Origin of the sequence: Micromonospora sp. NPDC049282 (assembly GCF_043197045.1) — a bacterium.
Classification (GTDB): Bacteria; Actinomycetota; Actinomycetes; order Mycobacteriales; family Micromonosporaceae; genus Micromonospora.
Genome location: NZ_JBICSL010000001.1, coordinates 170,111 through 226,789, shown reverse-complemented (window position 1 = coordinate 226,789; position 56,679 = coordinate 170,111). Strand labels below are relative to the sequence as shown.

Genomic DNA, 56,679 nt, shown 5'->3' with positions numbered 1-56,679 from the left:
CGGTGCGCGCCAGTAGGCTTCCCGACGTGCTGGACACCCTCGACGCGGCCGCGGTGCGCCGCTGGTGCACGAGTGGGCTGGCCGCCCTCCGGCGGCACCAGGGCGAGATCGACGACCTCAACGTCTATCCGGTGCCGGACGGCGACACCGGCACCAACCTGGTGCTCACGCTCACCTCGGCGCAGCAGGCCCTGGCGATGGACCTGGGCACCCTGCCCGACGACGGGCACACCCCGCACGGGCACGCGCTGCGGTTGATGGCGCAGGGCGCGCTGCTCGGCGCGCGGGGCAACTCCGGGGTGATCCTCTCGCAGATCCTGCGCGGCCTGGCCGACACGCTCGGCGCCGCGCCGGCGGTCCGGGGCCGCCAGCTCGCCGGCGCGTTGGCCGACGCCACCACCGCCGCCTACGCCGCGGTCGCCCGCCCGGTCGAGGGCACCCTGCTCAGTGTGGTCGCCGCCGCGGCCGCCGCGGCCCAGCGGGCGGACAGCGACGACCTGCGGGCGGTGGCCCGGGCCGCGGCCGAGGCGGCCGCCCGGGCGCTGGCCCGCACCCCGGAGCAACTGCCCGAGCTGGCCCGCGCCGGTGTGGTCGACGCCGGCGGGCGCGGGCTGTGCCTGCTGCTCGACGCGCTGGTCGAGGTCATCACGGGGGAGAGCCCCGAGCAGCCGGCGCCGGCGCCGCCCGCGCTCCGCCGGCCCGGCACCGCCGCCCGGGAGACCGGCTCCCAGGCGTACGCCTACGAGGTGCAGTACCTGCTCGACGCCACCGACGAGGCGGTGGCCCGACTGCGCGACGAGTTGGCGGCGCTCGGCGACTCGCTGGCGGTGGTCGGTGACGGCGCCGGCACCTGGAACGTGCACGTGCACGTCAACGACGTGGGCGCCGCCGTCGAGGCGGGCGTGGTCGCCGGCCGGCCGCACCGGATCACGGTGACCCGCTTCGCCGACCGGACCGCCCCGGCGCCCGAGCCGGCGGTGACGCGGCCCGACGGCCGGGCCGCCGTGGTGGTGGCGACCGGCGCCGGCATCGCCGAGCTGTTCGCCGCCGAGGGCGCCGTGGTGGTCCCCGCCAACCCGTCCACCGGCGAGCTGCTCGACGCGATCCGGGCCACCGGCGCGGCCCGGGTGGTGGTGCTGCCCAACGACCCGAACACGCAGTCGGTGGCGAGCGCGGCGGCGAGGGAGGCGCACGGCCTGGGCGTGAAGGTGAGCGTGGTGCCGACCCGCTCCCCGGTGCAGGCGCTCGCGGCGTTGGCCGTGCGCGACCCGAAGCGACGCTTCGAGGACGACGTGATCGCGATGGCCGAGGCGGCCGGCGCCTGCCGCTACGCCGAGGTCTGCCACGCCGGCCGCGAGGCGCTCACCGTCGCCGGCCCGTGCCGGCCGGGCGACGTGCTGGCCCTGGTGGAGGGTGAGGTGCACCTGATCGGGCAGGATCTGACCGACACCTGCACGGCCGTGGTCGACCGGATGCTCGGCGGCGGTGGCGAGCTGGTCACGTTGCTCTGCGGGGCGGACGCCCCGGCCGGGTTGGCCGACCGGGTCCGCGCCCACGTCGAGCGGTCCTGGCCGTTCGTCGAGGTGCAGGCGTACGAGGGCGGCCAGCCGTACTATCCGCTCCTGCTGGGGGTCGAATGACGAGCGATCCGTCGACGGTGGACACGCCGCTGAAGAAGCTGGTGGGGGAGAAGACCGCCAAGGCCCTGGCCGCCCACCTCGACCTGCACACCGCGGGTGACCTGATCTACCACTTCCCGCGCCGCTACGACGAGCGCGGCGAGCACACCGACATCCGCTCGCTGGACGTGGGGGAGCAGGTCACCGTGCTGGCCCAGGTGCAGCGCACCGCGGTCCGCCCGATGCGGCAGCGACGCGGCAACCTGCTGGAGGTCACCGTCGGCGACGGCTCCGGCGGCGTGCTCACCTGCACCTTCTTCGGCAACCAGGCGTGGCGGGAACGGGAGCTACGCCCGGGCCGGTGGGGGCTGTTCGCCGGCAAGGTGACCGAGTTCCGGGGCAGGCGGCAGCTCAACGGCCCGGAATACGTCCTGCTCGGCGAGGGCGGGGACGGCGAGGCGGCGGCCAACGATGAGGTCGAGGAGTTCGCCGGCGCGCTGATCCCGGTCTACCCGGCCGCCGCCGCGGTGCCGACCTGGGTGATCGCCCGCTGCGTACGGGTGGTGCTGGACACGTTCACCCCGCCGGACGATCCGCTGCCGGCCACCGTGCGGGCCACCCGCAACCTGGCCGGTATCGGCGGCGCGTTGCGCGAGATCCATCGGCCGACCAGCAAGGAGGCGCTCTACCGGGCCCGTCGCCGGCTCAAGTGGGACGAGGCGTTCGCGGTGCAGCTCACGCTGGTGCAGCGCAAGCACCGGGCGGCGGCGTGGCCGGCACGGTCCCGGCCGGCGAAGGCGGGTGGTCTGCTGGACGCGTTCGACGCCCGCCTGCCCTACGAGTTGACGTCCGGCCAGCAGGTGGTGGGGCGGGAGATCGCCGCCGACCTGGCCACCGCCCACCCGATGCACCGGCTGCTGCAGGGCGAGGTGGGTTCCGGCAAGACCGTGGTGGCGCTGCGCGCCATGCTCCAGGTGGTGGACGCCGGCGGTCAGGCCGCGCTGCTCGCCCCGACCGAGGTGCTCGCCGCCCAGCATCACCGAGGCATCCTCGACCTGCTCGGCCCGCTCGGCCAGGCCGGTGAGCTGGGCGCCGCCGACGACGCGACCCGGGTCGAGCTGGTCACCGGCTCGCTGGGCGCGGCGGCCCGGCGGCGTGCGCTGGCCGAGGTGGCGGAGGGGCGAGCCGGCATCGTGCTCGGCACGCACGCCCTGCTCTACGAGGGCGTCGACTTCGCCGACCTGGGCCTGGTGGTGGTCGACGAGCAGCACCGGTTCGGCGTGGAGCAGCGGGACGCGTTGCGCGCCAAGGCCGACCAGCCGCCGCACGTGCTGGTGATGACCGCCACCCCGATCCCGCGCACGGTCGCCATGACCGTCTACGGCGACCTGGAGACCTCCACGCTGTCCCAGTTGCCGCAGGGCCGCTCGCCGATCGCCTCGCACGTGGTCCCGGCCGCCGAGAAGCCGGCCTTCCTCGACCGGGCCTGGCGCCGGTTGCGCGAGGAGGTCGGCAAGGGCCACCAGGCGTACGTGGTCTGCCCGCGGATCGGTGAGGGACCGGTTTCCGACGAGGAGGCGCCGCGGGAGGACGACAACGGTCGTCGACCGCCGCTCGCGGTGACCGAGGTGGCCCCGCTGCTCGCCGAGGGGCCGCTGCACGGGCTGCGGATCGGGGTGCTGCACGGGCGGCTGCCGGCCGACGAGAAGGACGCGGTGATGCGCGCCTACGCCGCCGGCGACCTGGACGTGCTGGTCGCGACCACGGTGGTCGAGGTGGGCGTCAATGTGCCCAACGCCACCGTGATGATCGTGCTGGACGCCGACCGGTTCGGCGTCTCCCAGCTGCACCAGCTGCGCGGGCGGGTGGGCCGTGGTGCGGCCGCCGGGCTCTGCCTGCTGGTCACCGAGGCGGCCGAGGGCTCGTCCGCCCGCGAGCGGCTGGACGCGGTGGCCTCCACCACCGACGGGTTCAAGCTGGCGGAGCTCGACCTGGAGCAGCGCCGGGAGGGCGACGTGCTCGGCGCCACCCAGTCCGGCCGGCGCTCGCACCTGCGGCTGCTGTCGCTGAGACGCGACACCGACCTGATCCGGGACGCCCGGGCCGAGGCGATCGCCCTGGTCGAGGAGGATCCGGAGCTGGCCCGCCATCCGGCCCTGGCGGCGTCGGTCGCCGCGCTTGTCGACGAGGAGCGTGCCGAATACCTGGAGAAGGGCTGACCCGCGCCGGTGGCGGGGCTCGCCTAGGCTCCGGCGGATGTCGATCTTCTCGCACGATCGCGGCGTGCTGCTGCTGGCCCGGGGCGACGAGGTCCTGGTGGATCGGGTCGCCGGCGCGGCCGACGGGTCCACCGGAGCGCCCTGCACCCCGGCCACCCGGTTCCAGATCGCCTCGATCAGCAAACAGATGGCGGCCGTCGCGGTGCTGCTGCTCGCCGAGCGGGGCGTGCTGCGCCTGACCGACCCGGTCGTGCGGTGGCTGCCCGACCGGCCGCCGACGTGGTCCGGCATCACGCTGCACCACCTGCTCACCCACACCTCCGGGCTGGGCCACTGGGAGGAGCACCCGGTCGTCGACCTCGTCGCACCGGCCGAGCCGGACGACCTGCTCGCCGCGTTCGCCGCCGTGCCGCCGCTGTTCCGGCCCGGCGCGGCGTGGCACTACAGCAGCCCAGGCTACGTGTTGCTGGCCCGGGCCGTGGAGCGGGCGACCGGCCGGCCGTACGCCGAGTTCCTCGCCGAGGAGGTTTTCGCGCCGCTGGGGATGACGGGCAGTTTCGCCGGGCCGGGCGACGGGCGACCGGAGGTGGCGGTCGGGCACGAGGGCGGCCGACCGGTGCCGTCGTGGGACCTGGCGACCGTGAGCATGGGCGCCGGTGACGTCTGGTGCACCGCGGCGGACCTGCTCACCTGGCTGGACGTGCCGCGCCGGGGCCGGCTGCTCACCCCGGCCTCGGTGGCCGCGATGACCGCGCCGCACGCGCCGACCGGCCGGCCCGGCGAGGCGTACGGCTACGGGTTCTTCGTCGGCCCGCTGGCGGGTCGGCGGGCGGTGCACCATTCCGGGGACAACGGGGGCTACAAGGCGTTCGCCGCCTGGCTGCCCGCCTCGGACCAGCGGCTCGTGCTGCTGACCAACCAGGCCGAGGTCGACCCGGTCGCGGTCACCTCGTTGCTCTCACCGGACCGAGGTTGATCCACACCGCCTCGGCGAGGTGGCGGCATCCCGGGCGCTGCGACCCCACCACTTCGGCGTAACGGAGTGGATCACAAGCGCCGAGGGCGCGCCGACCGGGTGGTCGACGCGCCCTCGGCGGTGGAGCTGGTGGATCAGGCGGTGAAGCTGATCCGGCGGCGACGGGCCACCACGTACAGCACCGCGCCGGCGGCCAGCAGCAGCACGGCGCCACCGGCGATGGCACCCGCGGCCGGGCCGGTCACCGGCAGGCCGCCACCCTGGCCGGAGCAGTCCTCCGGCTGGGTGTACGGGATGGTCTCGGCGTCCTCGACCACGTCGTACTTCACGGTGACCTTGAGGCCCTGGTAGGCGTCGAACTCGACCGAGCTGGTCTTGCCCGGCTCGGAGACGAGCTTCTTGGTGACGCCCTTCTCGGTGGTCAGCGTGGCGGTGAAGGGGACGCCCTTCGCCGGGTTCTCCACGGTGAAGGTCATCGAGTCGCAGTCCTGGTCCAGCTTGAAGATCGGCTCCGCCGGGGCGGACGGCGTCGCGGACGGGCTCGGCGGGGTGGAGGCGGACGGCGTCGGGGTGGGCTCCGGCGACTCGGTCGGCTCCGGGGTGACGCTCGGCGACGGGGACAGCGACGTGGGCGACGGCGAGGGGCTCTCCTCGACCTCACAGTCGCGGGTGGGCTGGGCCACCACGGTGCGCTCGCCGTCGTGCGACTGCCGGCCCCGCTCCCAGTGCGCCCCGACGGTCAGCTTCAGCTCGGGGATGGCGCCGGTGAACGTGTAGGTCTGGGTGCCGGTCAGCGGCCCTTCGCTCTGCTTCTTCAGTTCCGCGCCCACCGCCAGGCCGCCGGTGATGTCACCGGGCACGGTGGACTCGAGCTTGGTGATCCGGCCGGAGATGTCCCGCTCGCTGCTGATCACCGACCAGTTGACGGTGACCTTGCCGTCCTTGGTGGCGCAGTAGCTGCCGGAGGGCTCGGGGTGGTGGGCCGCGGCCGGGCCGGCGACGGTGGCCACGCCGGCGAGGCCGATCAGCGCGCCGGCGGTGAGGACGGCGGCACGCCGGAGGTGGAGACGGTTCACGTCTTCTCCTGAGGAGGGGAGGATGGGAGAGGGCGCGGCGGGCGGACCGGAGTCACGCGTCCGCACGGCAACCGGGCAGACCCTAGCGAGATCGACACCGCGGGCGTTACCGCGATCTACGGGTCGTAAAGGGTCCGTTATGAATTCGAGATCATTGATATACGTCGGGTCACGAGCCGTCGCTCCGGGTGCGCTGCCGGCCGTTCCCGGAGTCCAGTAGCGTCGGGGCATGCGCAGGGGACGACGGTGACCCGGATCGTGGCCGGCACGCTCGGTGGGCGGCGGATCGCCGCGCCGCCCGGCGCCGGCACCCGACCGACCTCGGACCGGGTTCGGGAGGCGCTGTTCAGCGCCGTGCAGGCCGACCTCGACCTGGCCGGGGCGCGGTTCGCCGACCTCTACGCCGGGTCCGGCGCGGTCGGTCTGGAGGCGCTGTCCCGCGGCGCGGCCCACGTGCTGCTGGTCGAGTCGGACGCCCGGGCCGCCCGGGTGATCCGGGAGAATATCGCCGCGCTCCGGGCCGCGCCGGCCGCACGCCTGGTCACCGGGAAGGTGGGCGGCGTGCTGGCGGCCGGGCCGGACGGCGGGCCGTACGACGTGGTCTTCGCCGATCCGCCCTACGCGGCGCCGGACGCGGAGATCACCGCGGTGCTGGCCGCGCTGGTCGACGGCGGCTGGCTCGCCCCGGACGCCCTGGTGGTCCTGGAGCGGTCCAGCCGCACCGGCCCGGTCGGCTGGGTGGAGGGCGTCACTGGGGAACGCAGTCGCCGCTACGGCGAGACCACCCTTTGGTACGGTCGCCGATCATGAGACGTGCGGTCTGCCCGGGCTCGTTCGACCCGGTCACCAACGGTCACCTCGACATCATCGGCCGGGCGAGCCGACTCTTCGACGAGGTGATCGTCGGCGTGTTGATCAACCAGTCGAAGCAGGGGTTGTTCACGGTCGAGGAGCGGATCAAGATGCTCCGCGAGGTGACCTCCTCGTACGACAACGTCCGGGTGGCGTCCTTCCGCGGCCTGCTCGTCGACTTCTGTCGGGACCAGCAGGCGACCGTGCTGATCAAGGGCCTGCGCGCGGTCAGCGACTTCGACTACGAGCTGCAGATGGCCCAGATGAACGTCGGTCTGGCCGGCGTGGAGACGCTCTTCATGCCGACCAACCCGCTCTACTCGTTCCTCTCCTCCAGCCTGGTCAAGGACGTGGCCAAGTGGGGCGGCGACATTTCCGCCCACGTCCCCGACCTGGTTCGCGAGCAGCTCGTGTCCCGCCTCCGCCCCTAGCACAGATCTTGCACTTGTGGCCCCGGATCCGTCCGTTCCGGGCGGAATGTCGGGGCAGAAAGTGCAAGATCAACGGTGCCGGGGGCGACGCGCCGGACGGGGGCGGGTCGGGCGGGAGTGGGTGGGGCGCGACATGATGGAGACAGCGCCGAAAATGGGCGCAGGCCGCATCATGGAGGGCGGCCGACGAAGACAGGAGTGAGGTACCGGTGGACCCGCTCGATCGCATCGACGAACTGATCGCCATGGTGGAGCAGGCCCGCTCCGTCCCGATGTCGCGCAACAACTGCATGGTCGACCGCGGCGAGATGATCGCGGTGCTCGACGAAATGCGCGCCGAGCTCCCCGCCGACCTGCGCCGCGCCGCCGCGCTGCTGGAGGAGCGGGACAAGATCATGGAGGCCGGCAAGCGTGAGGCCGACCGGATCATCAGCGAGGGTGAGGCGGAACACGCCCGGCTGGTCTCGGTGAACGAGATCACCGTCTCGGCCGAGCACGAAGGGGCCCGGATCATCGCCGAGGCGCGGGCCGAGGCGCAGCGCCTCCGCGAGGAGGTGGACGACTACGTCGACACCGCGCTGGCCAACTTCGAGCAGTTCCTGACCCGGGCGCTGGCCTCGATAGAGCGTGGTCGGGACAAGATGCACGCGCTGCGCGAGATCGGCACCTTCGCTGGGGACGAGGCCGAGCGCCCGCTACCCTTCTGAGCGGCGCACGGGCCGGTCGCCGACAGCCGGCTGCCGTCGGGCCGAGGCAGGTGAGCCCCCGGTTCGACGTTCCGCCCCCCTGCCAGGTAACCTTTTTTGTCGGCCTCTCACGGCCGGAGTCTGACTATGCCCAAACATTCGCCACGCCAACTCAACCCCAGGGCGCCGCTGGTCCTCGACACGAGGGACCTGCCGCGTCGCCCTGGCGCGTTGCGTACGCACCGGCGGGTCGTGGCGGCGCCGGCGGACCTCGGCGTGGAGTTGATCAGTGTGCCGGAGGGCGCGGACCTCGACCTCGACCTGAGGTTGCAGTCGGTGTCCGAGGGCGTGCTCGTCTCCGGGACCGTCACCGGTTCCGTCAAGGGCGAGTGCGGCCGCTGCCTGCGCGAGATCGACGACTCGGTGGTCGTGAACATCCAGGAGCTGTACGCGTACGAGGACAGCACCACGGACGAGACGACCGACGAGGACGAGGTGGGCCGGATGCAGGGCGATCTGATCGACCTGGAACCGGCGTTGCGGGACGCGGTGGTGCTCGCGCTGCCGACCAACCCGCTCTGCCGGGAGGACTGCCCAGGCCTGTGCCCCGAATGTGGGGTGCACTGGGACGATCTGCCGGCCGACCACAGTCACCAGCAGATCGACCCGCGTTGGGCGGGCCTGTCGCAACTGAACCGTACAGAGGAGTAGGAACCGTGGCCGTCCCCAAGCGCAAGATGTCGCGCAGCAACACCCGCGCCCGCCGGGCGAACTGGAAGGCCTCGGTGGTGGCGACCGTTGCCTGCCCGCAGTGCAAGTCGCCGAAGCTGCCGCACGCCGCCTGCTCCGTCTGCGGCACGTACAACGGCCGCCAGGTTCTCGAGGTCTGACCTGGACGCCGAGTGACGCCCCCGACCACTTCTCGGGCGGCGCGCGCACCACGGCTGAAGCCCGGTGCCCCGGCTCCCTCCGCCGCCGGCCGTTTCCTGGCCGGCCGGCCGTCGGAGCCGGGCACCGCGCGGATCGCCGTCGACCTCCTCGGCGGGGACGATGCTCCCGCCGTCGTGGTTGACGGCGCTCTGCGGGCGGTGCGCACCGACCCTGAGCTGCGCCTGCTGCTCGTCGGTCCGACCGAGGTCGCCGACGGGCTGATCGGCGCGCTCGATCCGGCGCAGCGCGCCCGGATCGCGGTCCGCCCGGTGCGGGCCGCCGTCGGCATGGCCGACCATCCGACCGCCGGCCGCGGCGAGAGCACGGTCCGCACGGCCGTGCAGGCCGTCCAGGACGGGCTCGCCGACGCGGTGGTCTCCGCCGGCGCCACCGGCGCCACCGTCACCGCCGCCGCGCTCGGCCTGGGCCGCTGGCCCGGGGTACGCCGACCCGCGCTGGTCGCCACGCTGCCCGCGGTCGACGGGCCGGTGGTGCTGCTGGACGTCGGTGGCACGCTCGAACCCGGTCCGGCCACGCTGGCCCGGCACGCCGTCCTCGGCGCCGCCTACGCGGCCGTGGCCCACGCGGTCGCCGCGCCCCGGGTGGGGCTGCTCTCGGTCGGGCACGAGGCGGGCAAGGGCGACCGCCTGCGTCGGGTCGCCGACCCGGCGCTCGCCGCCGTGCCGCTGCCCTGCGGCGCCCGCTACGTCGGCCTGGTCGAGGGGTACGACATCTCCCTCGGCGCCCGCGCCGACGTGGTGGTGACCGACGGATTCACCGGCAACGTCCTGCTGAAGGCCATCGAGGGCGCGTACGCCATGGCCGGCGGGCCGCCGGCGAGCGGCGGCGCGCCACGCGCGGCGGCCCTGCTCGGGGTGGCGGGCACCGTGGTGGTGTGCCACGGCGCCGCCGGCCCGGACGACGTCGCCTCGGGCATCGCCCTGGCCGCCCACCTCTGGCGTCGCGACGCCGCCGGCACGGTCCGCGCCCTGCTCGCCGAGACCCTGCACGATCCCGCACCCGACCGCAACGACACCGAGGTAGCACCATGACCAACGAGAAGCGGCGGCGTACTCCCGTCAGCCACCTGGAGGCGGCCTTCGGCGTGTCGCTCGACCCGGAGCTGCTGGAGCGCGCGCTGACCCACCGCTCGTACGCGTACGAGAACGGCGGCCTGCCCACCAACGAGCGGCTGGAGTTCCTGGGCGACTCGGTGCTCGGCGTGGTGATCACCACCGCGCTCTTCCACAACCACCCGGACCTGCCCGAGGGGCAGTTGGCGAAGCTGCGGGCCAGCGTGGTCAACATGCGCGCGCTGGCCGACGTGGCACGCGGTCTGGGTCCGGACGGGCTGGGCGCCTACCTGCTGCTGGGCAAGGGCGAGGAGGCCACCGGCGGCCGGGACAAGGCGAGCATCCTGGCCGACACGCTGGAGGCGCTGCTCGGCGCCATCTACCTGCAGTACGGCCTGGACACCGCGGCCATTGTGATCCACCGGCTGTTCGACCCGCTGATGGCGGAGTCGGCCGGCCGGGGCGCGGCGCTGGACTGGAAGACCAGCCTCCAGGAGCTGACCGCCGCGCTGGGGCTGGGCGTACCGGAATACCGGATCGAAGGCACCGGCCCGGACCACCTGAAGACGTTCACCGCCTGGGTGGTGGTGGCCGGCAACCGGTACGGCGGCGCGGACGGGCGCAGCAAGAAGGAGGCCGAGCAGCGGGCCGCCGAGTCGGCCTGGCGGATGCTGACCGAGCAGGCGGAGGCGACCGCGCGGGCCGAGGCCGAGGCGCGGGCCGAGGCCGGGGCGGCGGACCCGGAAGACGCCGCGGCGGGCGCAGGCCGTGCCTGAGCTGCCCGAGGTGGAGACCGTCCGGCAGGGGCTGGCCCAGTGGGTCGTCGGCCGGCGGATCAGCACCGTCGAGGTGCGCCACCCCCGAGCGGTACGCCGGCACGCACCGGGCGGGGCGCACTTCGCCGACGTGCTGGCCGGCCGGACCATCACCGGCGTACGCCGCCGGGGCAAGTACCTGTGGCTGCCACTGGACAGCGGGGACGCGGTGATCGGCCACCTCGGCATGTCCGGCCAGATGCTGCTCCAGCCGGTCGGGGCGGCGGACGAGCTGCACCTGCGGGTCCGGTTCCGGTTCGCCGACGACGGGCCGGAGCTGCGTTTCGTCGACCAGCGCACGTTCGGCGGGCTGTCGGTCTCCGACGGTGGGGCGGAGCTGCCGGCCGAGATCGCGCACATCGCCCGGGACCCGATGGACCCGGAGTTCTCCGACGACGGGTTCGTGGCGGCGTTGCGTCGCAGGCGTACGGAGGTCAAGCGGGCGTTGCTCGACCAGACGTTGATCTCCGGGGTGGGCAACATCTACGCCGACGAGGCGCTGTGGCGGGCGCGGCTGCACGGCGCCCGGCCGACCGACGCGCTTACCGGTCCGGCGACGCTGCGGCTGCTCGGCCACGTGCGCGACGTGCTCGGCGAGGCGATCAAGCAGGGCGGCACCAGCTTCGACGAGCTGTACGTCGACGTCAACGGCGAGAGCGGCTACTTCGACAGGTCGCTCAACGCGTACGGCCGGGAGGGTGAACCCTGCCCGCGCTGCGGCGCGCCGATCCGGCGCGAGGCGTTCATGAACCGTTCCTCCTACAGTTGCCCGCGCTGTCAGCCGCGGCCTCGGGGCAGTCTCCGGGGATGACCCGGAGCCGGTTCGGGGTTGCGCCGGTGTGCTGCGCCGGGCGGTGCCCGGCGGCGCGCCGGAACGTACCCTGAAACGCCCTTTTTCCGGTGATCGGTGCGGCCGGTCCCGGCCGCCCGGCCGGTGCCCGCCGGATCGGGGAGGAGCCGGGGCCGTTCCCCGATGTCCCGGCCGCGCCCGCTGCCTAGCGTCGGCAGACGTCGGCACGGGGCCGACGTCTGGAGGGAACCCGGATATGGGCAGGCGACCGGTGACCGTGCGGCTGGCACGGTGGAGTGCGGAGCATCCCTGGCGGGCCATCGCGCTGTGGGTGGTGTTCGTCGCGGTGTGCTTCGTCGGCGGCAACGCCGCCGGACTGAACGAGGCCACCGACGCGGATCAGGCGATCGGCGAGTTCGGGCGGGCCGAGATGATCGTCAACGGTGGTGACTTCCACGATCCGGCCACCGAGAACGTGCTGATCACCGCGCGGTCGGGCACGCTGGACCAGGCCGCCGCGAAGGCCGCCGCGCAGGACGCGGCGGGCCGGTTGCGGCAGGTCGAGGGCGTGGCTTCGGTGGGTACGCCGGTGCCGTCGCGGGACGGGACCACGCTGCTGCTGCCGATCACGATGGCGGGCGACCCGGCGACCGCGGGGGACCGGGTGCAACCGCTGCGGGACACCACGGCCCGGGTGCAGGAGGCGCACCCGGAGCTGCGGGTGGAGCAGGTCGGCGGCCCGTCGATCGACAAGGCGCTCGACGACACGCTCGGCAAGGACTTCAAGCGGGCGGAGCTGCTCAGCCTGCCGGTGACGCTGGCGATCCTGATCATCGCGTTCGGGGCGCTGATCGCCGCCGGCGTGCCGGTGCTGCTCGCGCTCTCCTCGGTGGCCGCCGCGATGGGCCTCTCCACGCTCGCCTCGCACCTGGTGCCGGCGACCGACACCACGGCCAGCGTCATCCTGCTGATCGGCATGGCGGTGGGCGTGGACTACTCGCTGTTCTACGTGCGGCGGGAGCGCGAGGAGCGGGCGAAGGGCCGGTCCGGCCTCGACGCGGTGGAGATCGCGGCGGAGACCTCCGGGCACGCCGTGGTGGTCTCCGGCACCGCTGTGATCATCTCGATGGCCGGCCTGCTGCTCGCCCAGGACGCGATCTTCTCGTCGTTGGCCGTCGGCTCGGTCCTGGTGGTCGCGGTGGCGGTGATCGGCTCGCTGACCGTGCTGCCGGCGTTGCTGGCCAAGCTGGGCCGCTGGGTCGACCGGCCCCGGGTGCCGCTGCTGTGGCGGCTCACCGCGGCGCGCGGCGGGCGGCCCGGGCAGCCGGCGCGGCCCCGGTTCTGGCCGGCCGTGCTGCGGCCCGCGTTGCGCGCGCCGACGGCCACGCTGCTGATCTCGGTCGCGCTGCTGCTCGCCCTGGCCGCGCCCGCGCTCGGGATGAAGCTCAAGTTCCCCGGCGCCGAGGACGTGCCGCGCACCACGCCGGCCATGCAGGCGTACGACCGGCTCACCGCGGCCTTCCCGAGCAACGGCACCAGCCACACCGTGGCGGTGCGGGCGCCCGCGGACCAGGCCGACCGGGTGCGGGCCGCGCTCACCGGCCTGGCCGGCCGGACCGCCACCGACCCGCTCTTCGCGCCGGCCGAGGGGGACGGCCCGGAGATCAAGGTGTCGGCCGACCGGCGGGTGTCGGTGCTGGAGGTGGCCACCCCGTACGCCAGCCGCTCCGGGGAGGCGTCCCGGTCCCTGCACGAGCTGCGCCGGGACCTGGTGCCGGCCGCGTTGGACGGCATTCCCGGCGTGGAGTACGCGGTCGGCGGCGGGGTGGCCGCCAGCGAGGACTACGCCGACCACATCTGGGCGAAGCTGCCGGTGGTAGCGGCGTTCGTGCTGGCGTTGACGTTCCTGGTGATGGCCTGGACGTTCCGGTCGGTGGTGGTGGCGCTCACCTCCATCCTGCTCAACCTGCTCTCGGTCGGCGCCGCGTACGGGCTGCTGGTGCTGGTCTTCCAGAGCGACTGGGCGGGCGGGCTGCTCGGCTTCACCTCGATGGACGCGATCGTCACCTGGCTGCCGCTGTTCCTGTTCGTGGTGCTGTTCGGGCTCTCCATGGACTACCACGTCTTCGTGGTCAGCCGGATCCGGGAGGCGGTCGACCGGGGGATGCCGAACCGGGACGCGGTGGCGTACGGGATCACGTCCTCGGCCGGCGTGGTCACCAGCGCGGCGATCGTGATGGTCGGCGTCTTCTCGATCTTCGCCACGCTCAGCATGATCGACTTCAAGCAGCTCGGCATCGGACTGGCGGCGGCGATCCTGCTGGACGCCACGATCATCCGGGCGGTGGTGCTGCCGTCGGTGATGACCCTGCTGGGCGACGCGAACTGGTGGGCGCCGCGCTTCCTGCGCCGCCGGCCGGCCACCCCGCCGGCCGAGCCGCCGCCCGCGCCGGCGCCGGAGCTGGTCGGCGCCCGCTGACCCGGGCCGGGTCGGACCGCCCCGGCCGGCTCCGGCCGGGGGCTCGGTCCGGCCCGGCTCCTGGGCAACCTCGGCTGGCGGGTGGCGTTCGGCCTGGGCGCGGTGCTCGGCGTGGTGATCCTGCTGGTCCGGCGGCACGTGCCGGAGAGCCCACGCTGGCTGTTCATCCACGGCCGGGCGGACGAGGCGAACCACCTCGTCGACTCGGTCGAGACCCAGGTCGAACGGGAGACCGGCAGCAAGCTCACCGAGGCCGACAACTACCTCGAGATCCGGCAGCGCAGGAGCACGAACTTCCTGGAGAGCCGGTTCCTACCTCGGCTCGGGCGTGCTGCTGCTGGGCACCGCCTGGCTGTTCCACTCCGGCGTGCTCAGCGCGGTGACCATGACCGCGTGCTGGTGCGTGGTCCTCTTCTTCGCCTCGGCCGGCGCCAGCGCGGCGTACCTGACGGTCGGCGAGATCTTCCCGATGGAGACCCGGGCCATGGCCATCGCGTTCTTCTACGCGATCGGCACCGCCGCGGGTGGCATCACCGGCCCGCTGCTCTTCGCCAGGCTGGTCGGCAGCGGCCAGGTCGGCGACACCGTGCTGGCGTTCGTGATCGGCGCCTCGATCATGATCATTGGCGGTCTGGTGGAGCTGGCGCTCGGCGTCAAGGCCACGCCGTCCCCGCCGCTGATCGGGCGGGGGCGGCGTCGTGTCACGGCAGCGGGCAGGGCTCCCGCCAGGCGTCCAGAGCCCGGTCCTTGCGGATCGAGGCGAAGCCGTAGCCGGTCGCGGTGACGCAGGAGGTGGCCGGGTCGCCGGCGTACTCCACGTGGAAGACCGGCTTGTGGGCGTCGGCGAAGGGCAGCAGCTTCGCGCACTCCCGCCGGCGTACGCACTCCTGGTTGACCGCGAAGTCGAAGTCGGGGGCCAGCGCGGCCACCTGCGCCACGTCGTCCACCAGGCCGGGGGAGAGGTCGAGCCGCCGGGCCAGCCCGGCCAGCCGGCGGTTGAACAGCAACTGCTCGTCGAAGCCCAGCGGGAAGCCGGAGCGGTGGCGGTAGCCGTCCGCGTCGTCCAGCGCCACCGCGCCGAAGCCCTTGCCCCGGCAGAGCCGGAACCGGTCGGCCAGCACCGGCGCCAGCGACTCCCAGCGCCGGACGTCCAGGAACCGGCTCCCGGGCCGGCCCGGCACCGCCGCGCCGCGCACCCCGGGCGGGAAGCGGGTGGCGTCCGGATCGCCGGCCGCGTACGTGCCGACCCGAACCTGGCAGACCAGCCGGCGGCTGCGGGCGCGCAACGCGGCGGTCTCGGCGGAGGTGGTCCGCACCGGGTCGAGGAGGAAGACGTCGGCGTCCACTGCCACGTCCACCGGGCCGGTGAGCTGCCACTGCCACGTCCAGCGGCGGGCCAGCGCGGCCGGCCAGGAGGTGGGGGCGCCGGGCGGTACGGTGACCTGCTCCCGGCAGGCCGGGACCGGCACGAGCAGCAGCGCGGTCAGCGCCAGCGCCACGCCCCGGCGCGGCCCTCGTCGGCGGACGCGGGCCGGCCGGGAACGCGGCGCGGCACCGGCCGGCCGGATGCCCATCGACAGCTCCCCGGACGCGGGCGGCCCGACGCCGCCCCCGCCCGGTCAACGAGCGCCGGCCCGGTCACGACGCGCCGGTCAGCGCGGAGTGCCGAAGTCCTGCGTCCAGTACGGCCCGTTGCTGCGCGCCACGCCCACCCCGATCTGGGTGAACGAGCAGTTCAGGATGTTCGCCCGGTGTCCCTCGGAGTTCATCCAGGCGTCCATCACGGCGGCCGGGCTCTGCTGGTTCCAGGCGACGTTCTCGCCGTACGCCCGCCAGGCGTAACCCACCCGGTCGAGCCGCTGGCCCACGTCGCTGCCGTCGCTGCCGTCGTGCGACATCTTCTTGTGGTCGGCCTGGTCCTGGCTGTGCCGCTGGGCGGCGAGCGTCAGCTTGGAATTGACGGTCAGCGCCTTGCAGCCGGCCTTCGCCCGTTCCTGGTTCACGATGTCGACGACCTGCTGGAGTTCGGAGCTGAGGCCGCCTCCGGAGGAGGTGGTCCGGGCGCCGGTGTTGCTCGGCGCGCTGCTGCGCTCCAGCTGCCGCGACGGAGCGGTGGTCCGGCTCGGCCTGGGCGCGGCCTTCCTGGTCGGGCTGGGCTTCACGGTGGTCGGCGCGGCCGACGGGCTGGCGGACCCGGGGACGAGCGCGTCGGCGGGCGGCGCGCTGTCGGTCTGCTCCGCTCCGTCCGGGGCGACGGCCGCCGGCGCGTCGGCGGCGGTCCGCTCGGCCGGGCGGTCGCCACCGGGCAGCAGCACGGCACCGACTCCCAGGCTCACCACGAGCGTCGCGGCGGCGGCGGCCCCACCGATCAGCAGCGGGCGGGAGAACCGTCGCTTCTGGCGGTGCCGGCTGTCCTCGGACGGGGTGTCGGTCACCGGCTGCCAGGCCGCGGCGGGCGGCGCCCAGGCGCCGGCCGGCTGCTCCTCGCCGTTCCAGCGGTCCCGGTCCGGCGGGTAGGGGCCGGCCGCCTCGAACGGCGCCTGGTGGCCGTGCCCGGTCTCGGCGACGGCGTAGCCGTGGTCCGGCCCGGCGACGTCGTATCCCTGCTGCGCGGCTTCGTGGCCGTATTCCGGCTGCGCGGCCTCGTATCCCGGCCCCGAGGCGGCGTGTCCGGGCTGCGCGGCGGCGTGGCCGTAACCGGAGTGCGCGGCGTGGCCGCGTCCCGACTGCGTCACGGTGGGGTCGGTGTCGTATCCGGCCGGACCGTGTCCGGGCCCGTCGACGCCGCCGTACCGGTCGGCGTCGAGAGTGGGCGGCAGGTGACCGGTGGGCGGCTGCGCCGGCTCGTCCCCGAAGAGGTACGACGACCGCGGTTCGGGCCGGTCGGTGAGCCACGCCGGACCCTGGTCGGTCGGCGGCTCCGGGCGCCGGGAGGCGTCATCCGGGTCGATCGGGTCGGTCCAGCGGTACACGCCTGTCCCCTCCACGGGTCGGTTGCGGGCCGGGGTGACGCTACGGGCGCGCCCGAGCTGCGGCAACGTGGCTAAGAAAGAGTTAAGGCGAGGCAGACAGGAAGGGTGAGGCGGTCACACATTCCCGGCGTACAGTAAAGGCGTCCGGACAGAGCGTGTCCGCGCCTTGTGGCAGCCCCCCGGCGAGTGGCCCGGCCGACGTGGAGATGATCTACGGCCTGCGTCAACTTGACGAAGGAGGGGGGTTCGGCTCAATATGTAGGTGTCGCCAGTCGCGCCCAGCCATGCCCCGATACGCCGGGGTAATGAAAGCCGCGAACATCATGGGCGCGCGTTGGCCGGCCTTTCCGGCAGCGCATATCGAGGAGTTCAGCATGGCGAAGGCCCTCTACGGCCACGTAGGTGCAGCGTCCGACCGGCGTCTGCTCGACGAGGTCACCCGTCTGCGTTCCAGGGTTCAGGCACTGGAGTTCGAGATCACGCGTCTGCGCGCCGAGAACGATCGGCTCGCGGCGGCGGCGGCGGAGGCCGACGACCTCCTCCGTCTTGCCGAGCCCGCGCTGACCTGAGTTCCGGTTGTCGGAAAACTGAATCGCACCACACCGAAAAGCGCGCCGACACTTCAGTGCCGGCGCGCAGCCATGTGCGTACCCTTTTCGCCGATGTCCGCAATTCTCGATCTTGCGGATGGCTCCCGGTAATTGCGTTCGGTAATTGTGATCTTGCGGTTTTCGCCCGACCGTGACGACCGGCGCCGAAAGCGGACAGCGCCCCCGCCGGGTGGGTCGCGTGCCGGTGCGGTCCCGGGCGCGGGTTAGTCTGCGGGTTCACCGGGTCCGCGCAGCCGGCGACGGTACGGCGACCACCGGACGAGGATCGAGAAGGTGCATCTCAAGAGCCTGACGGTGAAGGGCTTCAAGTCCTTCGCCTCCGCCACGACGTTGAAGCTGGAGCCCGGGATCACCTGCGTGGTGGGCCCGAACGGCTCCGGCAAGTCCAACGTCGTCGACGCCATCGCCTGGGTGCTGGGCGAGCAGGGCGCCAAGGCGCTGCGCGGCGGCAAGATGGAGGACGTCATCTTCGCCGGCACCGCCGGCCGGGCGCCGCTGGGCCGGGCCGAGGTCACCCTCACCATCGACAACACCGACGGCGCGCTGCCGATCGAGTACACCGAGGTCTCCATCACCCGCCGGATGTTCCGCTCCGGCGAGAGCGAGTACGAGATCAACGGCGACTCCTGCCGCCTGCTCGACATCCAGGAGCTGCTCTCCGACTCGGGCATCGGCCGGGAGATGCACATCATCGTCGGGCAGGGCCGGCTCGACGGCATGCTGCACGCCAAGCCGGAGGACCGGCGATCCTTCATCGAGGAGGCGGCAGGCGTCCTCAAGCACCGCAAGCGCAAGGAGAAGGCGCTGCGGAAGCTCGACGCGATGCAGGTGAACCTCAACCGGCTGACCGACCTCACCGCCGAGCTGCGCCGCCAGCTCAAGCCGCTGGGCCGGCAGGCCGAGGTGGCCCGCCGCGCCGCCGCCATCCAGGCCAACCTGCGCGACGCCCGGCTCCGGCTGCTCGCCGACGACCTGCACACGCTGCGGAGCACGCTGGACAAGGAGATCGCCGACGAGACCGCGCTGCGCGAGCGGCGGGAGCAGATCGAGGGCGAGCACGGCGAGGTACAGGGCCGGCTCGGCGAGCTGGAGGCGGCCCTGGCCGAGGACGCCCCGCTGCTCGCGGCGGCCCAGGACACCTGGTACCGCCTCTCCGCGCTCCAGGAGCGGTTCCGCTCCATCGAGCAACTCGCCCGGGAACGGCTGCGCCACCTCAGCGCCACCGGCGACGACGAGCGCCCCGGCCGGGACCCCGAGCAACTGGAGGCGGAGTCGCGGCGGGTCCGCGAGCAGGAGGAGGAGCTACGCGCCGCGCTCACCGAGGACCAGATCCGGCTCGCCGAGGCGGTCGAGCACCGGCAGGAGCTGGAACGACAGCTCGCCGCCGCCGAACGGGAGCTGGTGGCGGCGGCCAAGGCCATCGCCGACCGGCGCGAGGGGCTGGCCCGGCTGACCGGCCAGGTCAACTCCGCCCGGGCGCGTACCACAAGCGCCGGTGAGGAGATCGAACGGCTCGCCGCCGCGCACACCGACGCGCTGGGCCGCGCCGAGAAGGCGCAGGCCGACCTGGACGCGGTCGCCGAGCAGTCCACCGAGGCCGACCGGGACAACGCCGACCTGGACAGCCGGCACGCCGAGGCGGTGGCCGTGCACGAGCGGGCCCAGGCGGCGGTGCGCGGTCTCACCGACGGTGAGCGGGCCGCCGAGAAGGACGCCGCCACCTGGAAGGCCCGCGAGGAGGCGCTCGTGCTGGGCCTGCGCCGCAAGGACGGCGCCGGGGCGCTGCTGGCCCGCGCCGACCAGGTGCCCGGCCTGCTCGGCAGCCTCGCCGGGCTGCTCACCGTCGCCCCCGGCGACGAGGCGGCGCTCGCCGCCGCGTTGGGCGGGCTCGCCGACGCGGTCGCGATCAGCGGCGTGGACGAGGCCGTCGAGGCGATGCGGCTGCTCAAGATCACCGACGCCGGACGGGCCGGCCTGCTGGTCGGCAGCCCCGCCGGTCCCGGCATGGACGGCGCCGCGGACGCGCTGCGCCCGAAGCTGCCCGACGGCGCCCGCTGGGCGCCCGACCTGGTGGAGTGTGCCGCCGGTATCCGCCCGGCCGTGCACCGGGCGCTGCGGGACGTGGCGGTGGTCGACGACCTCGCCGCCGCGGCCGAGCTGGTCGCGGCGAACCCCGAGCTGCGGGCGGTCACCCCGGACGGTGACGTGGTCGGGGCGTACGCGGCGGCCGGCGGGTCGGCCAAGGCGCCCAGCTTCATCGAGGTGCAGGCCGCCGTCGAGGAGGCCCGGACCAACCGGGCCGCCGCCGAACGCGCCGCCGCCGAACTGCGTGAACAGTTGGCCGAGGCGCGTGCCGAGGTGACTGGCGCCAAGGAGGCGGTGCAGCACGCCGCCGCCGCCAAGCGGGAGGCCGAGAGCCACCGCAACGCCGCCGCCCGCCGCCTCGCCGAGCTGGGCGCGGCGGCCCGGTCGGCCAGGGCGGAGACCGACCGGCTCGGCGAGTCCCGGGCCCGGGCCGAGGCGGCCCGGGAACGCGACCTGGCGGCGCTCGCCGAGCTGGCGGAGCGGCTACGGCTGGCCGAGGTCACCCCGATCGACGCCGAACCGTCCACCGAGGAGCGTGACCAGCTCGCCGCCATGGTGCCGCCGGCCCGGCAGAACGAGATGGAGGTCCGGCTCGCGGTGCGTACCGCGGAGGAGCGGGTCGCGTCGATCGCCGGGCGGGCCGACTCGCTGGCCCGGCAGGCGACCGCGGAGCGGGCCGCCCGGGAGCGCGCCGCGGCCCGGCGCGCGGCCCGCACCCGCGGCGCCGAGATCGCCCGCGCCGTGGTCGGCGGCGCCCGCGAGGCGCTCACCCGGCTCACCGTCTCCATCGCCCGGGCCGAGGAGCACCGCGACGCCGTCGCCCGCGAACGCGCCGCCCGCGAGGCCGAGCTGTCCGAGGTACGCGGCGCGGCCAAGCGACTCGCCGCCGAGCTGGACCGGCTCACCAGCCAGGTGCACCGGGACGAGGTGGCCCGCGCCGAGCAGCGGCTGCGCATCGAGCAGTTGGAGGCCAAGGCCGCCGAGGACTTCGGCCTGGACGTGCCCACGCTGGTCGCCGAGTACGGCCCGGACCAGCCGGTCCCGCCCACCGACGCCGACGTCGCGCTCGCCGAGAAGGACGGCCGGCCGGTGCCCGAGCCGGTCCGCTACGAGCGGCCGGTGCAGGAGAAGCGGGCCGCCAAGGCGGAGCGGGAGCTGGCCCTGCTCGGCAAGGTGAATCCGCTCGCGCTGGAGGAGTTCGCCGCGCTCGAGGAACGCTTCAAGTTCCTCTCCGAGCAACTGGAGGACCTGAAGGCCACCCGGCGTGACCTGCTCACCGTGGTCAAGGACGTGGACGAGCGGATCCTGGAGGTCTTCGCCAGCGCGTTCGAGGACACCGCGCGGGAGTTCGAGCAGGTCTTCACCGTGCTCTTCCCCGGTGGCGAGGGCCGGCTCGTGCTCACCGACCCGGAGGACCTGCTCACCACCGGCGTCGAGGTGGAGGCCCGGCCGCCGGGCAAGAAGATCAAGCGGCTCTCGTTGCTCTCCGGTGGCGAGCGGTCGCTGACCGCGGTCGCCATGCTGGTGGCGATCTTCCGGGCCCGGCCCAGCCCGTTCTACATCATGGACGAGGTGGAGGCGGCGCTGGACGACGTGAACCTGGGCCGCCTGATCACGTTGCTGGCACAGTTGCGGGAGAAGAGTCAGCTGATCGTGATCACCCACCAGAAGCGGACCATGGAGATCGCCGACGCGCTCTACGGCGTGACCATGCGAAGCGGCGTGACCCAGGTGATCAGCCAGCGGCTCAACCGGGCCGAGGACGACGGGCAGGAGACAAGCGAGTGAGTCGGGAACGCGCCACGGCGCTCCTGGTGGACTTCGACGGCGTGCTGCGCCGCTGGGACCCGGCGGTGGCCGCCGGCGTCGAGCGGGAGTACGGGCTGACCGAGGGGGTCCTCGGTGAGATCGCGATGTCCTGGGGGCTGCTCCAGCCGGTGCTCACCGGTCAGGCCAGCCACGCCGGGTGGATGGCGAGCGTGGCCGACGCGCTGACCCCCTCGGTCGGCGACCCGGCCCGCGCCCGGGCGGCGGTCGACAAGTGGCAGCGCTACCGGGGCGAGGTCGACCCCGACGTGCTGGCGTTCGTGCGCGAGGCGCGAGCGGCCGGCATCCGGGTCGGGCTGGGCACCAACGCCACCGACCTGCTCGACGCCGACCTGGCCGAGCTGGGCCTGACCGACGAGCTGGACGTGGTGGTCAACTCCTCCGTCGTCGGGGTGCACAAGCCGGCGAAGGAATACTTCCAGGCGGCCTGCGCGGCGCTGGACACCCCGCCCGGCCGGGTGCTCTTCGTCGACGACCAGGACCGCGCGGTGGCCGGCGCCCGGGTCGCCGGTCTCTCCGCGCACCGCTGGAGCGGGCCGGCCGACCTGCGTTACCTGCGCGCCGCGCTGGCGTACTGAGCCGGGTGCCTAGTCCGGCGCGGGGCCGGTCGGGGTGATGCCGCGCAGGGCCTCGGTGAGTCGGGCGTTCAGGTCGTCCGGGAGCGTTCGGCCCTCGATCACCTCCCGGACGTAGCCGCGCAGCACCCGGCTGAAGTTGACGTAGTGCGGTGAGACCGGCCGGAGCCTGGCGCGGTCGATCGCCTTCCGCAACAGTGGGAGGTACGGGTAGTTCTCCTTGATCCCCACGTCCTCGTAGACGACGGCCCGGGTCGCGGCGAATCCGCCCTCCTCGAAGAGCGTTCGTTGGCTCTCCTCCCCGGTGAGGTACTCGATCAACGCCTGGGCGGCCCGGGGCTGCTTGCTCTGCCGGGCGACCGCGAGGTTCTGGCCACCCAGCACGCTCGGCCCGGGCAGGTCGGTGACGCCGACCCTGGCCGCCGCCGCCGTCATCGCCGCGGACGGCGCCGCGGTCGCGTCACCACCTGTCAACTTGCGGTAGGCGACCGGCCAGTTGCGCATGAACGCGACCTCGCCCGCCGCGAACGCCTCCCGGCTCTGGTCCTCGTTCTGGTCGAGCGCCCCGCTCGACACCACGGCCGGCCCGCTGGTCGGCGGGGTCAGCGACCGGAGCGCGGCGGCCAGCCGCCTCGGGTCGATCGAGACGTTCCCCTGACCGTCGACGCGCAGGTCGCCGTCGTGCGCCCAGAGCGCCTCCAACGCGTTGACGGTCAATCCCTCGTAGTTGGCGAGCTGGCTGGTGAAGCCGGCCTTGAGCCCGGGAGTCCGCGCCGTGAGCAGCCGGATCGACTCGGTCTCGATCTTCGGCCAGTCGAACGGAGGCGCCAGCTTGAGGTCCTTGCGGTAGTAGAGCAGCCCGGCGTCGGTGTTGAACGGGAGCGCCCACAGTCGGTCCTGGTAGCGGCAGGTGCGCAGCGGCTTCTCCAGGAACGTCTCGTCCGGGCGCTCGGCGAGCCGGGGTTCGTCGATCGGGCGCAGCAGGTTCTTCTCCGCGAACGCCGCCGTCCAGGTGACGTCGAGATTGAACACGTCGATGTCCTGGTCCCGTTCGTGCTCGCCGCGGTTGATCATCTCGGCGTACTGGCCGTCCGCCGTCTCCGGCAGACTGATCATCGTGGCCTGGTTACCGGGGTTCGCCGCGTTCCAGAGCTTGAGGAGCGCCTGCCGCTGCTCGCCCTTGCTGTCGTCGCGACCGGTGAGGATCACGAGGTCACCCGGCTCCAGGCCCTCGGGCCCGGCGACCTTCCAGAGCAGGAGCGAGGCCAGCGCGGCCACCAGCACACCACTCATCAGGCCGAGCCCGAACGCCCGCCACCAGCTCCGCCGGCCCTGCACCGGCGTCGACCTGGCCCCCCGGGTCGGTGGCATCAGTCCGCTCCTTTCCACAGCGCGGTGAACAACCGGTCCAGCGTCGCGTCGAGGCGGTCGGCCCGGGTGTCGTAGCAGTCACCCCCGGAACCCTGCGCGAGGCGGTCGAGCGGCGAGCCGGCGCAGGCCGCGTCGCCCACCGCGAGAACGTAGAGGCGTACCCCGGACAGCTCCGCCACGGTGGGCGGCGGTCGCCCGGTGGTGTCCTGGCCGTCGGTGACCACCACGAGCGCGCGCAGCGGGTCGCCGCTGCCGCCCCGGAGCTGCGCGGCGCCCTGTTGGATGGTCCGGTGCAGCGGGGTGTCGCCGGACGGCCGGATCCGCTGGACGGCGGCGTGCAGGCTGCCGGTGACCGCCGCGCCGGGCGGACCGATCGGCACGATCGGCCGGGCGTTGGCGGCCACCGTGGAGAACGTGCGGAGACCGAACTCGTCCCGCCCGCCCACCCGTTCCAGGGACCGCCCGACCCCGTCCACCGCCACCTCGAACCGGCTCCGGCGTCGATCCTCGCTCGGGTCGCGCATCGAGCCGGACGCGTCCAACGCCACCAGGACCCGGCCCGGCCGGTGCGCGCGGCGGTAGACCTCGCGCACCCGGTCCTGGTCGTCGGCGACCAGCTCGTGCAGGGGGCGGACCCGGGCGAACGGCCAGTCGAACAACGCGCCGTTGGCGCGGTCCACCGGAGCCGTGGCGGTCACGCCCGGCGGCCGCAGGCCGACTCCGAGCAGCGCCTGTCGGCCCTCCTCCTCGTCGACCAGCCAGCGGACGAAATGGGACGCCCCGGCCCGTACGGCGGGACTCTGCACCGCCTCCGGCCAGCGGAGCCGGGCGGCGGTGAGGAAGAGCACCGGTGAGTCGGACGGGTAGAACGCCTGCAACCGCTCGGCCGCCGGTGGCGCCTGCTGTGCCGGGCAGCCGACGCCGAGCGGCCGGCCCTGGTTGTAGCGCACCAGCGCCTGCTCGGTGAGCATCACGGCGGGTGTGCCGACCCCCGCGGTGGCGGTGGGGGCGGCGGTGGCGCGGGTCCGCTGCCGGCACAGCACGGCGAGGTCGTCGCCGATCGGGTACGAGCCCGCGTCCAGCGCCTGATCCACCCGTCGTTCGACGTCCTGTCGGGCGGTCGACGCGGACACCAGCCCCCGCTCGCCGCCGTAGAGCGCGTAGGTGGCCAGGCGGGCGGGCGCCGACACGGCCGGATCCGCGCGCACCACGCCCCGGCCGCCGGCGATCGGCGTGTCGGTGGTCGCCCCGGCGGCGTCGCGGAACAGCTCCCGCCAGGTCCGCCCCATCCGGCGCGCCGTGTCGACGGTGTCGCCGGCGGCGACCTGGGCCTGCGGAACGCCGAGCACCACCGGCGACGCGGCGATCTCGTCGACCTCGTCGAGCACGCCCGTGCCGGCCGCGCCCAGCCGCGCCACGTCGATCGCCGACTCGGGCAGCCACAGGTCCGGGTGCGGACCGACGTCCCGCAGGTAGCGGCGACCCGGCTCGCCGGACGAGCCCCAGTGGGCGCCGATGCCGGCCCGGACGTCGTCGGCGGCGGCGGGATACAGGTAGATCCGGGCCAGCGGGCAGCCCCGGTGCTGGCGCGCGGACCACCGTTCGAACGCGTCCGCCACCTCGCGGTAGGGCTGGAGACCGGCGGCCGAGGTGGCCACCCGCACCTCCGGTGGCTGGAAGCAGCCGACTCCGGCGGCGCCGACCGGGCCGGCGTATCCGACCGAGGCGCACAGGAGCGCCCAGGCCGCGAGGAGCGGCACGACCACCCGCCGTGGCAGCGCGCCGCGTGCGACGCGGCGCGGCGTCACCGCGGCGACCAGGCGCCTCCACCGGTCGAGCCCTTCCTCCGGTGGTGGCGGGGGTGGTTCCCGGCCCGCCCAGGCCACCCGGATCACGCCCTCCTTCCGGAAGACGGAGAGGGTGGGACGCTGCCGGCTGCTCACCTCGCCGACCTTCTCGGCCACGTACTGATGCAGTTCGTCGGTGTCGACGATCCCGTCGCCGTTGCGGTCGGCCTGCCCGGTGCGCAGCCCGTCGACCACCGCCCGGGTGAAGACGCCCTGACCGTCCCGCTCGAAGCTGAGTTCGGTGCCGGCGCAGGAGGTGATCACGACGTGCCCACGCCCGCGGAACGGGGCGGTCAGGTCGGCGTCCCGCGCGCCCCGGGCTCGCTCGTCGCGTGCGAAGGCGCCGCTGTAGCAGCAGTCGAGCAGCACCACGATCTGCTTCGCCCGGCTGTCGGCCATCTCGTGCCGGATGTCGGCGGCGGACAGCGCGGTCGCCCGGATCAGGTGACTGTCGTGCTCGGAGTCGGCGGCGGCGAAGAAGAGGTCCCCGGCCGCGTCCTTCAGCCCGTGTGCCGAGATGTGCAGGAGCAGCAGGTCGTCGGGCTCGGTGTTGTGGAAGAAGATGGCGACGGCGCGACCGACGTCGTGGACGGTGCGGTTGCGCAACACGCGTACGTCGTCGAAGGCGCCGATCGCCGGGTTCTCCAGCACCTCGCGGAGGGAGTCCGCGTCCGCCACGGCGCCGGGGAGGGCGGCGAACTGAGGATCCGCGTAGGCCTCGTTCGCGATGATCAGCGCTCGTCTCATCGTTCCGGTGGGAACACCCGGTCGATGAACGCCTCGATCAGCCGGCGCTGGTCGTCGGCGGTGGCGTTGTCGAGGACCAGCTCGTGCTCGCCGATGCGCACCTCGACCCGACCGCGACCGCGCCGCCGCTGCCAGTCCCCGACGACGCGGAGCACCCCGGCGACGAGGTCCGCCTGGGCGGCCAGGGTGGCGAGCAGCGTGCCCAGTTCGGCGAGTTCGCCGGCCCGGGCGCCGTCCGGCGCGACCGTGGCCGACTCCGCCGGCCCGACCGAGCGGACGCCGTCGAGCTGGTGCAACTCCCGGCGCAGGCGGTGGGCGGATTCCTCGATCGCGTCGTCGTCGTCATCGACGGTGACGAGCCGACCCACCATTGTGTTCATTGATGGCACGTTATCAGCTCTCCGCCAACCGGCCGGTAACATTCCGTACACAGTGGCGGCTCGACCCGGTCGGGCGGGCCCCGTGTCCCGCCCGACCGGGCGGTGGCTCACCGCAGGCCGGGCACCTCGGTGACGGTGAACGGTGGGGCGGCCGGGTCGGCGAAGAGCTGGCTCTCCACCCAGAGCAGACGATCGGCGTCGCGGGCCACCGCGGTCGGAGACCGTCGGGTGTCGACCGGACCGGACCGGCCCACCACCCGGGCGGTGCGCAACCCTGCGTCGAGCCGGGCCACGTTCACCGCGAACCGGGTCACGCCGGCGGCGTCCGTCTCGTTGACCACCCCATACAGCCGATGGCCCTCCAGCAGCAGGCCGTCCGCACCCATCCGGCCACCGGTCACCTCGACCTCGGTCACGGCCCGGGTCGTCAGGTCGACCCGGAACAGGCGTTCACCGCCCTGCTCCGCCACCAGGGCGAGCCGGCCCGACGGGTCGCTGACGACGCCGTTGAGGAACGTCGGCGCGGCCGGGAAGTCGTCCGGACGCACCCACGGGACGAGCGCGCCGACCCGCCCGCCGGCGAGCGCGGCGCGCCACAGCGTGCCGGTGGCGGAGTCGGTGACGTAGACGGCGTCGCCGGTGACCACCAGGTCGTTCAGGGCCGCGCCGCCGGCCGCCGTCCGGCGGGCCAGCAGGGTGCCGTCCGGGCCGTACACGAAGAGCGTGCCGGTGAGCCAGCCGGCGACGAAGATCCGACCCTGGCGGTCGGTCCGGATGCCGGCGGCACTGGTCCGGCCGTCGGTGCCGGCGGCGAGGAACGGGTGCAGGACCGCCCGCCGGGTGTCGCCCCGGTAGACCGCCCCGGTGGCCGAACTGGTGACGTACATGGTTCCGGCCGGGGTGACGGTGAGCCCCTCCGGGAACACGTCCGGTTCGGCGGAGACGACGTAGACGACGGGGCGGCCGGTGATGGGGGCGGGTTCCGGCGCGCCGGCGGTCACCGCCGTCAGGACCACCGCCGCCGCCGCGAGAAGTGTCTTCACCCCACGGAGCGTCCGGCGGTGACGACCCGACCGGAAGCCCCTTTCGGACCGGGCCGAAAGGTGGCTACCGTTCGCCGGTGACCACCCTGCGGCTCAACGCGACCGACCTGAGCCGGACCGTGCTGCATGCCGGCCCGGCGGCCCTGGTCGAACTGGCGATGGCCGCGCAGCGGCTGGTCCTCGCCGACGTGCCGACCCACCTCACCGCGTGGCGGGCCCGCACCAGGGCGGCGCTGCGCCCCGACATGCGGCCCTACCTCGACCTGTGCCGGACGCCGTACCTGCTGCCGGACTTCCTCACCCCGCCCCGCTTCGACGGCGATTTCGCCAGCCTGGTGGACCGGGTCGCCGGCACGCCGGACGAGGTGCTCGCCGCCGAGCTCAGCCCGCTGGTGGAGTCGGGTGCGCTGCCCGCCCGGGTGGCGCCGCTGGCCGCCGGAGAGGCCGCCGCCCGAGCTCGACTGCGCGCCGCGATGCTCGCCTTCCACGGCGTGGCGCTCGCTCCCTACTGGGCGGAGGTCGAGACCGCGGTACGCGCCGACCGGGCGGTACGCGGTCACGTCCTGGCCGACGGTGGCCTCGACCGGGTGCTCCGCGACCTCAGCCCGTACCTGGCGTGGGCCGAGACGGGGAAGAGCTACGCGCTGTCGTACCGGTGCGCGGTCGCCGACGACATCGAGCTGACCCCCGGCGGACGCGGGCTGACCCTCGTGCCGTGCCACCTCGCCCCGCAGCCGTTCCTGCTGGCCGACCCGACCGGCCCGCTGGTGCTGGTCTACCCGATCCGGCCGGGTCCGGAGCACCTGCGATCCCGCGCGCCCCTGGCGGACCTGCTCGGGCGCACCCGGGCGGCGGTGCTCGCGGCGACCGCCGACGCCCCCGGCACCTCCCAGCTCGCGCGCCGGGTCGGTGTCTCCGCCGCGACGGCCAGCGAGCACGCGGCGACCCTGCGGGCCGCCGGCCTGATCACCACCCGGCGGGCGGGCGCGTCGGTGCGGCACTGCCTCACCCCGCTGGGCGAGCAGTTGTTGCGGGCGGGCGGCCCGGCGGAGGCCGGACCCGGGTGACCGGTGGCGGGGCCGTCATCCGGTCCGGTCAGGATCAGTGCGCCGCCGCTCCGCCGCCGGCGACCACCCGGTGCAGCAGGTTGACGGTGGCCCGGGCCAGGCGGGCATCGGCCACCGCCGGGTCGGCGAGCACCCGGGTCCAGCCCAGCGAGCCGGCGGCGAACACCCAGGCCCCGGACACGGCCCGGTAGAGCCGGCTCTGCTGCACCTGGGGCGCGCCCTCGTGCCGGTAGGGGGACTCGGCCAGCAGCGTCTGTTCCGTCGCTGCCGGCGCGGCGAAGCGGACCATCTGCCGGTCGGCCTCACCCCACACGACCTCCGGGATCAGGTCGCCGTCCCGGACGCCGGCACCGGCCCAGAACCAGTGCCCGGCGTCGCGGACCACCAGCGGGGCGTACCCGTCCACCATGCTGACGTACTGGGCCCCGATGAACTGCTGCTCGGGGTGGCCGGCCGTCCGCCACCGCGTGGTGGGTGGCATCGGCCCGGACGCCGGCCGGCTCTCCTTGGCGCACCGGATGAGGCGGCCGTCCCGGTCGTCCGCCCCGTAGCGGATCCGCCAGTAGCAGTTGTTCGCGCCGAGGAAGACCAGGCTGGTGCCGGCATCGCGGGCGGTGACCACCGCCTGGCGCATCGGCGCCGACCAGTATTCGTCGTGGCCGGGGAACACGACCGCGCGGAACCGGGCCGGATCCACCCGCCCGGCGTGCAGGTCCTCGCTGGTGGCGTACCCCAGGTCCAGGCCCAGCCCCTCCACCCAGCGCACGAAGCCGATGTCGTGGTCGGCCAGGGCCGGAATGCCGGAGCCGGCGTACGGCCGGTCGTGGCTGACCGCCCGGGCCCGGCGCTCCCCGCTGCGCCGCCCGACCGGGTCGAAGCCGTAGTAGAGGCTGGCGCCGGTGCGCCCGTCCTCCGGCCACCGGTTGTAGGCCTGCCAGGTGCTGGTGGGCAGCACGACCAGCGCCCCGCCGCCAGCCACCGGCGGGCGCACCACGAAGGGGATCCACTGGTGGTGGCCGGAGGCGCCGGCGAGCAGGGCGAGGTAGAGGCCGCTCACCCAATCCGGGGTCACGGTCGGTCGCCACCCCGGGCGCCAGTCGCACCGCACCGCGCCGGTTGCCGGGTCCACGCTCGGCGCGCCCTGGGGAACGCCGTCGAGCCACGGGCTGACCGCCACCTGCCGCGCTCCCGCCCCCCGGTAGTGGCCGAGGCGGAAGAGGGTGATGCGGTACTTCTGGGGCTGGGCCACCGAGACCTGGAACCGCAGCTTGTCACCGGGGGCGACGCTGGTGGCGTGGACGTAGCCGGCGATCTCGCCGCGCGCGTCCTGGGCGAACCGGTGCCCGGTCAGTCGGAAGTCGGCCGCGCCGGGTCGGGTGTTCTCCACCACGACCGGCGGGGACCCGGCGGCCGGCCGGGGCGCGGTCGCCCGGCCCGGTCCGGTCGGGTCGCCGGCGCAGGGGCCCGACCGCCCGCCCGTGCCCAGCGCCGTCGCCCCGAGCGCGCCGAGGATGCCCAGCGTCCGTCGTCGAGTGTGTCCCATCCCGCCCCCGTCAACCTGGTCGCCCGTGCGCCCGGCGGTTCCGATGCGGTGGTGCGGGCCCGGCGAGGGTGCCGGGTGATCGGATCCGGCCACGGCCGTTCAGCCGCAAGACGTCTCAGGTCTGCGCGGCGTTGCCGGGAACGGTCACTTGTGGACGATCAGGTGCCGAGCCTCGGCCGTTCGGCCGAGCCGGCGGTCGGCGGCCGGGTCAGGAGCCGGTGACGCCGTCGAGACGTTCGCGGATCAGGTCGGCGTGGCCGTTGTGCCGGGCGTACTCCTCGATCATGTGCACGTACACCCAGCGGAGGCTGATCTCGTGCGTGCTGCCGTCGCGCTTGCGGCTGACGAAGGTGTGGTCCAGCGGCAGGTCGGCCACCGCCCGGTCGGCCGCCTCGATCTCGGCGTGCAGGGTGGCGAACGCCTCGGCCGGGTCGGCGTCGGCGATGTCGTTGAGGTCGGCGTCCGGGTCGGCGCTGTAGTCGTACAGGTCGGGCAGCTCCAGGCCGGCCGCGTGGTGCCGGAACCACCAGCGCTCCACGTCGGCCATGTGCCGCACCAGGCCGAGCAGGGTCAGCCCGGAGGGCTCGACGCTGGGGGTGCGCAGTTGGTCGGCGGTCAGCCCGGCGCACTTGAGGCGCAGGGTGTCGCGGTGGGTGTCCAGCCAGCCCTGGAGCATGTCCCGCTCCTCGGCGACGTAGGGCTCGTGGCGGCGGTCGACTTCGGGTGCTCTCCAGGTCGTCATCCCGGCGATGTTAAGAGGGGGCCCCGGTACAACGCGAGCCGTTAACCGGGGACCCCTCCTTACACTCCGGTGCGGCTCCTGTTCCCCTCGGGGCAGGTCAGAACGTCTCGTTGAACCGGTGCATCAGCCGGGCGAAGTGCGCCACGTCCTCTTTCGGCCAGTCCTCCAGCGAACGTCGGATCTGCCCGAGTCGGGCCGCCCGGGCCGCGTCGAACCGCCGGGTGCCCTCCTCGGTGAGGCTGAGCTGGGCGGCCCGCCGGTCGGTCGGATCCGGGTCACGGCGCACCAGGCCCAACGCCTCCAGGCCGCCGATCTGGCGACTCAACGTGCCCTTGCCGATGCCCAGCTTGACGGCCAGGTCGGTGAGCCGGATCTGGCCCGAGCGGCGCAGCCAGAGCAGCAGCCCGTAGGCGTTCGGCTCCAGGTTGGGATGGACCTCGCGGGCGATCTCCCAGGACAGCGCCCGGCCGCGGCGCAGCAGCGCGGTCAACTCGTGTTCCACGGCGCGCAGCGTCTCGTCCATCGTCAGAGGATAGTCATGGCTCGTCGCTGAGCTGCTGGCGCGCCACCGGCCGCAGCTCGCCGTCGCCGGCGGTGCCCTCGATCACCACGGCGGCCGACCGGCCCCGGTGGGTAAGCGTGGCCACCGCGTTGCCGAAGTAGGGCCCGGCCAGCTTGCGCCACCGCACCAGCGGCCGGCGCACCCCCGCCGAGCGGGCCAGCGCCCGGGTCGCCCCGGCCGGCCCCGGGTTCCAGCCCAGCTTCATCAGCGGCCGCATCCCGGCCGGCACCTGGTTGTGGATCGGCGAGCAGGTGAGCTGGTGCACCGGCGTACGCACGCCCCGGTCGGCGAACCGGGCCCGGGCCACGTAGGAGTGGTGCACGTCGCCGGAGAGCACGCTGATCGAGGCCGGGCGCGGGTACGCCGGCCCGGCGCCCACCCGCGCGCCGGTGCGCGCCGCGGCGCCGCTGCCCAACCGGGCGAACAGCTCGCCGAGCGCGTCGAAGGAGCGCCGGAACGCCGCCCAGTGCTCCAGGTCCCAGGCCCGGCGCATCTGCTCGGCCAGCCGGGCCACCCAGGGCCGGTCGGAGTCGGCGAGGCGCTCGTTCCACGCCTCCACGTGGTGGATGCCCGGCGGCAACAGCCAGGGCAGCGAGGTGCCCACCACCAGGTGGTCGTAGGCGCCGTGCGCCTGGTCGAGGAACCACGACCACTCGCCGGGCGGCAGCATCGCCCGGTGCCCGGGCAGGAGCACCCGGCTGGAGCGGTTGTCCAGCATGACCAGGCGGGTCCGGCCCAGGTCCAGCGCGTAGCTCCACTGATATTGCACGGCCCGCCACCGCTCGGTGTCGTGCGCCAGGTCGGCCTCGGTGTCCACCCGCTCGCCGAACTCGTGCAGCACGCCGGTGGCGTCCTCGGCGGCCACCACCTTCGCGTACACCGGGTCGGCGGCGATCTCGTCCGGGCCGAGGTTGCCCAGGTGCTGGTAGACCCAGTAGGAGGCGAGGCCGCTGCGGATCCGCTCGGCCCACCACGGCTGCTCGCGCATGTCCGCCCGCCAGGACGCCGAGGTGTTCCAGTCGTCGATCACCTCGTGGTCGTCGAAGATCATCACGCTCGGCACGGTGGAGAGCAGCCAGCGGATCTCCGGATCGCGCCAGGACTCCAGGTAGAGCTTCGTGTACTCGTCGAAGCTGACCACCTGCGCCGCCGGGGCGTCCTTCGGTCGCCGGCGGCGTCGCCTGAGCAGCCGGCGCACGGTCGGCGAGGTCTCGTCGGCGTAGACCTGGTCGCCGAGCAGCACCAGCAGGTCGGGGAGCGCCACCTCGTCGGGCGCGGCCATCACCCGCCGGGCGTACGCGTCGAGCGCGTCCGGCGGCAGCTTGCGCGCGGTGGAGTGCTGGGTGGTCTCCCGGCAGGAGCCGAAGACGAGGCGCACCGGCTGGTCGCCGTCGTCGGCCGCCCGGGTCCGGATCACGCTGGGCGGGAACCCGCTGTCCGGCACCGGCCAGGCCACCTCGTCGTCGATCAGCACCTCGTAGCGGGAGGAGCTGTCCGGGGTGAGCCCGGTCACGATCACGATCGCGTAGTGGTGGTCGTACGCCGAGAAGGTGGGCGCGCTGCCGGTGGCGCCGTCGGCCGTGCGGACGGTGACCACCGCGGGTGCGCTCGTCTCCACCCAGACGGTCGCCCGCGTGTCGACGACCCGGCGGAGCAGTGGGCCGATGAGCAGGCGGGAACCGGGCACGACGTTACCTCCGACAAGATCGATTGGGTCTTCCTACCCGGCCGGCGGTTGCGGTACGCCTTCCAGCAGCGAGCGTACCCGCAGGTTGTTCGCGTGCCGAGGCCGTGAGTGGGACGCCGTCGCCGGCATCTGACAGGATTTCGGGCATGAAGGAATACCTCCTCGTCGCTCTCGCCCTGCTCGGCGTGCTGATCATCGGTGGCCTGAGCCTCGTGGTGCCCCGGCTGCGCCGCCGCCCGGAGCCGCCGCTGCCGACCACGGAGGTCGACACCCGCACCGAGGAGGACCTGGCCGGCCCGCCGGTGGAGGCCCCGGAGGCGGAGCTGAGCACCGGCGTGGTGGTCGAGGCGCCGCCGGTCGAGGCACCCCCGATCGAGGTGCCCGAGCCCACCGCCGGCCGGCTGGTCCGGCTGCGCTCCCGGCTGTCCCGCTCCCAGAACGCCTTCGGCAAGGGCCTGCTCGGCCTGCTCAGCCGGGACCGGCTCGACGAGGACACCTGGGAGGAGATCGAGGACAGCCTGATCACCGCGGACGTCGGCATCGACTCGACCCGGGAGATCGTCGACCGGCTGCGCGAACGGACCCGGGTGCTCGGCACCCGCACCGGCGACGAGCTGCGGACGCTGCTCGCCACCGAGCTGGTCAACGCGCTCGACCCGAGCCTGGACCGGTCGCTGCGGACCGCGTCGAAGGAGGGCGTCCCGGCGGTGGTGCTTGTGGTCGGCGTCAACGGCGCCGGCAAGACCACCACCTGCGGCAAGATCGCCCGGGTGCTCGTGGCGGACGGCCGCACCGTGCTGCTCGGCGCGGCCGACACGTTCCGGGCCGCCGCCGCCGACCAGCTGGAGACCTGGGGCGGTCGGGTGGGCGCGGAGACGGTCCGCGGGCCGGAGGCCGCCGACCCGGCCAGCGTCGCGTTCGACGCGGTCCGGCGCGGCATCGACGTCGGCGTCGACACCGTGCTGATCGACACCGCCGGCCGGTTGCAGAACAAGGTCGGCCTGATGGACGAGCTGGGCAAGGTGAAGCGGGTGGTGGAGAAGCACGGCCCGATCGACGAGACGCTGCTGGTGCTGGACGCCACCACCGGCCAGAACGGCCTGGAGCAGGCGCGGGTCTTCACCGAGGTGGTGAACGTCACCGGGGTGGTGCTGACCAAGCTCGACGGCACGGCCAAGGGCGGCATCGTGATCGCCGTGCAGCGCAAGCTCGGCATCCCGGTCAAGCTGGTCGGCCTCGGCGAGGGCAAGGACGATCTCGCCCCGTTCGACCCGGCGCAGTTCGTCGACGCGCTGCTCGGCACCGAGCCGCCCGGCCGGGACGCGTAGCCTCTCCCGTGACGACTGACGATCGCGCCTACGCCGGGTGGCGCGACCCCAGCCACCCGGCGCCACGCCTCGGGAGACCGTACGTGACTTCGCAGGAGATCCCGCTGCACGGCGGGAACGTGAGCACCGTGGTCCGCGTGGGCGACACGGTCCGGCGCAACGCCGGCCCGTGGACGCCCTCGGTCCACGCGTTGTTGCGCCACCTGGAATACGTCGGCTTCACCGGCGCGCCGCGCGCGCTCGGCATGGACGAGCGCAACCGGGAGGTCCTGTCGTACCTGGAGGGGGAGTGCGGGGAATACCCGCTGGCCCCGCACTGGGTCACCGACGAGGCCCTGGTCACCGTGGCCACCATGCTGCGGATGTTCCACGACGCCCAGTACGGCTTCACCCCGCCGCCCGGCGCGGTCTGGCGCTCGTTCGGGCCGCCCCCGCCGGACACCGAGGTGATCTGCCACCACGACGCGGCCCCGCACAACGTGATCTGGCGTCCCGACGGCACGCTCGGGCTGATCGACTTCGACCTCGCCTCGCCCGGCGCCCGCATCTACGACGTGGCGTACGCGGCCTGGACCTGGGTGCCCATCTTCTCCGACCGGGACTCCGTCACGCTCGGCTGGAAGCGCCCCGACCGGCCACGCCGGCTGCGGCTCTTCGCCGACGCGTACGGGCTGATCCCCCGCGACCGGCACCGGCTCATCCGCACCATCCGCAAGCGCATCGTCGACCACGTCGAGGGCATCCGGCGGATGGCCGCCGCCGGTGAGCCGGCGTTCGTCCGGATCGTGCACAAGGGCCACCTCCGCCGGCCGATGCGTGACCTGCGCCTGCTCGACTACGAGCGGCACCACCTGGAGTACGCGCTGCGCTGAGCAAGATCGACGCTCGTCACACGCCGGAAACAAGCCGTCACGTGTCGGAAATCGAGCGGTGTCGGTGCAGGAAACAGCAGCCGACCAAGCTCTCGCGCAACCGGCGTACGGGCGACGCTGCCCCGGAAGCCGCGAAGGAGGGAACTTCACCTTTAGGAGGCCAGCGTGCCTGAAGCACCGACGATCGACGGCGGCAACACCGTTTGGCTGCTGGTTTCGACCGCTCTCGTGCTGCTCATGACCCCCGGCCTGGCGCTGTTCTACGGCGGCCTCAACAGGTCCAAGGGCGTGCTCAACATGATGATGATGAGCTTCTCGGCCATCGGGCTCATCTCTGTTCTGTGGTGGTTCTACGGTTTCAGCGTCGCGTTCGGCAGCGACGTCAACGGGCTCTGGGGTGACCCGGGCGCCTACCTCGGCACCAAGACGTTCCTCGCCGAGACCGACCTCTGGGGCGCCACGGCGGAGAACCCCAGCGGCATCGGCATCCCGCTCTACGTGTTCATGGCGTTCCAGATGGTCTTCGCGGTGATCACCGTCGCGCTGATCAGCGGCGCCATCTCCGACCGGGCCAAGTTCTCCGGCTGGCTGCTCTTCGCGTTCGGCTGGGCCACCCTGGTCTACTTCCCGGTCGCGCACTGGGTGTGGGGCGGCGGCATCATCGGCGCCAAGCTGCACGCGCTCGACTTCGCCGGTGGCACCGCGGTGCACATCAACGCCGGTGCGGCGGCGCTCGGCGTGGCGCTGGTGCTCGGCAGGCGGGTGGGCTGGCCGCGCGAGGGCATGAAGCCGCACAACATCCCGCTGGTCGCGCTCGGCGCCGGTCTGCTCTGGTTCGGCTGGTTCGGTTTCAACGCCGGCTCCGAGCTGACCGTCGACCCGGTGGCCGGTCTGGCGTTCCTCAACACCCAGCTCGCCACCGCCGCGGCGGTGCTCGGCTGGCTGCTGGTCGAGCGGATCAAGGACGGCCGCCCGACCATGGTCGGCGCGTCCTCCGGCGCGGTGGCGGGTCTGGTCGCCATCACCCCGGCCTGCGGGTTCATCGCCCCCTGGGCGGCGGTCCTGCTCGGCGGCGTCGCCGGCGCGGTCTGCGCGCTCGCCATCAGCCTGAAGTACAAGCTCGGCTACGACGACTCCCTCGACGTGGTCGGCGTGCACTTCGTCGGCGGCTGGATCGGGTCGCTGTGGCTCGGCCTGTTCGCCACCAACTCCGTCAACAGCGCGATCGGCGACGTGGTCGGCGCCTCGGACGGCCTGTTCTACGGCGGCGGCGTGACCCAGCTCGGCCGGCAGGCGCTGGCCGGTCTGATCGTCACCGTCTGGTCGGGCGGCGTCGCCTGGCTGCTCGCCTTCGCGATCCAGAAGACGATCGGCTTCCGGGTGGCGGCCGAGGCGGAGGTCGACGGCATCGACGTCGCCGAGCACGCGGAGAGCGCGTACGACCTGTCGCCCACCACGGGCAGCAGCACGAGCGCGTTCGCGATGGCCGGGATCGGCGGCACCAGGCCGAACCCGGAGCCCGCCGACGAGGCGGAGGAGTCCGCGCCGGTCAGCGAGAAGGTCGCCGGTTAACGTTCCAGGGATGGAGGGGTTGGACATGAAGCTGGTGACCGCGGTCATCAAGCCGTACCAGCTGGACGCGGTGAAGGAGGCCCTGCACGCGCTCGGCGTGGCCGGGCTGACCGTCAGCGAGGTCCAGGGCTACGGCCGGCAGAAGGGGCACACCGAGGTCTACCGGGGTGCGGAGTACACGGTGGAGTTCCTGCCCAAGATCCGGGTCGAGGTGCTCACCGACGAGATCGACGTGGACAAGATCGTGGACGCCATCGTCGGCGCCGCCCGGACCGGCAAGATCGGCGACGGCAAGGTCTGGGTGACCGGCGTCGAGGAGGTCGTCCGGGTACGCACCGGCGAGCGCGGGCTCGACGCCCTCTGAGAGCGGAACCCGCCGACGTGACCTCGTTGACCACGGCCACCGGCCCCACCGGGTCCGGCGTGCCCGTGGTCAACGAGGTCGTCGGCGTACCCGGGGGCATCGGTGAGCCGGCCCGGTCCGCCCGGGCCGGCGCGCTCGACGCCTGGCTGCGCCGGATCTTCCCGGCGCGGGCCGGGGTCGCGCTGGTCGCGGTGGGCGGGCTCGGCCGCCGCCAGTGCGCCCCCTACGGCGACCTCGACCTGGTGCTGCTGCACGCCGGTGTGGCCGGCATCGACGAGCTGGCCGCCTCGCTCTGGTATCCGATCTGGGACGCCGGACTACGGCTCGACCACTCGGTGCGGACCGTCGCGGAGGCGCTGTCGGTGGCCCAGGACGATGTCAAGGTCGCCCTCGGCCTGCTCGACGCGCGGCACGTGGCCGGCGACCCGGCCCTGACCGACCAACTCGCCCGCACCGCCACCGACCACTGGCGGCGCACCGCGATCCGTCAGCTGCCCGGCCTGCGCGAGATCACCGCGGCCCGCTGGGAGGCCCACGGCGAGCTGGCCTTCCTGCTGGAGGGCGACCTCAAGGAGGCCGCCGGCGGCCTGCGCGACGTCGGCATCCTGCGCGCCATCGCCACCGCCGGCGTCACCGACGCACTCCGCCCGGCCGTGCACGCCGCGCACCGGCGCCTGCTGGACACCCGCGACGCCCTGCACCAGCAGGTCGGCCGCCGGGTCGACCGGCTGCTCGCCCAGGAACGCGACGGCGTGGCCGCCCTGCTCGGGCTGCGCCAACCCCAGCTCGGCGCGCCCGTCGGGGCCGCGTCCGTGGGGCCCGCGTCCGACGGCGGCGCGTCCGACGGCGGCGCGTCCGGAGGGCGCGCGCCCGTCCGGGACGACGCCCCGCCGCCGGTCGCCGAGGGGGACACGCTGCTGCGGCTGGTGGCCGGCGACGCGCGAACCGTCAGTCACGCCCTGGACGACGCCTGGCGGGCCGCCGACCGGCTCCGCTCCGGCCGGCACCGCGCCGCCCCCGGCCGGCCGGTGCGCCGCCCGGTCGCCCGCGACGTCGTCGAGCAGGACGGCGAGCTGGTGCTCGCCCGTACCGCGATCGGGGCCCGCCCCGACCCGAGCCTGTCGCTGCGGATCGCGGCCGCGGCGGCCACCACCCGGCTGCCCATCGCCCGGGCCACCTGCGAGTGGCTGGCCGCCTACTGCCCGCCGCTGCCCGCGCCGTGGCCGCCGGCCGCCCGCGCCGCGCTGACCACCCTGCTCGGCGCCGGTCCGGGCCTGGTGCCGGCGTGGGAGACCTGCGACCGGTACGGGTTGATCGACGGCTGGCTGCCCGAGTGGACCAGGCTGCGCAGCCTGCCCCAGCACAACCCGGTGCACCGGTTCACCCTCGACCGGCACCTGGTGCAGACCGCGTACGAGGCGAGCCGGCACACCCGCGAGGTGGAACGGCCGGACCTGCTGCTGCTCGGCGCGTTCCTGCACGACATCGGCAAGGGACTCCCCGGGGATCATTCGACGGTCGGGGCGCCGCTGGCCGAGGCGGTCGCCACCCGGATCGGGCTGCCCCCGGCCGAGGCGGCGCTGATCGGCACGCTGGTCCGGCTGCACCTGCTGCTGCCCGACGTGGCCACCCGGCGGGACCTGTCCGACCCGAAGACCGTCGCCGGTGTCGCCGAGCGGGTCGGCGACACCGGCACCCTGGAACTGCTGCACGCCCTCGTCCAGGCCGACGCCGCCGCCACCGGCCCGGCCGCCTGGTCCGGCTGGAAGGGCCGGCTGATCGCCGAACTGGTCGCCCGGGTGCGCACCACGCTGGACACCGGCGTGGTGCCCGCGCCGCCGGCCCCCGACCCGGCGCTGGTCGCCGGGCCGCTTCCGGTCGTACACCTGGGGGAGGACCGGGTGGCGGTGGCCGCCGCCGACCGGCGTGGGCTGCTCGCCACGGTGGCCGGGTGCCTGGCCCTGCACCGGCTGGAGGTGATCTCCGCGGACGCCGCCACGGTCGACGGCCGCGCCCTGGTCGAGTGCCGGGTGCAGCCGCGCTACGGGCTGGCGCCCGACCCGATCGCGCTCAGCGCCGACCTGCGCCGCGCGGTCGCCGGCGACGTCTCGGTCATCCAGCGCCTGCGCGGCCGGGCCCTGGCGGCCCGGAGCCGGGGCGCCGCGCCCCGGGTGGTCTGGCACCGGGAGGCGGCCACCGACGCGGTGCTGCTGGAGTTGCGGGCCGCCGACGCGGCCGGCCTGCTCTACCGGGTCACCTGCGCGCTCGACGAGGCCGGCGCCCAGGTGCGGGCCGCCCGGATCTCCACCCTCGGCGGCGACGTGGTCGACGCTTTCTACCTGGTCGGCGGCTGGCCGCCGGACGAGCAACGAGCCCGCGTCGAGGCCGCCGTGCTCGCCGCCGTGTAAGGCGGGGCCCCCGGTCAACGCATTCGGTAGAGGCGGGGCCCCCGCTCAACACCTCGGGCTACGCCCGCTGACGTACGCCGGGAGCCGCCGCCGGGCCGACGTGCCGAGGGCCCGGGGCCGGGAGGCTCGGGGGCATGAACCTGCCAGTGCGGACCGAAGGGCTCACCAAACGGTACGGCGGCCTCACCGCCGTGCGGAATCTCGACCTGACCGTGCGGGCCGGCGAGGTGTACGGCTTCCTCGGCCCCAACGGCGCCGGCAAGACCACCACCCTGCGCATGCTGCTCGGCCTGATCCGGCCCAGCGCCGGCACGGTACGGCTGCTCGGCCGCGCGCCCGGCGCCGGGCGGCTCACCGGCGTCGGCGCGCTGATCGAGGGGCCGGCGTTCTACCCGTACCTGTCCGGTCGGGACAACCTGCGGGTGCTGGCCCGCTACGCCGGGGTCGGCGCGGACCGCGTCGCGGCGGTGCTCGACCTGGTCGACCTCACCGATCGGGCGGGCGACCGGTACGCCGGCTACTCGTTGGGCATGAAGCAGCGGCTCGGGGTGGCCGCCGCGCTGCTGAAGGACCCGCGCCTGCTGATCCTGGACGAGCCCACGAACGGCCTCGACCCGGCCGGCATGGCGGACATGCGGACCCTGATCCGGCGGCTCGGCGCGGCCGGATCGACCGTGCTGGTCTCCAGCCACCTGCTCGGCGAGGTGGAGCAGGTGTGTGACCGGGTCGGTGTGATCGCCCGCGGCGCGTTGGTGGCCGAGGGCAGCGTCGACGAGCTGCGCGGCGCGGCCGGGTTGCGGGTGCGCGCCGACCCGCCGGACCAGGCGGCGGCGCGGGCCCGGGAACTCGTCGGCGCGGACCGGGTGCGCGTCGTCGACGGCGGGCTGGAACTGGCGATCGAGCCGGAGCGGGCGGCCTGGCTGAACGCCGAGCTGGTCGGCGCCGGGCTCGCCGTGCGCGAGCTGCGGCCGACGGAACGGGACTTGGAGCAGGTCTTCTTCGACCTGGTGGAGAGGGGTACGGCCGATGTCGCGTAGTTTCCGCGCCGAGCTGGTCAAGCTGGTCCGGCGGCCGGCCGCCTGGCTGCTGCTGACGATCACCCTGGCGCTGTCGTTGATCTTCACCTACCTCTTCCCGTACGCCGGGGCGGCCGGCGGCGCCGACGGCCCGAACACGGACCGGGCGCTGCCCGCCATGCTCCCCGACCACCTGGTCGGCAACTCGCTCGGCGGCCTGCCGGTCTTCCTCGGCGCGATCCTGCTCATCCTCGGCGTGCTCACGGTGGGCGGCGAGTACGGCTGGGGCACCTGGAAGACCGTGCTCACCCAGGGGCCCACCCGGATCGAGGTGTACGCCGGCAAGCTGCTCGCCCTCGCTCTCGCCGCGCTGGCCGTGGTGCTCGCCGTGTTCGTGGTCGGCGCGGTGGCCGCCGTGCTCATCGCGACCGCCGAGGCGCAGCCGGTGCGCTGGCCGTCGGCCGGTGACCTGGTGGTCGGCGTCGGCGCGGGGTGGCTCATCGCGACGATGTGGGCGATGCTCGGTGCCGTGCTCGCGGTCGCGTTGCGCGCGGTGGCGCTGCCGGTCGGGTTGGGTCTGGTGTGGATGCTCGCCGTGCAGAACCTGCTCGCCGCGATCGCCGCCCCGCTCGTCGACTGGGTGGCCACCGCCCAGCAGGGGCTGCCGGGCCCGAACGCCGGTGCGTTGGCCGCGGCGCTGGGCGCACCGGGAGACACCCCCGGCGTCGCGGCGACCGTCGGCGGCGGGCAGGCGGCGGTGGTGGTGTGCGCGTACCTGGTGGGTTTCGCGGTGGTCGGCGCGGCGCTGCTGCGCCGGCGGGACATCGGCTGAGCCGGGACGGGGAGAGTGGACGTGGATCACGGGCCCGGTGACCGGCGGCGTTGGCTGCTCGACGGCCTGCTCGCCCTGGCGCTGCTGGCGATCGGGCTGGCCGGCACCGCGCCGGCCGGCCTGAACCAGGGCGTGCACGCCGATCCTGGCGCGTACCCGCCGGTCGTGGTGGCGGCGCTCGCGGTGGCGGCGCGCCGACGCTGGCCGCTGCCCACGCTGGCCGTGGCCGCCGCCGCGACGACGGCGTACCTGATGCTCGGCCAGCCGTACGGTCCGATCCTGCTGTCCTTCTTCGTCGCGGTCTACACGGTGGCCGCGCACCGGCCGGTCCGGACCGCGGCGGTGGCCGGCGCGGCCGTGCTGGCGGCGCTGGTGCTGTACGTCCTCGTCGGCGTGCGTCCGCCCGGCCCGGTCGGGCTCATGCCGGTCGCCGCCTGGGTGGTGGTGCCGTTCGCGGTCGGGGTCACCGTGCGGCTGAGCCGGGAGGCCGCCGCCCGGAGCCGGACCGACGAGGCGCGCCGGTTGGCCGACGCGGAGCGGCTGCGGGTGGCCCGGGAGGTGCACGACGTGGTCGGCCACGGGCTGGCCGCGATCCACCTCCAGGCCGAGGTCGCGCTGCACCTGCTGGCCCGCAGGCCCGAGCAGGCCGAGGCGGCGCTCACCGCGATCAGCCGGACCAGCAAGGAGGCGCTGGACGAGTTGCGGGTCACGCTCACCGTGGTCCGGCGGGCAGGTGGTGGCGACGAGGCGGGGACCGACGAGCGCGCGCCGGCGCCGGGGCTGGACCAGCTTCCGCACCTGCGGGAGCGGCTGGCCGGCGCCGGGGTGCCGGTGACCGTCGAGACGACAGGCGAACCGCGCCCGCTGCCGGTGGCGGTGGACCTGGCCGCCTACCGGGTGGCCCAGGAGGCGCTGACGAACGTGCTGCGCCACGCCGGCCCGGCCACCGCCGCGGTCCGCGTCGGGTACGCGTCGGGCGAGGTCACCGTGGAGGTCACCGACACCGGCCGGGGCCGGCCCGCCACGTCGGACCGGTCCGCCGGCTCCGGCCTGGCCGGCATGCGCGAACGGGTCACCGCGCTCGGCGGTACGTTCGACGCCGGGCCGGCCGAGTCGGGCGGCTTCCGGGTGCACGCCACGCTGCCCACGGGGGAGGTCAGATGATCCGGGTGCTGCTCGCCGACGACCAGGACCTGGTCCGGATCGGCCTGCGCGCGCTTGTGGAGAGCGAGGACGACCTGACCGTCGTCGGGGAGGCCGCGGACGGGCTCGCCGCCGTGGCGGCGGCCCGCCGGGAACGCCCGGACGTGGTGCTGATGGACGTGCGGATGCCCGGCGTGGACGGCATCGAGGCGACCCGCCGCATCGTCGGCGACCCGGCGCTGGCCGGCACCCGGGTGGTGGTGCTGACCACGTTCGAGCTGGACGAGTACGTCTTCGACGCGCTCCGGCACGGCGCCAGCGGCTTCCTCACCAAGGACACCCGCCCGGTCGAGCTGCTGCGGGCGATCCGCCTGGTCGCCGAGGGGGAGGCGCTGCTGTCCCCGTCGGTGACCCGCCGGGTGGTCCGGGAGTTCGCCACCCGGCCGGCCCGGACGCCCCGCCCGCATCCCCGGCTGGACGCGCTTACCGATCGGGAGCGGGAGGTGGTGGGGCTGGTCGGCGAGGGGTTGAGCAACGCCGAGATCGCCGAACGGTTGGTGGTCAGCCCGGCGACCGCGCGTACCCACGTCAGCCGGGCCATGGTGAAGCTGGGCGCCCGGGACCGGGCTCAGCTGGTCGTCTTCGCGTACCAGTCGGGCCTGGTCGTCTCCTGACCCTGCGGCCGGGTCGGAGCGGGGCTGCGGGCGGCGGGCTACCCTAACGGTGGGCTGGACAGCCGGCCCGGCCGCCGTGCCAGCCGACCACGACAAACGGGATGTTCGCGTGTTTGACACCTTGAGTGACCGCCTGTCCGGGATCTTCACCAAGCTCCGCGGCAAGGGTCGGCTCACCGACGCCGACATCGACGCCACCGCGCGCGAGATCCGGATGGCGCTGCTGGAGGCCGACGTCGCCCTGCCGGTGGTCAAGGGTTTCATCGCGAACGTCAAGGAGCGGGCCCGCGGGTCCGAGGTCTCCGAGGCGCTCAACCCGGCCCAGCAGATCATCAAGATCGTCAACGACGAGCTGATCAACATCCTCGGCGGCGAGGGCCGGCGGCTCCAGTTCGCCAAGAACCCGCCCACGGTGATCATGCTGGCCGGCCTCCAGGGCTCCGGCAAGACCACCCTCGCCGGCAAGCTGGCCCGCTGGCTCAAGGGCCAGGGGCACCAGCCGCTGCTGGTGGCCGCCGACCTCCAGCGCCCCAACGCCGTCGGGCAGCTCCAGGTGCTCGGTGGCCGGGCCGGCGTCGAGGTGTACGCCCCGGCGCCCGGCAACGGCGTCGGCGACCCGGTGCAGGTCGCCCGCGACTCGATCGAGCACGCCCGCCGGGCCGCCCGCGACATCGTCATCGTGGACACCGCCGGCCGGCTCGGCATCGACGCCGAGATGATGCGGCAGGCCGCGGACATCCGCGACGCGGTCCAGCCCGACGAGGTCATCTTCGTCATCGACGCCATGGTCGGCCAGGACGCGGTCCGCACCGCCGAGGCGTTCCGCGACGGCGTCGGCATCACCGGCGTGGTCCTCTCCAAGCTCGACGGCGACGCCCGCGGTGGCGCCGCGCTCTCCGTCCGGGAGGTCACCGGCCAGCCGATCCTGTTCGCCTCCACCGGCGAGAAGCTGGAGGACTTCGACGTCTTCCACCCCGACCGGATGGCCAGCCGGATCCTCGGCATGGGCGACGTCCTCACGCTGATCGAGCAGGCCGAGGCGGCCTTCGACGCCGATCAGAAGGAGAAGATGACCGCCAAGCTGATGGGCGGGGAGACCTTCACGCTTGAGGACTTCCTCGATCAGCTCATCGCGGTCCGGCGGATGGGTCCGATCGCCAACGTGCTGGCCATGATGCCCGGCATGGGGCAGATGAAGGACCAGATCGCCGAGCTGGACGACAAGCACTTCGACCGGGTCACCGCGATCATCCGGTCGATGACCCCGGCCGAGCGCACCACCCCGAAGATCATCAACGGCTCCCGCCGGGCCCGGATCGCCAGCGGCTCCGGCGTCACCGTGATGGACGTCAACCAACTGCTCAACCGCTTCGCCGACGCGCAGAAGATGATGAAGCAGATGGGCGGCATGATGGGCCTGCCCGGCGGCGGCCGGCGCAAGGCGACCAAGTCGCCGAAGAACAAGCGTAAGGGCACGAAGGGCGGCGGCCGGCCGCGCACCGGGGCCGGCGCGCCGGGCGGCTTCCCCGGCGGCATGCCGCAGCTCCCGCCGGGCCTGGACCCGGGCGACCTGGCCGGCGGTCAGGGCCTGCCCCCGGGCTTCAAGCTGCCGAAGATCGACTTCAACAAGCTCGGCAAGGGCGGCGACAAGGGCCCGCGCTAGCGTGTCGGTGACGGTGGGCGACGTCATCCTCTCCTAGGGTGATGTCGCCCCCTGGAAGGAGATGTCAGTGACCGCGGCCCCGATCCTGCCGGAGCGGCACGAGTGGACGGTCGACGACCTGGGCGACCTGCCCAAGGACCTTCCGTACGAACTGATCAACGGAAGGTTGATCGTGCCGTCCCCCACCGCCCTGCACCAGGACCTTTGCGTCCGCCTGTTGCTCGCGCTTGAGGTCAACTGCCCGCCGGAGTTCCTGGTGAGCATCGACCTGTCCATGCGGGTCGACCGTCGCAACGAGCCGCGCCCGGACGTGGTGGTGATCCGGCGCAAGCACGCCGGCCGATCTCCCGTCCCGATCGAGGACGCGCTGCTCGCCGTCGAGGTCGTGTCCCCGACGTCGCACTTCCGCGACCTCTACGACAAGGCGAGGGTCTACGCCCGCGCCGGGGTCGCCTCCTACTGGGTGGTGGACCCGCAGCACGATCGGATCGCGCTCACCGAGTACACCCTCACCCCCGGTGCGCGTGAGTACGAGCAACTGACCCACACCGAGGACCTGTTCGTCACCGAGCGGCCGTGGAAGGTCTCGGTCGACCTGCCGGCGTTGACCGCGCGCCGCAACGACCTGCTGGCCGGCGCGGACGAGTGATCGGGTAGGACTGTGCACATGGCTCTGCATGTGCGCGGTGTGTTCCTCCCCGACGACGAGGTCCGGGACGTCTGGCTGGTCGGCGACCGGGTCACCTTCGAACCGGTGCCGGGCGCCGAGACGGTGGCCGACGGCGGCTTCGTGCTGCCCGGCCTGACCGACGCGCACTGCCACCTCGGCATCGCCCGGGGCGGCGCCCCGATCACCTCGCTGGACCAGGCCCGGGAACTGGCCCGGATCGACCGGGACGCGGGCGTGCTGGCGATCCGCGACGCAGGCTCGCCGTACCCGTACCCCGAGTTGGAGGACGAGCCGGACCTGCCGCGACTGGCCCGCGCGGGTCGGCACGTCGCGCCGCCCAAGCGCTACCTGCGCGACATCGGCGTGGAGGTCGGCGCGGCCGAGGTGGCCGCGACCGTGACCGCGCAGGCCGCCGCCGGCAACGGCTGGGTCAAGCTGGTCGGCGACTGGATCGACCGCGGGGTGGGCGACCTCGCGCCGGCCTGGGACGCCGACACGATGACCGCGGCGGTCGCCGCCGCGCACGCCGCCGGGGTACGCGCCGCGGTGCACACGTTCTCCGAGTCGGCGGTGGAGATCATGGTGCGGGCCGGGGTCGACTCGGTCGAGCACGGCACCGGGTTGAGCCTCGACCTGATCGACCTGATGGCCCGGCAGGGCACCGCGTTGGTCCCCACCATGATCAACATCCGGACCTTCGGCCACATCGCGGAGCAGGCCCGGCAGAAGTTCCCCGGGTACGCCGATCACATGCTCGCCCTGCGCGACCGCTTCCCCGAGGTGGTCCGGGCGGCCCACGAGGCGGGCGTGCCGATCTACGTGGGCACCGACGCCGGCGGCGGCGTCGACCACGGGCTCGCGGCCGAGGAGATGCTGCTGCTGCACGAGCAGGCCGGGATGGCCGCCGAGGACGTGCTCGCCGCCGCCTCCTGGCGGGCCCGGGAGTGGCTCGGCTTCCCCGGACTGGTCGAGGGCGGCCTCGCCGACCTGGTGGTCTATCCCGAGGATCCGCGCCGGGACCTGCGGGTGGTCACCGCGCCCAGCCGCATCGTGCTGCGCGGCCGGGTCGTCCGCTGACCGCCCTCAGCGCCGCGTGACCGCGCCGAGGAAGAGGTGCACGGCCAGGTCGGCCAGCCTGCCGGCGGTCTCGTCGACCGGCGCGCCGGGCAGCACGATGTGGCTCACCACCAGCCGGACGGTGCTGTCCGCCGCGAAGGCCAGCGCCGCCGGGTCGGCGTCGGGCAGGTGGCGCCCCGCCCACTCCAGCAGCACCGTGGTGGACTCGGTGAGCACCAGGTCGGCGCGGGTGGTCAGGTAGGGCAGCAGCTCGTCCGAGCCGCCCCGGGCGCTGGTCAGGATCGCCTTGACCAGCGGGTTGTCGGCGGCCGAGGCCAGCGTGCGGCGGATCGCCGCGTACGCGGCGGCACGGACGTCGGCGCCGTGCTCGTCCAGCGCGGCCCGGACCTCGCCCACGAACCGGTCCACCTCGTGCCGGGCGAGCGCCTCGGCCAGGCCCGCCTTGGTGCCGAACTCGTTGTAGACCGTCTGCCGGCTCACCCCGGCGGCCTCGGCCACCGCACCCATCCGGACGCCGTCCCAGCCACCGGCCACGGTCTGCGCCCGGGCGGCCTCGACGATCGCGTCCCGTGCCTCACCCATCGCCGTCGAAGTCTACGGCCGACCGGGGCGACACGGCGCGGGCCGGCTCCCCGGCGCAGCGGCGGCCCACGCGGCGCATAGGATGTGCGGTCATGGCACGCGTGCTCACTCCCCGTGCGGAGGACTTTCCCCGCTGGTACCAGGACCTGATCGCCAAGGCGAAGCTGGCCGACAACGGCCCGGTTCGGGGCACCATGGTCATCCGACCGGCCGGCTACGCCATCTGGGAGCGGATGCAGGTCGAGATGGACGCCCGGATCAAGGCGGCCGGCGCGGAGAACGCGTACTTCCCGCTGTTCATCCCGGAGAGCTACCTCAAGCGCGAGGCCGAGCACGTCGAGGGCTTCTCGCCGGAGTTGGCCGTGGTCACCCACGGCGGCGGCAAGCAGCTCGCCGAGCCGGTGGTGGTCCGCCCCACCAGCGAGACCGTCATCGGCGAGTTCATGGCCAAGTGGATCGACTCCTACCGGGACCTGCCGCTGCTGCTCAACCAGTGGGCGAACGTGGTCCGCTGGGAGCTGCGTCCGCGGATCTTCCTGCGGACCAGCGAGTTCCTCTGGCAGGAGGGGCACACCGCCCACGCCACCCGGGAGGACGCCCGCGCCTACGCCCGGCGGATCCTGCACGAGGCGTACGAGGACCTGATGGTCAACGTGCTGGGCATCCCGGTGGTGGTCGGCCTGAAGACCGCCCGGGAGCGCTTCGCCGGCGCCACCGCCACCTACACGTGCGAGGGCATGATGGGTGACGGCAAGGCGTTGCAGCTGGGCACCAGCCACGAGCTTGGCCAGAACTTCGCCAAGGCGTTCGACATCAGCTACTCCTCGGCCGAGGGCGGCCGGGAGCACGCGTGGACCACCTCCTGGGGCACCTCGACCCGGATGCTCGGCGGTCTGATCATGTGCCACGGCGACGACAACGGGCTGCGGGTGCCGCCGAAGCTGGCGCCGGTCCAGGCGTACGTGATGATCGTCAAGGACGGCGAGGGCGTCGGCGAGGCGGCGGCCAAGCTCCGCGACGCGTTGCGCGACGCCGGCGTCCGGGTCGCGCTGGACGACCGGACCGACACCGCGTTCGGCCGCCGCGCGGTCGACGCCGAACTGCGCGGGTACCCGGTACGCGTCGAGGTCGGACCGCGCGACCTGGCCACCGGCAACGCGGTGGTGGTCCGGCGTACGGACGGCTCGAAGGCCCCCACGCCGGTGGCCGACGTGGTCGGCGCGGTGCTGGCCGCGCTGGACGCCGACCAGCAGGCGTTGCACGACCAGGCGCTGGAGTTCCGCCGGTCCCGCACCGTCGAGGTGTCGACGCTGGCCGAGGCGATCGAGGCGTCCGCCGCCGGCTGGGCGATGGTGCCCTGGGCGGCGGTCGGCGTGAAGGGCGAGGCCGAGGCGAACGGGCAGGGCGTCACGGTCCGCTGCCTGCTCCGCGCCGACGGCTCGGTGCCGGACACCGAGGACGAGCCCGACCTGGTGGCCATCCTCGCCCGCGCCTACTGAGGTGTAAGGAGGGGCCCCCGCTTAACGCATTCGGTAGAGGCGGGGTGTCCTCTTGACAAGTGAGGGATGGTGAGCGTGCGGTTCGAACCCGGCCGGCTGGTCCTGCACCGCAACGTGCGGCACGGGCGGATCGGGTGGGTCCGCTCGGCCCGCGTCGTCTCCGACGACGAGCGCGGGCTGCTGCTCTGGGTGGCGCGCGACGCGCCGGTGGCGCACGAGGTGACCGCCGCCGGGCTGGGCATGCGCGCGGTGCCGTTCACCGAGTGGATCACCTCCGCGTACGCGCTGAAGCGCGGCACGTGGAACGGGCCGCCGGTGTTGAAGTTCCTGCCCGTCGGCGCCGCCCACTCGGTGTGGTGGTTCTCCGACGAGCGGGGCCGGTTCAAGAACTGGTACGTCAACCTGGAGGAGCCCGGCGTCCGCTGGGACGACGGCGCGGTGGCCGGGGTCGACATCGTGGACCAGGACCTCGACGTGGTGGTCCACCCGGACCTGACCTGGGAGTGGAAGGACGAGGACGAGTTCGCCGAGCGCCTGGGCTTCCCGGAGCACTACTGGGTGACCGACGAGAAGGCGGTACGTGCGGAGGGGGAGCGGGTGATCCGGCTCGCCGAGGCGGGCGCGTTCCCGTTCGACGGTACGTGGCGGGACTTCACTCCGCCGGCGGAATGGGACCTACCGGGCGAGCTGCCGGCCGGCTGGGACCGGCCGCCGGCGCGCTGACCGGGTGTCCTCCGTCACGTTCCGGGGCCGTCCGAGGCGCGCGGTGCGGGTCCGGTGTGAGAGTTCCGGCCGGATCTGGCAGAATGGGCCGCTGGTATCCGGCGCGCGTCCGGCGCCCTCTAACCCGGGCGCGTTGCCAGTTCACCGAGCAGTCTCCGGCCCAAACCCCACTGTGCCGGTCGCGCTCACCCGCCACACCGCCCGAACGGGCCGGTGAGATCGCAACAGGAGCGAAACAACTGTGGCCGTAAAGATCCGGCTCCTGCGGATGGGCAAGATCCGCAACCCGCAGTACCGCATCGTCATCGCCGACTCGCGCACCAAGCGTGACGGTCGCGCGATCGAGTTCGTCGGTGTGTACCAGCCGAAGGAAGACCCTTCGGTGATCGAGGTCAAGTCGGAGCGGGTCCAGTACTGGCTGTCCGTCGGCGCCCAGCCGAGCGAGGCCGTGCAGCGCCTGCTCGAGCTGACCGGTGACTGGCAGAAGTTCAAGGGCCTGCCCGCCCCGCCGCCGCTCAAGGTCGCCCCGGAGCGGGCCGACCGCAAGGCGGCGTACGAGGCCGAGGCGAAGGCCGCCGCCGGCGTGGCGGACACCCCGGCGAAGCCGGCCAAGAAGGCCGCCAAGTCGGAGGCGCCGAAGTCGGAGGCCCCGAAGTCGGAGGCCGAGGCGCCGAAGGCCGAGGAGCCCAAGGCCGAGGCGCAGACCGGCGCCGAGTCCGGTGAGCAGGCCTGACATGCCACTGCGTCCCGCCCTGGAGCACCTGGTCAAGGGGATCGTCGACCACCCGGACGACGTCCGGGTGCGGATGGTCGATTCCCGTCGGGGCAAGCGGCTCGAGGTCCGCGTGCACCCGGAGGACCTCGGCACGGTGATCGGGCGGTCCGGCCGGACCGCCAAGGCGCTGCGCCAGGTGATCGGCTCCATCGGCGGACGTGGAGTACGCGTCGACATCGTCGACTCGTACTGATGCTTCTCGTCGTCGGCCGGATCGGCAAGCCGCACGGCATCCGCGGTGAGGTCACCGTGGAGGTGCGCACCGATGAGCCCGAAGCACGGTTCGCCCCCGGTTCGGTGCTGGTCACCGAACCGGGGGCGGTTCCGGCCGAGCCCGGCGCCTGGCGGGTGCCGCCGAAGCTGACCGTGGAGTCGGCGCGCTGGCACCAGGGCCGGCTGCTTGTCGTGTTCGACGGCGTGCTGGGCCGCGACGTCGCCGAGGCGCTGCGCAACACCCTGTTGAGCGTGGACAGCGCCGACGTCGACGCGCCGGTGGACCCGGAGGAGTTCCACGACCACCAACTGGTCGGGCTCGCCGTGGTCACCCCTGACGGGGAGCGGATCGGCGAGGTGGACCGCATCGACCACGCTCCCGCCTCCGACCTGCTGGTGGTACGGCGCCCCGAGGGGCGCACCGCGCTCATCCCGTTCGTCACGGCGATCGTGCCCGAGGTGGATCTCGCCGGCGGTCGCGTCGTCGTCGACCCGCCCGGCGGTCTGCTCGACCTGTAGCCGGCTGGAGCCACCGCATGCGCGTCGACATCGTGTCGATCTTCCCGGAGTACTTCGCCCCGCTGGACCTGTCGCTGATCGGCAAGGCCCGCGCGAACGGGCTGCTGCGGCTGGCCGTACACGATCTGCGGACCTGGACCCACGACGTGCACCGCACGGTCGACGACACGCCCTACGGCGGCGGCCCGGGCATGGTCATGCGGCCGGAGCCGTGGGGTGAGGCGCTGGACGCGCTGGCCCCCGACGAGCTGAGTCCGGACGGGCACACGCTGCCCCGGCTGCTCGTGCCGTCGCCGGCCGGTGTCCCGTTCAGCCAGGCGATGGCGCACGAGCTGGCCGCCGAGTCGCACCTGCTCTTCGCCTGCGGTCGGTACGAGGGCCTCGACCAGCGGGTGCTCGACCACGCGGCGACGCGGATGCCGGTGACCGAGGTCTCCCTCGGCGACTACGTGCTCTTCGGCGGCGAGGTGGCCGTGCTGGTCATCCTGGAGGCGGTCACCCGGCTGCTGCCCGGGGTGCTCGGCAACGCCGGCTCGCTGGACGAGGAGTCGCACGCGCACGGGCTGCTGGAGGCTCCGCTCTACACCAAGCCGGCGACCTGGCGCGGGCTCCACGTGCCCGAGGTGCTCCGCTCCGGCGATCACGCCCGGATCGCCCGCTGGCGACGCGACGAGGCGCTGCTGCGGACGGCGTCCCGCCGCCCCGACATGGTCGGCCTGCTGCCCCCGGAGAGCCTGGACGCGCGGGACCGGGCGGCGCTGGACCAGGGCGGATTTCCCTCGCCGCCGGAGCATGTGGCAAAGTAGAGGGGTTGCCGCATCCGACCACGCCGTGGGCGGCTGCGAGGACCCTCGACGGGGGCCGGCGTCGCCGATCTCCAGCCGAGGGTCAGAATCACCCGTTCGCGCATCGACTGACGGTGCGCCGTGAGCCTCACGAGGACACCGCGATGAACATCCTGGACGCCCTTGACGCCCAGTCGAAGCGTGCCGACCTGCCTGACTTCCGTGCCGGTGACACCGTCAAGGTGCACGCGCGGGTCGTCGAGGGCAGCCGGTCCCGGGTCCAGATCTTCCAGGGCGTCGTCATCCGTCGCCAGGGTGCCGGCCTGCGCGAGACCTTCTCGGTCCGCAAGATCAGCTTCGGTGTCGGTGTGGAGCGGACCTACCCGCTGAACAGCCCGGGCATCGACCGGATCGAGATCGTGACCCGCGGCGACGTGCGCCGCGCCAAGCTCTACTACCTGCGCGAGCTGCGCGGCAAGAAGGCCAAGATCAAGGAGCTGCGGGAGAAGCAGCCGGCGAACTGAATTCCCGTTCGCCACGCCGCCCGGGCTGCGCGGATGTCGTATCGACCAGTTCGCATTACCCTGGTCGGTACGGGCGCAGCCGGACGGTGTTGAGCGGTCCACTGCCGCCCGTGGGGTCTCCGCGAGGAGACTCCCGGGCGGTAGTGTCGTTTCCGCGGACCGGAGAGTGGCATGGTGCAGATGCTTGACGAGGACGGCACCGCCGATCCCTGGCGCCGGCGCTCCCGGCGCTCCCGGCGGCAGATGCCGCTCTGGCAGGAGCTGCCGCTGTTGCTCGTGGTGGCGTTCTGCCTGGCGGTGCTGATCCGCACGTTCCTGCTCCAAGCCTTCTTCATCCCCTCCGGGTCGATGGAGGACACGCTGCTCATCGGCGACCGGGTGCTGGTCAACAAGGTCGTCTACGACATGCGCGACCCGGTCCGCGGCGAGGTCGTGGTGTTCCGGGGCACCGATCGCTGGGTCGCCCAGGAGGCGCCGGCCCCGCCGACCAACCTCGCCGGCAAGGTCGGCCGCACCCTCGGCGACCTGGTCGGGGTCAGCCGTCCGGGCGAGAAGGACTTCATCAAGCGCGTCATCGGGGTGCCCGGCGACAAGGTCTGGTGCTGCGACAAGGGCCGGGTCGTGGTCAACGGCACGCCGCTGGAGGAACAGGCGTACGTCTCCGAGGACTCCCCGGTCGATCTCCCGCCCAACCCGAAGGAGTGCCGGTCCCGGCAGTTCACCGAGGTGGTGGTGCCGCCGGGGCAGATCTTCGTGATGGGCGACCACCGGCTGGTGTCACAGGACGCCCGGTGCCAGGGCCCGGTGCCGATCGACAACGTCATCGGCCGCGCCTTCATGATCGTCTGGCCGTCGCAGCGGTGGACCGATCTGCCCGTACCGAAGACCTTCACGGACCTGCCCCGCCCGGCCGCCGCGCCGGCCCGACCGGCGCCGATCGATCCCGACCCGGTGGGAGGGGTCGTCCTGATTCTCCCGGTCGCGGCCACGCTGACTGTTCTCGCGGGTTCGGGGCGACTGCGCCGCACCCGGGGACGTAGGCTCCTCCCGTGATTGACGAGCAGACCGAAAAGCCGCGCAGCTCCTTCTGGAAGGAGCTGCCCATCCTCCTGGGTGTGGCGATCCTGGTCGCAGTGCTGGTTCGTGCCTTCGTGCTGCAGACCTTCTTCATCCCGTCGCCGTCCATGGAGAACACCCTCAAGATCGACGATCGGGTGCTGGTCAACAAGCTGGTCTACGACTTCCGCTCGCCGCACCGCGGTGAGGTGATCGTCTTCAAGGCGCCCACCGAGTGGAGCGGGAACCCCAACGGCGAGGACTTCATCAAGCGGGTGATCGGCGTCGGCGGCGACCACGTGGTCTGCTGCGACCGGGCCGGTGGGCAGGAACGGTTGATCATCAACGGCAAGCCGATCGACGAGCCGTTCATCTTCCCCGGCAACAAGCCGGCCGACCAGGACTTCGACGTCACCGTGCCGAAGGGCCGGCTGTGGGTGATGGGCGACCACCGGGAGGCCTCCGGCGACTCGCTGGAGCACTGGCAGCAGTCCGGCGAGGACATCAACGAGGCGACCATCCCGGAGGGCGAGGTCGTGGGCCGGGCCTTCACCATCTTCTGGCCGTTCAACCGGGCCACCTGGCTCACCGTGCCCAAGCAGTTCGACGGCATCCCGAATCCCTGAGGTCGTCGGGTCGGCGTGGTCGTCCGTCGGTGGCGTCTGGCAGGCTGATGCGGTGACCGTTTACACCCCTCGACGCGCGGCCCGGGTGCTGCTGGTCGACGCATCCGACCGGGTGCTGCTGTTCCACGGCAGTGATCCGGCCCGGCCGGGGCACCGTTACTGGTTCACCCCGGGTGGTGGGCTCGACCCGGGGGAGACCCCGGTCGAGGGCGCGGCGCGTGAGCTGGCCGAGGAGACCGGCCTGCGGCTGGCCCCGGCCGAGCTGGGCGCCGCGGTTTGGTCCGAGACGGTCGAGTTCCCGTTCGACGGGGTCTGGTACCGCCAGGAGCAGGAGTTCTTCCTCGCCCGGGTGCCGGGCTGGGAGGTCGACACCGGCGGCTTCGACGAGATCGAGCGGGCCAGCGTGCTCGGGCACCGCTGGTGGACGGTGGACGACCTGGCCGCCACCGCCGAGCGCTACTACCCGCCGGACCTGCCGGCCCGGCTGGGCCGGGTGCTTGCCGGGAGCGACAGATGCTGACCCCGCCGCGCACCGTGGTGCGCCGCGACGGCGGCCTCTACGCGCTGGAGCGGGCCCTGCAGCGACGGGGCTTCCGCCAGGTCGCGGGCGCCGACGAGGCCGGTCGGGGGGCGTGCGCGGGGCCGTTGGTGGCCGCCGCCGCGGTGCTGCCCGAGGGGCGGCGCGGTGAGATCGACGAACTCGCCGACTCCAAGCTGCTGACCCCGGCGGCCCGGGAGCGGGTCTACGACGAGGTGGTGGCGCGGGCCCTGGCGTACGCCGTGGTGATTATCCCGGCCGAGGAGGTCGACGCGCGCGGGCTGCACGTGTGCAACCTCGCCGCGATGCGTCGGGCGCTCGCCTCGCTCGCCACCCGCCCCGACTACGTGCTGACCGACGGCTTCGGCGTGGACGGGCTCGACGTGCCGGGGCTGGCGGTCTGGAAGGGCGACCGGGTGGCCGCCTGCGTCGCGGCCGCGAGCGTGCTCGCCAAGGTCACCCGGGACCGGATCATGGTGGAGCTGGACGGGCGGTTCCCCGGCTACGGCTTCGCCGAGCACAAGGGTTACATCACCGCCGAGCACAGCGCCGCGCTGCGCGAGCTGGGTCCCTGCCGGGAACACCGCTTCTCGTACGTGAACGTGGCCGCCGTCTCGGGGCGCGACGGGCGGCCTCCCCGCGCCCGTCGTCCGGCCGTGGAGGACAGCGGCGTGGCGCTGCCCGGCCTGCCGGCCGAAGCGTTCGCCGGGCGCCGGGACGAGCCGATGGAGCACTCCGGCGCGTCAGGGGGTACCGTCGGCGTGGCGTTGGGCGAGCAGCCGCGACCTCCGGCGTCGGTGGGGGAAGATGTGGTCATGGAAGGCGGAGTGCGATGAGCGCGGAAGATCTCGAGAAGTACGAGACCGAGATGGAGCTGCAGCTCTACCGGGAGTACCGCGACATTGTCCGCCAGTTCTCCTACGTGGTGGAGACCGAGCGCCGCTTCTACCTGGCCAATCAGGTGGACCTGCACGTCCGCAACTCCGACGGCGAGGTCTACTTCGAGGTCGAGATGCATGACGCCTGGGTGTGGGACATGTACCGCCCCGCCCGTTTCGTCAAGAACGTCCGAGTAATGACGTTCAAGGACGTCAATGTGGAAGAGCTCGAAAAGCCCGACATCTCGCTTCCCGCAGATTCCGGTTTCGGCGGCTGACACGACAGGCCCGCACGGCCCGCCGCCGACGGCGGATCACTCCGCCGGCACCACCACCACCGCGACGCGCTGCACCAGGTTGTTCGCGAACCCGCCCCGGTTCCACGGCTGCTCGACCGGCTGGGTCCGCCCCGAGGCGTCCGTCGCCCGGGCTCCCAGCACCCACCGCCCCGGCGCCGCCGCCCACGCCACCGACCACCGGCGCCACCCCCACCCGTCCCCGGTGGGCTCGTCCAGGCTCGCCGGCACCCACGAGTCGCCGCCGTCGAAGGTCACCTCGACCGACGTCACCGGCCCGTACCCGGACCAAGCCCGACCGTCCACCGTGCACGGACCGGGTCGCAGCACCCGAACGCGGGACATGAAGTCCGGGAAACCGGGCGGACGCACCAGCGCGCGTGGCTCGATCCGGGTCACCGGCACACCGGGGTCGTCGGCGTCGGCCCGCAGCCGGTAGGCCACCGCGTTCTGATAGCCGTCGAACGGCTCGGTCGCCACGTGGACGTCCCGCAGCCACTTGACGTGCGCCATGCCGTACCACCCCGGCACGATCAGCCGCAGCGGGGCGCCGTGCTGCGGCAGCAGCGGAGCGCCGTTCATCTCGTAGGCCAGCAACACCTCCTCGCGCAGCGCGTCGGCCACCGGCAGCGCCCGCTGGTAGTCCTGCTCGACACCGCGTTCCACCCCGTGGTCCGCGCCGGTGAAGACCACGTCCACCGCGTCGTCGGCCAGGCCGGCCTCACGCAGCAGCGGGGCCAGCGGAGTCCCCGCCCACTCGGCGTTGCCCACCGCCTCCACCAGCCAGGGCTGGCTGACCGGACGCGGACGCAGCAACGCCCGGCCGTTCCCGGCACACTCCAACGTGACCCGACGGGTGACCCGGGGCCGGGCCCGCAGCGCCGCCAGGTCCAGCCGGAGCGGACGCGCGACCGCCCCGGACACGGTCAACGTGTACGCGTCCGGGTCGACGTCCGGGATGTCGTAGTGGATGAGCAGGTAGTGCAGGCCGGCCGGGGTCACGTCGTAGCGCAACGCCTCCAGCGGGATGCCGTGGTTGCG

The 56,679-nt window shown here is 73.8% G+C and carries 54 protein-coding genes and 1 pseudogene (1 of these 55 running past the window's edge); 42 read left to right on the top strand and 13 right to left on the bottom strand.

Annotation, left to right across the window (positions count from 1 at the left end; all coding sequences use genetic code 11):
* Positions 1–26: 26 nt before the first annotated feature.
* Genes ACGFI2_RS01035 through ACGFI2_RS01025 form a run of 3 tightly spaced genes read left to right on the top strand, consistent with a single transcriptional unit; the run spans position 27 to position 4,814 of the window.
* Positions 27–1,640, top strand: a complete 1,614-nt coding sequence (locus tag ACGFI2_RS01035; RefSeq protein WP_393508597.1) for a DAK2 domain-containing protein — start codon at positions 27–29, stop codon at positions 1,638–1,640.
* The gene (gene recG / locus ACGFI2_RS01030) at positions 1,637–3,838 is read left to right on the top strand and encodes an ATP-dependent DNA helicase RecG (RefSeq protein WP_393508594.1); all 2,202 of its coding nucleotides are present in this window, start codon (positions 1,637–1,639) and stop codon (positions 3,836–3,838) included. The genes ACGFI2_RS01035 and recG overlap by 4 nt, the downstream gene beginning before the upstream one ends.
* Before the next feature lie 37 nt (positions 3,839–3,875).
* Positions 3,876–4,814, top strand: a complete 939-nt coding sequence (locus ACGFI2_RS01025; protein ID WP_393508591.1) for a serine hydrolase domain-containing protein — start codon at positions 3,876–3,878, stop codon at positions 4,812–4,814.
* Positions 4,815–4,948: 134 nt separating this feature from the next.
* On the opposite strand, the gene ACGFI2_RS01020 is transcribed toward ACGFI2_RS01025, so the two are convergent.
* On the bottom strand, positions 4,949–5,890 hold the full coding sequence (locus ACGFI2_RS01020) for a cell wall anchor protein (protein WP_393508588.1): 942 nt from the start codon (positions 5,888–5,890) through the stop codon (positions 4,949–4,951).
* Positions 5,891–6,136: 246 nt separating this feature from the next.
* Between ACGFI2_RS01020 and rsmD the strand changes: the two genes are divergently transcribed.
* From rsmD to ACGFI2_RS00965, 11 genes and pseudogenes are all read left to right on the top strand, one after another.
* Positions 6,137–6,700 carry a 16S rRNA (guanine(966)-N(2))-methyltransferase RsmD gene (gene rsmD / locus ACGFI2_RS01015; protein WP_393508585.1) on the top strand — a complete coding sequence of 188 codons (564 nt, stop codon included), beginning with the start codon at positions 6,137–6,139 and terminating at the stop codon, positions 6,698–6,700.
* Positions 6,697–7,173 carry a pantetheine-phosphate adenylyltransferase gene (coaD, locus tag ACGFI2_RS01010; protein ID WP_393508582.1) on the top strand — a complete coding sequence of 159 codons (477 nt, stop codon included), beginning with the start codon at positions 6,697–6,699 and terminating at the stop codon, positions 7,171–7,173. The genes rsmD and coaD overlap by 4 nt, the downstream gene beginning before the upstream one ends.
* A 209-nt stretch (positions 7,174–7,382) precedes the next feature.
* A complete protein-coding gene (locus ACGFI2_RS01005; protein WP_393508579.1) occupies positions 7,383–7,880 on the top strand; it encodes a hypothetical protein in 498 nt (165 codons plus the stop codon).
* Between the two features lie 126 nt (positions 7,881–8,006).
* Positions 8,007–8,570 carry a YceD family protein gene (locus ACGFI2_RS01000; RefSeq protein WP_393508577.1) on the top strand — a complete coding sequence of 188 codons (564 nt, stop codon included), beginning with the start codon at positions 8,007–8,009 and terminating at the stop codon, positions 8,568–8,570.
* A 5-nt stretch (positions 8,571–8,575) separates the two neighbouring features.
* Positions 8,576–8,749, top strand: coding sequence for a 50S ribosomal protein L32 (gene rpmF, locus ACGFI2_RS00995; RefSeq protein ID WP_089156974.1), 174 nt, complete (start codon positions 8,576–8,578; stop codon positions 8,747–8,749).
* A gap of 96 nt (positions 8,750–8,845) precedes the next feature.
* Positions 8,846–9,841, top strand: coding sequence for a phosphate acyltransferase PlsX (locus ACGFI2_RS00990; RefSeq protein WP_393510030.1), 996 nt, complete (start codon positions 8,846–8,848; stop codon positions 9,839–9,841).
* Entirely contained in the window at positions 9,838–10,638 is an 801-nt protein-coding gene (rnc, locus tag ACGFI2_RS00985; RefSeq protein ID WP_393508574.1) for a ribonuclease III, read from the top strand. Before ACGFI2_RS00990 ends, rnc begins: the two co-directional genes overlap by 4 nt.
* Complete coding sequence (gene mutM, locus ACGFI2_RS00980) at positions 10,631–11,488, top strand: bifunctional DNA-formamidopyrimidine glycosylase/DNA-(apurinic or apyrimidinic site) lyase (protein ID WP_393508571.1); 858 nt, start codon at positions 10,631–10,633, stop codon at positions 11,486–11,488. Before rnc ends, mutM begins: the two co-directional genes overlap by 8 nt.
* 235 nt (positions 11,489–11,723) lie before the next feature.
* Positions 11,724–13,946: an MMPL family transporter gene (locus tag ACGFI2_RS00975; RefSeq protein ID WP_393508568.1), complete on the top strand. Its 2,223-nt coding sequence runs from the start codon at positions 11,724–11,726 to the stop codon at positions 13,944–13,946.
* Between the two features lie 81 nt (positions 13,947–14,027).
* A pseudogene (locus ACGFI2_RS00970) lies at positions 14,028–14,150 on the top strand (MFS transporter); the annotation flags it as partial.
* 124 nt (positions 14,151–14,274) lie between these two features.
* Positions 14,275–14,730: a hypothetical protein gene (locus ACGFI2_RS00965; protein WP_393510094.1), complete on the top strand. Its 456-nt coding sequence runs from the start codon at positions 14,275–14,277 to the stop codon at positions 14,728–14,730.
* Here the strand turns inward: ACGFI2_RS00965 and ACGFI2_RS00960 are convergent.
* Both ACGFI2_RS00960 and ACGFI2_RS00955 read right to left on the bottom strand, forming a co-directional pair.
* Positions 14,648–15,520, bottom strand: coding sequence for an endo alpha-1,4 polygalactosaminidase (locus ACGFI2_RS00960; RefSeq protein ID WP_393508565.1), 873 nt, complete (start codon positions 15,518–15,520; stop codon positions 14,648–14,650). The two genes, ACGFI2_RS00965 and ACGFI2_RS00960, sit on opposite strands and share 83 nt — an antisense overlap.
* 78 nt (positions 15,521–15,598) lie before the next feature.
* Positions 15,599–16,918, bottom strand: a complete 1,320-nt coding sequence (locus ACGFI2_RS00955; protein ID WP_393508562.1) for a CAP domain-containing protein — start codon at positions 16,916–16,918, stop codon at positions 15,599–15,601.
* Positions 16,919–17,292: 374 nt separating this feature from the next.
* Here ACGFI2_RS00955 and ACGFI2_RS00950 point away from each other — a divergent pair, with 374 nt between their 5' ends.
* The 3 genes from ACGFI2_RS00950 to ACGFI2_RS00940 all read left to right on the top strand — a co-directional run bounded on the left by ACGFI2_RS00950 (position 17,293) and on the right by ACGFI2_RS00940 (position 22,019).
* Positions 17,293–17,487, top strand: coding sequence for a hypothetical protein (locus ACGFI2_RS00950; RefSeq protein ID WP_208813216.1), 195 nt, complete (start codon positions 17,293–17,295; stop codon positions 17,485–17,487).
* Positions 17,488–17,802: 315 nt separating this feature from the next.
* Positions 17,803–21,402, top strand: a complete 3,600-nt coding sequence (smc, locus tag ACGFI2_RS00945; protein WP_393508559.1) for a chromosome segregation protein SMC — start codon at positions 17,803–17,805, stop codon at positions 21,400–21,402.
* Positions 21,399–22,019: an HAD family hydrolase gene (locus ACGFI2_RS00940; protein ID WP_393508556.1), complete on the top strand. Its 621-nt coding sequence runs from the start codon at positions 21,399–21,401 to the stop codon at positions 22,017–22,019. Before smc ends, ACGFI2_RS00940 begins: the two co-directional genes overlap by 4 nt.
* A gap of 9 nt (positions 22,020–22,028) precedes the next feature.
* On the opposite strand, the gene ACGFI2_RS00935 is transcribed toward ACGFI2_RS00940, so the two are convergent.
* From ACGFI2_RS00935 to ACGFI2_RS00920, 4 genes are all read right to left on the bottom strand, one after another.
* Positions 22,029–23,387 carry an extracellular solute-binding protein gene (locus ACGFI2_RS00935; RefSeq protein WP_393508553.1) on the bottom strand — a complete coding sequence of 453 codons (1,359 nt, stop codon included), beginning with the start codon at positions 23,385–23,387 and terminating at the stop codon, positions 22,029–22,031.
* Positions 23,387–25,981: a caspase family protein gene (locus ACGFI2_RS00930; RefSeq protein ID WP_393508550.1), complete on the bottom strand. Its 2,595-nt coding sequence runs from the start codon at positions 25,979–25,981 to the stop codon at positions 23,387–23,389. The genes ACGFI2_RS00935 and ACGFI2_RS00930 overlap by 1 nt, the downstream gene beginning before the upstream one ends.
* Complete coding sequence (locus ACGFI2_RS00925; RefSeq protein WP_393508547.1) at positions 25,978–26,361, bottom strand: hypothetical protein; 384 nt, start codon at positions 26,359–26,361, stop codon at positions 25,978–25,980. The genes ACGFI2_RS00930 and ACGFI2_RS00925 overlap by 4 nt, the downstream gene beginning before the upstream one ends.
* Positions 26,362–26,468: 107 nt before the next feature.
* On the bottom strand, positions 26,469–27,404 hold the full coding sequence (locus ACGFI2_RS00920) for a superoxide dismutase (protein WP_393508545.1): 936 nt from the start codon (positions 27,402–27,404) through the stop codon (positions 26,469–26,471).
* A 77-nt stretch (positions 27,405–27,481) separates the two neighbouring features.
* Here ACGFI2_RS00920 and ACGFI2_RS00915 point away from each other — a divergent pair, with 77 nt between their 5' ends.
* On the top strand, positions 27,482–28,471 hold the full coding sequence (locus tag ACGFI2_RS00915; RefSeq protein WP_393508542.1) for an ArsR/SmtB family transcription factor: 990 nt from the start codon (positions 27,482–27,484) through the stop codon (positions 28,469–28,471).
* Between the two features lie 34 nt (positions 28,472–28,505).
* On the opposite strand, the gene ACGFI2_RS00910 is transcribed toward ACGFI2_RS00915, so the two are convergent.
* From ACGFI2_RS00910 to ACGFI2_RS00895, 4 genes are all read right to left on the bottom strand, one after another.
* The gene (locus ACGFI2_RS00910) at positions 28,506–30,014 is read right to left on the bottom strand and encodes a N,N-dimethylformamidase beta subunit family domain-containing protein (RefSeq protein ID WP_393508539.1); all 1,509 of its coding nucleotides are present in this window, start codon (positions 30,012–30,014) and stop codon (positions 28,506–28,508) included.
* 208 nt (positions 30,015–30,222) lie between these two features.
* Entirely contained in the window at positions 30,223–30,756 is a 534-nt protein-coding gene (locus tag ACGFI2_RS00905; protein ID WP_393508536.1) for a DinB family protein, read from the bottom strand.
* Positions 30,757–30,853: 97 nt separating this feature from the next.
* Positions 30,854–31,279, bottom strand: a complete 426-nt coding sequence (locus ACGFI2_RS00900) for a MarR family winged helix-turn-helix transcriptional regulator (protein ID WP_393508533.1) — start codon at positions 31,277–31,279, stop codon at positions 30,854–30,856.
* A 13-nt stretch (positions 31,280–31,292) separates the two neighbouring features.
* Entirely contained in the window at positions 31,293–33,005 is a 1,713-nt protein-coding gene (locus ACGFI2_RS00895) for an alkaline phosphatase D family protein (RefSeq protein ID WP_393508530.1), read from the bottom strand.
* A 146-nt stretch (positions 33,006–33,151) separates the two neighbouring features.
* On the opposite strand from ACGFI2_RS00895, the gene ftsY reads away from it, so the two are divergent.
* From ftsY to ACGFI2_RS00835, 12 genes are all read left to right on the top strand, one after another.
* Positions 33,152–34,333 carry a signal recognition particle-docking protein FtsY gene (gene ftsY / locus ACGFI2_RS00890; RefSeq protein WP_393508527.1) on the top strand — a complete coding sequence of 394 codons (1,182 nt, stop codon included), beginning with the start codon at positions 33,152–33,154 and terminating at the stop codon, positions 34,331–34,333.
* An 8-nt stretch (positions 34,334–34,341) separates the two neighbouring features.
* The gene (locus tag ACGFI2_RS00885; RefSeq protein WP_393508524.1) at positions 34,342–35,205 is read left to right on the top strand and encodes an aminoglycoside phosphotransferase family protein; all 864 of its coding nucleotides are present in this window, start codon (positions 34,342–34,344) and stop codon (positions 35,203–35,205) included.
* A gap of 165 nt (positions 35,206–35,370) precedes the next feature.
* Positions 35,371–36,777, top strand: coding sequence for an ammonium transporter (locus ACGFI2_RS00880; protein ID WP_393508521.1), 1,407 nt, complete (start codon positions 35,371–35,373; stop codon positions 36,775–36,777).
* A 25-nt stretch (positions 36,778–36,802) separates the two neighbouring features.
* The gene (locus ACGFI2_RS00875) at positions 36,803–37,141 is read left to right on the top strand and encodes a P-II family nitrogen regulator (RefSeq protein ID WP_174537509.1); all 339 of its coding nucleotides are present in this window, start codon (positions 36,803–36,805) and stop codon (positions 37,139–37,141) included.
* 17 nt (positions 37,142–37,158) lie between these two features.
* A complete protein-coding gene (locus ACGFI2_RS00870) occupies positions 37,159–39,549 on the top strand; it encodes a [protein-PII] uridylyltransferase (RefSeq protein WP_393508518.1) in 2,391 nt (796 codons plus the stop codon).
* Positions 39,550–39,683: 134 nt separating this feature from the next.
* Positions 39,684–40,586, top strand: coding sequence for an ABC transporter ATP-binding protein (locus ACGFI2_RS00865; protein WP_393508515.1), 903 nt, complete (start codon positions 39,684–39,686; stop codon positions 40,584–40,586).
* Complete coding sequence (locus ACGFI2_RS00860; protein ID WP_393508512.1) at positions 40,576–41,397, top strand: ABC transporter permease subunit; 822 nt, start codon at positions 40,576–40,578, stop codon at positions 41,395–41,397. Before ACGFI2_RS00865 ends, ACGFI2_RS00860 begins: the two co-directional genes overlap by 11 nt.
* Before the next feature lie 21 nt (positions 41,398–41,418).
* Positions 41,419–42,561 (top strand): sensor histidine kinase, encoded by a 1,143-nt coding sequence (locus ACGFI2_RS00855; RefSeq protein WP_393508509.1) that lies wholly within the window; start codon positions 41,419–41,421, stop codon positions 42,559–42,561.
* Entirely contained in the window at positions 42,558–43,214 is a 657-nt protein-coding gene (locus tag ACGFI2_RS00850) for a response regulator (RefSeq protein WP_393508506.1), read from the top strand. Before ACGFI2_RS00855 ends, ACGFI2_RS00850 begins: the two co-directional genes overlap by 4 nt.
* A gap of 109 nt (positions 43,215–43,323) precedes the next feature.
* Positions 43,324–44,877, top strand: a complete 1,554-nt coding sequence (gene ffh / locus ACGFI2_RS00845; protein WP_393508503.1) for a signal recognition particle protein — start codon at positions 43,324–43,326, stop codon at positions 44,875–44,877.
* Between the two features lie 61 nt (positions 44,878–44,938).
* The gene (locus ACGFI2_RS00840; protein ID WP_393508501.1) at positions 44,939–45,526 is read left to right on the top strand and encodes a Uma2 family endonuclease; all 588 of its coding nucleotides are present in this window, start codon (positions 44,939–44,941) and stop codon (positions 45,524–45,526) included.
* An 18-nt stretch (positions 45,527–45,544) separates the two neighbouring features.
* A complete protein-coding gene (locus tag ACGFI2_RS00835) occupies positions 45,545–46,624 on the top strand; it encodes an amidohydrolase family protein (protein ID WP_393508498.1) in 1,080 nt (359 codons plus the stop codon).
* 6 nt (positions 46,625–46,630) lie between these two features.
* Here ACGFI2_RS00835 and ACGFI2_RS00830 read toward each other — a convergent pair whose 3' ends face one another.
* Positions 46,631–47,206 carry a TetR family transcriptional regulator gene (locus ACGFI2_RS00830; protein ID WP_393508495.1) on the bottom strand — a complete coding sequence of 192 codons (576 nt, stop codon included), beginning with the start codon at positions 47,204–47,206 and terminating at the stop codon, positions 46,631–46,633.
* 92 nt (positions 47,207–47,298) lie between these two features.
* Here ACGFI2_RS00830 and proS point away from each other — a divergent pair, with 92 nt between their 5' ends.
* From proS to ACGFI2_RS00770, 12 genes are all read left to right on the top strand, one after another.
* Entirely contained in the window at positions 47,299–48,705 is a 1,407-nt protein-coding gene (gene proS / locus ACGFI2_RS00825; protein WP_393508492.1) for a proline--tRNA ligase, read from the top strand.
* Between the two features lie 75 nt (positions 48,706–48,780).
* A complete protein-coding gene (locus ACGFI2_RS00820) occupies positions 48,781–49,428 on the top strand; it encodes a DUF402 domain-containing protein (protein ID WP_393508489.1) in 648 nt (215 codons plus the stop codon).
* A gap of 241 nt (positions 49,429–49,669) precedes the next feature.
* Positions 49,670–50,161, top strand: a complete 492-nt coding sequence (gene rpsP, locus ACGFI2_RS00815; RefSeq protein ID WP_393508486.1) for a 30S ribosomal protein S16 — start codon at positions 49,670–49,672, stop codon at positions 50,159–50,161.
* Position 50,162: 1 nt separating this feature from the next.
* Complete coding sequence (locus ACGFI2_RS00810) at positions 50,163–50,396, top strand: RNA-binding protein (RefSeq protein ID WP_013284588.1); 234 nt, start codon at positions 50,163–50,165, stop codon at positions 50,394–50,396.
* On the top strand, positions 50,396–50,935 hold the full coding sequence (gene rimM, locus ACGFI2_RS00805) for a ribosome maturation factor RimM (protein WP_393508482.1): 540 nt from the start codon (positions 50,396–50,398) through the stop codon (positions 50,933–50,935). Before ACGFI2_RS00810 ends, rimM begins: the two co-directional genes overlap by 1 nt.
* A 17-nt stretch (positions 50,936–50,952) precedes the next feature.
* A complete protein-coding gene (gene trmD / locus ACGFI2_RS00800; protein ID WP_393508480.1) occupies positions 50,953–51,741 on the top strand; it encodes a tRNA (guanosine(37)-N1)-methyltransferase TrmD in 789 nt (262 codons plus the stop codon).
* A 143-nt stretch (positions 51,742–51,884) separates the two neighbouring features.
* The gene (rplS, locus tag ACGFI2_RS00795) at positions 51,885–52,244 is read left to right on the top strand and encodes a 50S ribosomal protein L19 (RefSeq protein WP_393508477.1); all 360 of its coding nucleotides are present in this window, start codon (positions 51,885–51,887) and stop codon (positions 52,242–52,244) included.
* 171 nt (positions 52,245–52,415) lie between these two features.
* Complete coding sequence (gene lepB, locus ACGFI2_RS00790) at positions 52,416–53,297, top strand: signal peptidase I (RefSeq protein ID WP_393508474.1); 882 nt, start codon at positions 52,416–52,418, stop codon at positions 53,295–53,297.
* Positions 53,294–53,926 (top strand): signal peptidase I, encoded by a 633-nt coding sequence (gene lepB / locus ACGFI2_RS00785; protein ID WP_393508471.1) that lies wholly within the window; start codon positions 53,294–53,296, stop codon positions 53,924–53,926. The genes lepB (ACGFI2_RS00790) and lepB (ACGFI2_RS00785) overlap by 4 nt, the downstream gene beginning before the upstream one ends.
* A 52-nt stretch (positions 53,927–53,978) precedes the next feature.
* Positions 53,979–54,446, top strand: a complete 468-nt coding sequence (locus ACGFI2_RS00780; RefSeq protein WP_393508468.1) for an NUDIX hydrolase — start codon at positions 53,979–53,981, stop codon at positions 54,444–54,446.
* The gene (locus tag ACGFI2_RS00775) at positions 54,440–55,300 is read left to right on the top strand and encodes a ribonuclease HII (protein ID WP_393508465.1); all 861 of its coding nucleotides are present in this window, start codon (positions 54,440–54,442) and stop codon (positions 55,298–55,300) included. The genes ACGFI2_RS00780 and ACGFI2_RS00775 overlap by 7 nt, the downstream gene beginning before the upstream one ends.
* Positions 55,297–55,620, top strand: a complete 324-nt coding sequence (locus tag ACGFI2_RS00770) for a DUF2469 domain-containing protein (RefSeq protein WP_007075222.1) — start codon at positions 55,297–55,299, stop codon at positions 55,618–55,620. The genes ACGFI2_RS00775 and ACGFI2_RS00770 overlap by 4 nt, the downstream gene beginning before the upstream one ends.
* Before the next feature lie 36 nt (positions 55,621–55,656).
* On the opposite strand, the gene ACGFI2_RS00765 is transcribed toward ACGFI2_RS00770, so the two are convergent.
* Positions 55,657–56,679 carry the 3' portion of a sulfite oxidase gene (locus ACGFI2_RS00765; protein ID WP_393508462.1) on the bottom strand. The gene runs 87 nt beyond the window's last position, so the window shows 1,023 of its 1,110 coding nt (coding positions 88–1,110); its start codon lies beyond the right edge, outside the window — the gene reads right to left on this strand; its stop codon occupies positions 55,657–55,659.

Coding starts and splice junctions, on each gene's coding strand:
- ACGFI2_RS00960 (WP_393508565.1), bottom strand. CDS start 15,520: ATGGGCATCCGGCCGGCCGGTGCCGCGCCGCGTTCCCGGCCGGCCCGC.
- rimM (WP_393508482.1), top strand. CDS start 50,396: ATGCTTCTCGTCGTCGGCCGGATCGGCAAGCCGCACGGCATCCGCGGT.
- ACGFI2_RS00900 (WP_393508533.1), bottom strand. CDS start 31,279: ATGGACGAGACGCTGCGCGCCGTGGAACACGAGTTGACCGCGCTGCTG.
- ACGFI2_RS01000 (WP_393508577.1), top strand. CDS start 8,007: ATGCCCAAACATTCGCCACGCCAACTCAACCCCAGGGCGCCGCTGGTC.
- ACGFI2_RS01025 (WP_393508591.1), top strand. CDS start 3,876: ATGTCGATCTTCTCGCACGATCGCGGCGTGCTGCTGCTGGCCCGGGGC.
- trmD (WP_393508480.1), top strand. CDS start 50,953: ATGCGCGTCGACATCGTGTCGATCTTCCCGGAGTACTTCGCCCCGCTG.
- ACGFI2_RS00860 (WP_393508512.1), top strand. CDS start 40,576: ATGTCGCGTAGTTTCCGCGCCGAGCTGGTCAAGCTGGTCCGGCGGCCG.
- ACGFI2_RS00775 (WP_393508465.1), top strand. CDS start 54,440: ATGCTGACCCCGCCGCGCACCGTGGTGCGCCGCGACGGCGGCCTCTAC.
- ACGFI2_RS00975 (WP_393508568.1), top strand. CDS start 11,724: ATGGGCAGGCGACCGGTGACCGTGCGGCTGGCACGGTGGAGTGCGGAG.
- proS (WP_393508492.1), top strand. CDS start 47,299: ATGGCACGCGTGCTCACTCCCCGTGCGGAGGACTTTCCCCGCTGGTAC.
- ACGFI2_RS00905 (WP_393508536.1), bottom strand. CDS start 30,756: ATGACGACCTGGAGAGCACCCGAAGTCGACCGCCGCCACGAGCCCTAC.
- ACGFI2_RS00935 (WP_393508553.1), bottom strand. CDS start 23,387: ATGCCACCGACCCGGGGGGCCAGGTCGACGCCGGTGCAGGGCCGGCGG.
- ACGFI2_RS00930 (WP_393508550.1), bottom strand. CDS start 25,981: ATGAGACGAGCGCTGATCATCGCGAACGAGGCCTACGCGGATCCTCAG.
- ACGFI2_RS00865 (WP_393508515.1), top strand. CDS start 39,684: ATGAACCTGCCAGTGCGGACCGAAGGGCTCACCAAACGGTACGGCGGC.
- ACGFI2_RS00810 (WP_013284588.1), top strand. CDS start 50,163: ATGCCACTGCGTCCCGCCCTGGAGCACCTGGTCAAGGGGATCGTCGAC.
- ACGFI2_RS00850 (WP_393508506.1), top strand. CDS start 42,558: ATGATCCGGGTGCTGCTCGCCGACGACCAGGACCTGGTCCGGATCGGC.
- recG (WP_393508594.1), top strand. CDS start 1,637: ATGACGAGCGATCCGTCGACGGTGGACACGCCGCTGAAGAAGCTGGTG.
- ACGFI2_RS00830 (WP_393508495.1), bottom strand. CDS start 47,206: ATGGGTGAGGCACGGGACGCGATCGTCGAGGCCGCCCGGGCGCAGACC.
- ACGFI2_RS00840 (WP_393508501.1), top strand. CDS start 44,939: ATGTCAGTGACCGCGGCCCCGATCCTGCCGGAGCGGCACGAGTGGACG.
- rplS (WP_393508477.1), top strand. CDS start 51,885: ATGAACATCCTGGACGCCCTTGACGCCCAGTCGAAGCGTGCCGACCTG.
- ACGFI2_RS00925 (WP_393508547.1), bottom strand. CDS start 26,361: ATGAACACAATGGTGGGTCGGCTCGTCACCGTCGATGACGACGACGAC.
- ACGFI2_RS00910 (WP_393508539.1), bottom strand. CDS start 30,014: ATGGGACACACTCGACGACGGACGCTGGGCATCCTCGGCGCGCTCGGG.
- ACGFI2_RS00950 (WP_208813216.1), top strand. CDS start 17,293: ATGGCGAAGGCCCTCTACGGCCACGTAGGTGCAGCGTCCGACCGGCGT.
- rnc (WP_393508574.1), top strand. CDS start 9,838: ATGACCAACGAGAAGCGGCGGCGTACTCCCGTCAGCCACCTGGAGGCG.
- ftsY (WP_393508527.1), top strand. CDS start 33,152: ATGAAGGAATACCTCCTCGTCGCTCTCGCCCTGCTCGGCGTGCTGATC.
- lepB (WP_393508474.1), top strand. CDS start 52,416: ATGGTGCAGATGCTTGACGAGGACGGCACCGCCGATCCCTGGCGCCGG.
- ACGFI2_RS00770 (WP_007075222.1), top strand. CDS start 55,297: ATGAGCGCGGAAGATCTCGAGAAGTACGAGACCGAGATGGAGCTGCAG.
- coaD (WP_393508582.1), top strand. CDS start 6,697: ATGAGACGTGCGGTCTGCCCGGGCTCGTTCGACCCGGTCACCAACGGT.
- ACGFI2_RS00835 (WP_393508498.1), top strand. CDS start 45,545: ATGGCTCTGCATGTGCGCGGTGTGTTCCTCCCCGACGACGAGGTCCGG.
- ACGFI2_RS00875 (WP_174537509.1), top strand. CDS start 36,803: ATGAAGCTGGTGACCGCGGTCATCAAGCCGTACCAGCTGGACGCGGTG.